Origin of the sequence: Rhodopseudomonas sp. AAP120, assembly GCF_001295845.1 — a bacterium.
In the GTDB taxonomy this organism is placed as follows: Bacteria; Pseudomonadota; Alphaproteobacteria; order Rhizobiales; family Xanthobacteraceae; genus Rhodopseudomonas.
This window is the reverse complement of record NZ_LJIC01000091.1, coordinates 1-57,671: the sequence shown is the minus strand read 5'-3', so window position 1 is coordinate 57,671 and position 57,671 is coordinate 1. Positions and strand designations below refer to the sequence as shown.

Here is a 57,671-nt window from a genome sequence, read left to right as displayed (position 1 = left end):
CTCGGCATGGAGGCCGACCTCGCTTACGGCTTCAACGCAGGACTGCGGATTGCGACCGGCGAAAGCAATTCTCCGCTGTCCACCAATCAGACGTTGGGCGGCAGCGGTTCGAACTTCTCCAAATACTCCCTCTGGCTCGACCGCGGCTATCTGAAGTACGAAGTGTTCGAACGTGACCTGGTGCTGTCGGCGGGTCGGTTCGACAATCCGTTCTGGTCGCCGACCGATCTGGTCTGGTATCGCGAACTCGGCTTCGACGGCTTCGCCGCCCAGGGCCGTTATGCGGTGACGCCGGACTTCTCGATGTTCGGTGTGGCCGGTGCGTTCCCGATCTTCAACACCGACTTCAACGCCGGAACCAACCTGCCGATCGAACAGTCGAAGTTCTCGAGCAAAGATCGCTGGCTGTTCGGCGCGCAGGTAGGCTTCGCTCAACGCTTCGCGCCGGTCAGCGAGTTCCGTTTCGCGACCGCGATCTACGACTTCCAGAACGTCCAGGGCCAGACCTCGGACACCTGCTACGTGGCGAATGCGAGCAACAGCTGCAGCACCGACCTGACCCGCCCGCTGTTCGCGCAGAAGGGCAACACCTACATGACGCTGCGCAACCTCGGGTCGCTTGGCACCAACAACAATTTCGGCGCCGAGCTGCAGTATCAGTATTTCGGTCTCGTACAGAAGTATCGGCCGCTGGTGGTGAGCGGCTCGCTCGATCTCGGCGAGTTTCATCCCTTCCATATCGTGCTCGACGGCGAGTTCGTCTGGAACACCGCGTTCAATCGCTCGCTCGTGAACAACGGTGTCGGCATGACGAGCCTTCCGGGCAACGTCGGCGGCTACTTCTACAACAACCGCGGGCCGACATCGAACGGGACGCTCGGCGCGTTCGACGGCGGCGACAAGGGCTGGATGGGGCGCGTCACCGTCGGTAACCGCGAGATCAAGCACTTCGGCGACTGGAACGTCCACGCCGGCTACAAGTATCTGGAGTCCGACGCCACGCTGGATGCTTTCGCCGACTCCGATTTCGGCCTCGGCGGAACCAACCTCAAGGGCTACTTCCTCGGCGCCAATATCGGCCTCAGCGATAACGTCTGGAGCTCCGTGCGCTGGCTGAGCGCCAACAGCATCGCCGGTCTGCCGTACGCGGTGGACGTCTTGCTCGTCGACCTCAACGCGAAGTTCTGATCATGAAGATCTTCATCGTGATGCTCACCATCGGTGCGCTGGCCTGCTCGGCGACTGGCGCGTCCGCCGAGACCGAGGCCGACAAGCTGCGCGAAGCGCTCCGTGTCGCAACGCTGCAAACGCGGCAACTCGAGGATCAGCGCGCCGCGCTGCAAGCCAAGGTGGCCGACGCCGAGCGGGAGAAGGCCGCGGCGAAGGCCCAGGTCGACGCCGCGAAGGCGGAAACGAGAGAGGCCAAGAAGCAGTTTCGGGAAGCCGTCGAGGAGTTCAATCGCCGGCTCTCGGAGCGTGACGAGACGCTCGAAAAGTGGAAAGTCGCGTACGAGGAAGCCGCCTCGGTGGCGCGTGACAAGGATGCGGCGCGCGCCAAGTTCGAAGGCGAGGCCAACGCCTACAAGGCGTCGACCAAGAGCTGCGTCGCCAAGAACAAGCAGTTGGTCGCTGCAGGCAAGGATCTTCTGCAGCGTTATCAAAGTGTCACCATCGGTGACACAATAGTTGCCCAAGAGCCGGTGCTGGGATTCCGCCGTGTCGAAATCCAGAACAGCATCCAGGAAACCGGCGACAAGTTTCTCGATCAGAAGGTGAGCCCATGAGTAACAGCATCGTCGATTGCATCCGGCGGACAGCCCTGGTCAGCGTCGCGACGCTCGTTCCGTTGGTCGCGGCGGCTCAGACCGCGCCGACGCCGCCCGCGCCCGCGCAGCGGCAACCGCACACGGCGCCGCGCGCGGCCAAGCAGGAACCGGCCGTAGCGCCGCAGGCACCCGCCGCCGCCCCGAAAGCGGCGCGCGCGGCAGACAATGCCGACGCCCGCAAGAACGACGACGTGATCGCGCGCGTCGGCAATACCAACATCTCGGCGGAGGAGATCCGCGGTTACGTCGCCGCGCTCGGCGATCGCGATCTCGCGGCGTTGCGGCAGGATCCCAATCTGCTCAGCCAGGCGGTGCGGATGATGCTGGCCAATCGCCTGGTGCTGCAGGAGATCAATGCCAAGAAGTGGGATCAGCAGCCGAGCATCGCCGAGAAGCTCGATCGCGTCCGCGAGAGCGCTGCCGTCGAACTCTATCTGCAGACGGTTTCGAATCCGCCGGAGAAGTTTCCGAGCGATGACGATCTGCAAAAGGTCTACGACGCCAACCGTGCCGCGTTCCTGATGCCGCGACAGTTCGAACTCGCGCAGGTTTTCGTCGCGCTGCCGAAGGATGCGGACAAGGCCGCCGAGGACAAGGCACGTAAGAGTGTCGAGGATATTCAGCGTAAGCTGAAGGCGCCGGGTGCCGACTTCGCTGCGATCGCCACCGAGGCCGGCGACGCCAATGGCGGCGCGCTGGGCTGGGTGGTGGAGAACCAGATCCGGCCGGAGATCCGCAGCCGGGTGATGGAGCTCGCCAAGAATGCCGTGTCCGAGCCGATCAAGCTCGACGACGGCTGGCACTTCGTCAAAGTCCTCGATACCAAGACTCCTTACACCCGCACCCTGCCGGAAGTCCGCGACGGCTTGATCCAGCAGATCCGCAACGAAAGGGCTGCGGTGTTGCGCCGAACCTATCTGGCCGAACTGCTGAAGCAGCAGCCGCCCGTGATCAACGAACTCGCATTGGCCGGATTACTGAACGAGCGCGGCGCCGCGACGCGATAGCCGAATCCGTCGCTGCTCTCCCGTCATCCTGCCACTCTTCTCAAATCGGAGACGTCCATGTCCGACACTCTCATCAGCAAGCTCGATCTCGAGGGGCTGCGCGAACTGTTTCAGCTCGCCGGCTATCGGGTCGAGACGGCGTCCGATCCGGTCGCCAATCTGACTTATCTGCGCTCCGCGACCAACGGTCTCGCCTTCGACATCCGGCCGGGTAATCGTCTTCCCGACGGCGAGGGCATCCTCGACATCGCGCTGGTCGCGGTGATTCAGGTGCAGGGCGAGCTGCCGCTCGCCGTCGTCAACCGCTGGAACGCGTCGCGCCGGTTCGGACGGCTGCAGCTCAGCGGGCCGTTCCTTGCGCTGTCGCTCGATCTGTTACTTGCCGGCGGCGTCAGCCGCGATCACCTGCGCGCCGAGATCGAGATCTGGGACCATCTGGTGCAGCAGCTCATCGTGTTTCTGCGCGAGGAGCTCGCCGGCCTGGCACAGACCCGGCCGGTCGACGGCGTCGCCGATGCGGTGCAGGCAGGGCCGGCCTCCGACGCCGGCGGCGCTCCGCAGACGACGATGCAATAGCGTCGCCGGGTAGGAAGCCACGATGGGCGTTCGGGAGCAGGCGGTGCGGCGCGGCGGCGATTGGCGGTCGAGGGTCGCGCGATGGCTGGGCCTGACGCTGGGAGTGGTTGCGGTGGCGACCGGCGCGCGCGCCGGTGCCAGCAGCGAACTCGACGAGCGCGGTGCGGCGCAGCAGATTCCGGAGGTCTGGATCGACTTCGGTCGTCGGCTGCAGGAGCGTATCCAGCAGCGCCTGACCTCGGAGAGCGAGGCTGCCAACCGTCTGCTGACGTCGATGCAGAGCCGCGCCACGGACCCCGGCGCGCCGCCGACCATCGTGGTTCGCGTCTGGGTTACTGCGGACGGCGCGGTGGAGCGCGTCGAGCTCGAGGGATCACCCAGCGAGGACGAACGCCGCGATCTGGCAATGGCGATCCGCGACGCCGGGGCGATCGGCGCGGCACCGGCCGCAATGCCGCAGCCGCTGCGCATGAAGCTGTCGCTGGCCGCCCAGCCGATGGAGCAGGCGCGATGAGTCGGAGTTGGCCGACGAGGGTGCGCGGCCTGGGGCTGCGACGCTGCACGGTTATCGCGATCGTTATGGCGCTCGGTGCTGTCGCGGCGCGGGCCGAGCCGATCGACCAGGCTCCTGGGGGCGAGCCGGAGCAGGCTGCTGTTACGCCCGAACCGCCGCGCGCCAAGCTCGCTGCGGCCGAAGCGCCGCCGCCGAACCTGGCCGCAGCAGTGGCTGCTCCTGCGGCGACTGCGCGAACGAGTAATACACCGGCCGCCTACCGCGCGCTGATCGCCAGGGAAGCCGAGCGCCACGGGCTCGCCCCGGCGATCGCGGAGGCGGTGATGGCGGTCGAGAGCGGCTTCAATCCCGATGCGATCGGCGGGTCCGGCGAGATCGGATTGATGCAGGTGATGCCGCCGACCGCTCGGATGCTCGGCTTCGCCGGCAGCAACGCCGAACTCGCGGTGCCGGAGACCAATATCCGCTACGGTGTGACCTACTTGGCCCAGGCGTGGCGCCTCGCCGGCGGTGATATCTGCACCGCGACGATGAAGTATCGCGCCGGCCATGGCGAGACGCGGTTCTCGTATCTGTCGGTGCAGTATTGTGTCGCGGTTCGCGGCAAGCTCGCCGCGTTGGGATTTCCGGTGACGGGTGAGGTCCCGGTCGCGACCTTCGGCTCCCCGGGCAGTGGCGGCGGAGGTGGGGGCGGTGCGGTCGGTTGTCGCCGGCGCTGCCTGGCCGGCAACACGGTCGGGCGCGTCAATTTGGCGGCGCTGAATGCACAACTCAGTACGCTGGTGGTGCAGGTTCGCAGCGGGAGGTGAGGCCGATGCCGATAGCGACATGCTGCCAGACGGGTGCTGGGGACGTGCCGAAGGCCGCCGTGGCGGCGGTCGCCGCTGTCATGGTCGCGGCGGCGATCGCTTCGACGTCGGCCGTCGCTCAGGCGCCGAGCCCCAACAGGCTGCCGCCGGTCACGATCGAAACCCCGCCGCCCAGCCCGTTGCTGCCGGCGGCGCCGGTCACCGCGCCGCCGGCGCTCGACCTGAATAGCGCAGCGCGCGGCGGCGTCGGGCAGGGCCCCGCGCAAGGGGGGCCCGAGCGCTGCGGCGATGCTGCGCCCGGCAATGATCGCGCGTTCGGCTGCCTCAACCAGCGGCTCAAGCGCACCGTCGATCAGGTCAATCCGGTGATGAATACGCCCCCGATCGACGCGAAATCGTCGGACCTAAAGGTCGGCACCGTCAACATTCCGGCGGTGCAGCAGCAATACGGAAGTAATTTTGGAATCTCGGCGATGCCGTATCGTCCCAATATGAGCTTCACGTCGCCGCGCGGGCGCTGAGGCCGCCAGGCGTAGTCGCAGGCCCGGGTGTCCGGCGCAGAGGTTCGAGATGGACCCTGACTTGGTGCTCCCCGCCGTATCCTGGATCCGGACCGGTCTGCTCGCGCTGCTGCTGATTTGTTCGCCGGCAGCCGCCATCGCCGGCCGTGATGGGGCAGGGGCGCGCATCTACGATATCCCGGCGCAGCCGCTCAGGCAGGCGCTGAAAACGTTCGCGGAGAATACTTCGCTGCAGATCTTCTACGAGACGAGCCTGACAGCGGGCCGCTGGTCGTCGCCGGTGATGGGACTACACGATGCCGAAACCGCGCTGCGCCTGCTGCTCGCCGGCACCGGGCTGTCGGCTGGGTCGTTCGAGTCCGGCACGGTGACCATCCTGGAAACCGCGCCGCATGCCGACGTTCGTCTGGGCCAGGCAAAGGCGCGGGCGGCCGGCTACACCCGCTACTTCGCGCTGATGCAGGCCGGCGTGCAGACCGCATTGTGTGCCGCCCCGATGGTCCGCCGCGATGCTCCCGAGCGGCGGGTCCAGCTGTGGATCACACCGTCCGGTTCGCTTGCACAGGCGCGGCTGCTGACGCCGTCGGCGTCGCGGGACGACGACGAGGCGTTCATGGCGGCGCTGCGCAATCTCGTCGTGGCCGAGCCGCCACCGGCCTCGATGCCGGAGCCGGTGACGATGCTGATCATGCCGCGGGCGGAGGACGCTGCGGGATGCCGCTGATCTGCTTCAGCCTGGCACAGACGTCGCGGCTCGGGGCACGGCCATGAACGATCTGGCCGGCCACGCCGCATTGCGCCGGGTCCTCGTCCATCAATACGACGAGCTCAAATCTCTGCTGACGCGTAAGCTCGGGTCGGAAGACCTCGCCGCCGACGCGCTGCAGGAGACCTTTCTTCATCTCGAGCGCCCGGCGCGGATCGGCACCGTGGCGCGTCCGCGACAGTATCTGCTCGTCATCGCCACCAATATCGCCCGCATGGCATTTCGCCGCGAGCGGCGGCGGACGCTGGCCGATCTCGACACACTGCTGGGCATCGCCGATGACGGCCCGGACCCGCTGCGCAGCCTGGCGGCGCGGCAGGAGGTCGCCGCGCTGCGGGAGGTGATCGCCGAACTGACGCCGCGGCGCCGCCGGATCCTGATCGCGATCCGGATCGAAGGCTTGAGACTGCGGGATCTCGCCGATGAACTCGGATTGTCTCAGCGCATGGTCGAAAAGGAGCTGAAAGCAGCCTTGGCTGTGTGCGGATCGCGGCTGCACCGCGATGTCGCACGGCGGTTCGGTCCGGCGCCCCAGAAAGCATCAGAACAATCAGGCGTAGCGGCCATAGCGCCTGCGGGACAACACGATGACGAAGTCTGAGGGCGGGCACGGCCCGGCCGTGGGCGATGCCCACCCCACCGGCACCGGCATGACCGAGCCAGATCCGCTCGATCGCGAGGCACACGACTGGATCGCGCGCGGCGTGGCCGGCGAGATGGCCCGGGCCGACCTTGTGCAGATGCGGGAGTGGTACGGCAGGAGCCCCGCTCATGCGGCGGCCTATGCGCGCGCGCGGCGGATGTGGCGTCTGCTCGGGCCCGCGCTCGAAGCCCCGGGGCCTGCCGATCGACGCCAGGCAACGGTGCCGGGCCGCCCAGCGAGGCCGACGGCGATGGGGCGGCGGGCGTTTCTCGGCGGCCTGGCGGCCGCATCAGCGGCTGCGGTCGGCGCCGTCGCGGTGATCAATCCGCCGCTCGATCTGTGGCCGTCTTACGCCGAGTTGACCGCCGACTACCACACCGGCCGCGGCGAGCAGCGAAAGGTGGCACTGGGCGACGACGTGGCGTTGGTGCTCAACACATCGACCAGCGTCGCGGTGCGTGCGCAGACGCCCGACGAGAACCGGATCGAACTGATTTCGGGCGAAACACTGATCACGGCGTCCGGCAAGTCGGCGCAACTCACCGTCGTCGCGCGAGACGGCTTGGTGATGGCCCGTCAAGCCGATTTCAATCTGAGCTGTGTTGACGGCGCCGTGCGGGTGAGTTGCCTCGCCGGAGAGGTCAGGGTCGATTACCGCGGCACGCTGAGCAGCGTGCGGGCGGGCAGCCAGCTCGGCTACGCCCGGGACGTCGTCGATCACGTCGCGGAGGCGGACCTCGAGATCGTCACCGCGTGGCGACATGGCCTGATGATCTTCGACGCAACGCCGGTGGCGCAGGTGGTCGCCGAGGTCAATCGCTACCGGCCGGGACGCATCGTCCTGATCAACGACGCAATTGCCGCCCGCCGTCTCTCGGCCCGGCTGCGGATCGACGAGGCCGACAAGATCGTCAACCAACTCGTCCATATTTTCGGCGCACGCGCCACCAGCCTGCCGGGTGGCCTCGTCATCCTGACCTGAGGTGGTCGAACGGCGCACGTACTGCGCCGTCCGTGGGAGAACGCCACCCTTGCGCGGAGAGGGGACCGCCGTGGGCGTTCAGCGCGACGGCGCCATGTCTCCAAACATTCACATAAAAGCTGTTCGGTCCCTGCCGTTGCCGATCATCCATTTGCGTGTCGTCGCGGTCGTCGCCGCGACATCAACGCCGATGAGAGTGTCGCCATGGCCAAGTTTGATGTCACGTCACGTTCGCAGCGCCAGCTACAGCGATCGCGGGGCGTTGCGGGGCGGCGGCATCATCAGAGAACCTCGCGCGCCGCGTTGCTCGCCGGCGTCAGTCTGGTCGGGCTGCTGGCACCATCATTCGAGGCCCATGCGAGGCCGCTCGGTGGACCGAGCTGGAATCCGGCCACGGCGGCAGTCGACACCGCGACCGCCGCGGCGCAGGCCGCTGCTGCGGCATCGGCGCGGGCCAACAGCACGATCGGTTCGTCGCTCGACAGCTTGCGCACGCTGCAGGCAGCCGCGCGCGCGGCGGCTGCTGCCGCTGCGGGCAGTGCAGTGCCGAACGGCCTCGCGCCCGCGGGGCTCGCACCCGTCGCTAATCCCAACAGCACGACAGACGGGCTGACGCTGTGGGTCGGCGCCAATGCGCCGGTGCAGACCACCAAGGCCGACGGCCGCATCGGCGTCGAGGTCAAGCAGACTCAGGAGCGCTCGATCCTGTCCTGGGGCAGCTTCAACGTCGGCCGCCAAACCGATGTGTACTTCAACCAGAGCGCGGGCACCGACAGCAGCGGCGCCAACAATTGGATCGTGCTCAACCGCGTCGTCGGCGCCTCGACCAGCCCGAGCCAGATCCTCGGTACCATCAAGGCCGAGGGCACGGTGCTGATCATCAACCAGAACGGCATCATTTTCGGCGCCGGTTCGCAGGTCAACGTCCACAGCCTGATCGCCTCGACGCTCGACGTCGGACTCTCCAAGAACCCGTTGACCCAGGCGTCGCTGTCGCAGTCCGACCGCAACGCGCAGTTCCTCACCTATGGGCTGCTCGGCTATGGCGACTCGCTCGGCCCGGTCTACGGCAATGTCGCTGCGCTCACCGGCACCAGCACGACCGGCATGGTGAAGGTCGAGGCCGGCGCCAGCGTCACCGCGAGCGGCGGCGGCTATATCCTGCTGACGGCACCCACGGTGCGCAACTCGGGCTATCTGTCGGCACCGGAGGGACAGGTGTTGCTCGCCGCCGCCGGCGACAGCGTCTGGCTGGCGCGTGCGACGGGGGCCAGCGACAGCGTCGATCCCGGCGTGCGCGGCCTTATTCCGTCGGTGAGCTGCTCCGCCGTGCAATGCGTCGTCGAGAATACGGCGAGCGGGTTGATCGACGTCCCGCGCGGCTCGATCTTCGTGATCGCGCCGCCGGTCAATTCGCTGAACCCGCAGAAGAGCGGCGTGGCGCTGGTGAACGGCACGCTCTCCGCGACCACCAGCGTGTCGCGCAACGGCGCCATCGAAATCGGCGCCGCCACCATCGACATCGCCTCCGGCGCGCGGCTTGCCATCCTGCCGGACGATGGCGGCGAGACGCTGCCGCGAGATGCCACCTCGCTCGCCAACTTCAAGCCATCGCAGATCTATATCGGCAATCTTACCAATCGCAGCGGCGGCATCGGTCCGGCCGCCATCCATATCGAAAGCGACACGCTGACCTACGCGCCGTCCGGCAACATCGTGATCGGCGCTTCCTCGAACGTCAAAGCTTCGTCGGTGGACGCAGTTTCGAGCGATTTTGCGCGCGTCGTGGTCGACAGCGGCGCGGTGATCGATGCTTCGGGGCTCGTCAACGTCAACGTGCCGGTCAGCGCCCAGCAGATCACCATCGGGCCGCTGAAGAAGAACGAACTCGCGGACTCGCCGCTGTATCGCGACGGCTTCCTCAACGGCGCCACCGTGACCATCGACCCGAGCCTGTCGGGCGTGCGCGACGACGGCGTCGCCTGGATCGGCTCGCCGCTGATCGACGCCAAATCCTATTACGATCAAGTCGGCGTTTCGGTCCGGCAACTGATGGTCAAGGGCGGCAACGTCACCATCGGCTCCGGCTTCGTCTCCAACAACGCCGCGCCGGGCAGCAGCGCTCTTCCCTATGTGGTGGTGCAGAGCGGCGCGGTGATCAACGTCGCCGGCGGTTGGCTGTCTTATGCGCGCGGCTTGGTCGATACCACGCGGCTGATCTCCGCCGACGGCCGTGTCGTCGATATCGGCTCCGCCGACCCCAACACGACCTATGTGGGCATCTACAAGGGCTTCGAGGTCGCGCATCCGCATTGGAACCAGTACGATTATTACGGTTCGCTGAAGAGCTGCGCCCACATCGTCGGCGGCTATATCGAAGGCGCCGATGCCGGCGCGATCAGCATCGTGGCGCCGGTCGGTGTGATCGAAGGCACCCTCCAGGCGGCGGCAATCACCGGCTCGCGGCAGCGCGCCGCGGCGGTCGCCGGCACCGCGACCAGCGCGCTCTACGGCGATACGCGGAAATTGCAGGGCGCGACCTCGCAATTGCCGGCCGGCGGCGCCTTCATCTTCCAGGGGCTCGCCACCGCCGACGCCTCGAACGCGCAGTTCTATTTTCAAGGCGGCGACATCCGCATCGTCGCCGATGCGGACTACCAGCCGGTGTCAGCGACGATCGGCTTCGGCCAGAGCGTGACCAGCCAAGCCACCGGCGCGGTAGTGTCGTCGCGCGCCGCATCGTCCTATCTGGATTCGTCGCGCACCGGCACGACCGTGCTGTCCGACCGCCTGCTGTCGCAGTCGGGCTTCTCGGAGGTCGCGTTCAGCACCTCCGCGTCGGTTTCGGTGGCGCGCGGCGCCAGGATCGATCTCGCCGCGCTCGGCGTGTTCGACGTGCTGGCGGGACGCAAGATCACCATCGACGGTCAGATCGACGTGCCGTCGGGCCGGATCACGCTCGAGACCTTCGACAGCCAAGCGATCAAGCAGGTTCTGTACACCACCGATCCTTACGGCGTCGGCTCGTTCGACATCGTGCTGAACGGGCTGCTGTCGACGCGCGGTCAGTGGATCAACGATTACGGCAAGGCGACCGATGCGATTCAGGCCGACACCTGGACCAGCGGCGGCTCGATCTCTCTGTATGTCGCGCCGCGGGTCACGCTCGGCAATGTCTCCAGCAGCAACACGCCCGACACCACGAGCGTCACCGACATCTCCGGCAGCATCCGGCTCAACGCCGGTTCGACGATCGACGTGTCGAGCGGCGGCTATGTCGATCCGAACGGGAAGCTGGTGCTGACCGCCAAGGGCGGCAACTTGTCGCTCATCAACGCCACGACCTATTTTCAACTGGCGCCTTCGGCCGACGGTTCGGCCGGCACGCTCAGCGGCTTCCGCATCAACGGCCTGATCTACGGCAACCCGGCGACCAGCTACTTCCCGCTGAACCCGGATGCGCTGACCTCCGGCGTGTTCATCGATCCGGCCGCTTCGATCAAGGCGACCGGTTTCGGCGGCGGCGGCACCTTCACGCTGGTGACGCCGGAGTTCGCCTTCAGCGACGATGCCAGCAGCACCGCCTCGGCCAACGCGACCCGGTTGCCGATGAGCTTCTTCAGCAAGGCCGGCTTCGCGAACTCCAACATCACCTCCTACAAGACGCGGCTGGTGCCGAACACGTTCTCGTATCAGACGACCGTGCCGGTCAAGACATATGTAACATCCTACTATATCATGGATGATGATGGGTCGATGGCTGCTATAAGTTACAATGCGTCGACCAGTGCTTATGATTACTATAGCCAAGCATACGGTCAGCCGATGTCTATTCCGGCCAGCCAGATACAATACTACTACTTGCAAGATGCCAATGGAAACACCCTTACCTACGACGCGGCGTACAATTCCGGGAATGGCGGGTTCTACACGGCGGTTCAGGTGCCGGTCACCGTCAAGCCCGGCGGCACCAATGCGTTGCTCGCCACCCAGACGCTGACGGTCGGCAACGGCCAAAATCTGAGCCTGACGCAATCGATCTTCACCACCCATCCGGACATCGGACAGAGCACGGCGTTGCGCGCGCTCGCGACCGGCGGCGATCTGTATTCGGTGCTCACGCCGTCGGTGCCGACCAACGACTGGGACGCCAAGGCGGTCAGCCTGACGTTCGGCGGCCTGCTCGAACTCCACGTCGCCAAGGGGGGCAGCGTCACCGGCGCGGCCGGGGCCGGACTCACGGCCGGCAAGCTGCTCAACGAAGGTCTGATCCGGCTGCCCGGCGGCAGCCTGACGCAGCAATTGATGCTGCCGCTGATTTACGAGGCGCGCTCGGTCGGCTCGGCCGCCCTCACGGCGATCCCGCTCGGCGTTGCGGATCTGTCAGAAGTGTTCTCGGTCGGGTCCGACGGCACCATCGCCGGCGGTGCGGCGAGCCGCTACTCGGCGAGCGTCACCAATGCGCAGCTCGCCGGCGCCGGCACCATCAACAGCCCCTATGCGATCTACTTCCGCGGCCTGCTCGGCGCCGACCAGGGCCTGGTGCTGTCGGCCGGCAGCGTCACCGATCTGTCCGGCGTCAGCATCCGCAATCCTTATGCGGTCGATAGTGCGACGGGGCTGAGCAGCTACACGGGTCGCATCGTCGCCGGCGGCAGCATCACGGCCTCGGCGCGCGCGGCCACCACTCAGTCGCTGTTCCAACTGCCACGGGTCAGCGGCCTGAGCTGGTCCTATGGCAGCTCCTACGTGCTGGCGGCGCTGTCGGCGGCGGCGCAGAGCGGCAGCAGCCTGACGATTGCGCCGGGCGCCTCGGTCGACCTCTCGGGCGCCTCCGACACGTATCTCGCCCCGGGTTATCAGCAGGGCGGCGGCGTCAAGGCGCTGCTGCCGCAGGCGGTGTGGAGCGATGCCGGCAGCCTGACGGCGGGCGCCGGCTTCAACATCAGCGGCGCCGATATCCGCGCTTTCGGCGGCAGCTCGCAAGCCGAGAACGGCACGCTGTCGCTGTACGATCCGGTGCTGATCCAGTCCGACGTCGCCAATCAGCCGGCCGGCCGCATCTCCGCCAATCTGATCGCGCGCTCGGGCTTCGACACGCTGATCGCGGTCGGCAGCCTGTCGTCGGCCGGCAACGCCTCGCTCAGCCTCGGCCGCGCGCTGTTCGTGGTCAGCCGCAACTATGTTTACAGCGGCACCGCGACCTCCGCTGCCAACGTCTGGCAGGACGACGACCTCGTGCCGGTCATCAAGGCCGGCGGAAATCTGGTGGTGAACGCGCCCTATGTCGGTCTCTCCAGCAGCATGGACATCATCGTCAACCCGCTGGTCGGCACTGCCGGCAGCGGCACGGTGACGTTCAACGCCGGCGCGATCGATATCAGTGGCGCGGTCGTGTTCGACCGCTCGGTCGCAACCGCTACGTTGAACGCCAGCGGCGATCTCCGGCTGATCGGGCAGGCGCCCTGGCTGCCGCCGACCGCGACTCTCGCGGCGAACGCAACGCTGTACGGCGCCCTGGCGGTCAATGGCGATCTCGCCATCAACGCCGCGCAGATCTATCCGACCACCGGCAGCAATTTCGCGATCTCGAGCGCCAAGACGAACGGCACCATCAGCTTCGGTCGCACCGGCACCTCGACGCCGGCGGCGCCGTACACAGCCGGCGCCAGCCTGACCGTCGCCGCCGCGCACATCGTGCAGGGCGGCGTGCTGCGGGTGCCGCTCGGCACGCTGACGCTCGGCACCACCGCTGACTTCAAGGGCACCGTCGCCGGCTCCAATATCTTCGCTCCCGCGACCCAAGACGTCACGCTGGCGGCCGGCGGCATCACCGCGGTGTCGGCGAGCGGCCTGTCGATCCCGTATGGTACGACGACCGACACGCTGGAATGGTACTTCGCGCCGACCAGTGCCTCGCAGCTCACCGCGGCGCCCGCCAAGGCTCTGGTGCTGAACGGCGGCACGATCAAGATCGCGGCCGGCGCTACCGTCGATCTTTCCGGCGGCGGCGACGTCTATGCCTACGAATTCGTGCCCGGCACCGGCGGCTCGCGCGACGTGCTGGATCGGCTCAACGCCGATCCCTACACCGGCAACAACGGTTATCAATATCCCGACGGCCGGCAGGTCTACGCCATCGTGCCGGGCTTATCGAACGCCTCCGTCGCCGCGCTCGATCCGATCTACTCGTCCGGCTACGGCAGTCTCTATGCGGCATCGGGCGTCGGCAAGCGGGTGTATCTCGCCGGCGGCAACGGCCTCGCGGCCGGTTGGTACACGCTGTTGCCGGCCAAATACGCCATGCTGCCCGGCGGCATGGCGGTGGTCGAACAGACCGGCATGAAGAAAGTGGTGGCAGGTACGTCGGCGACGCTGCCGGGCGGCACGCTACTGGTCTCCGGCTCCTACGGTGACGCCATCACCGGGACGAGTTCGTCGGCGGTGACGATGTTCCGCGTGCTGCCGCAGGCGACGATCGCCAGCCAATCCAAGATCGTCCTCACCACCGGCAATGATTACTTCGCAAAGGCCGCGTCCGACAGCGGAACGTTCGCCGCGCAGTTGCCGCGCGACGCCGGCTATCTGCAGGTCAACGCCACGGCCTCGCTGGCGGTCGACAGCATCCTCTCGACCGCGGCGGCGAGCGGCGGGCGAGGGGCGCTGGTGGACATCACCGGCAGCAAGATCAGCATCACCGCCTCCGCCGGCCAGGCCGTCAGCGGCGACGGAAGGCTCTACGTCACCGCGTCGAGCCTTTCGAACCTCAATGCCGCGAGCCTCTTGGTCGGAGGCATCCGCACCGACAATTCCGATGGCACCACCACGCTCGACGTCCGCGCACAGTCGATCCGCGTCGCCAATGACGGCGCGACGCCGCTGTCGGCCGGCGAGATCATCCTGGCGTCGACCGGGGAGGTCGTGGTCGCGGACGGATCGGCGCTCAGCGCGGTCGGCGAACTCGGCGATCCGCGCAGCGGCAATTATCTGATCGGCTCGTCCTCGGTCGCCGGCACCGGCGCGCTGCTGCGCCTCGCCAACGGCCCGGCGCGGCTGGTGCAGCGGACCAATGCCGTCACCACGGCGTCGCTGAGCGTCGGCCGTGCCCAGTTCAATGGCCGCGTCCTGATGTTCGATTCCAGCGGCAGCAACACGGTGTCGGACCAGATCGGCGTGTCCGGCCTGCAGAACCTGATCCTGTCGTCGCCGCGCATCGGGATCGGCGTCGATCCGTCGAGCTACACCGGCACGGTGGTGTCGTCCGGGCTCGCCGGTCTGCTCGGCCGCGTCGGCGCGGTGCTGACGCTGCGCTCGCAGACCGCGATCGACATCGCCGCCGGCAACTACACGTTCGGCCAGATCGCCTTCGACGCCCACACGCTGGCCTCGACCGGCAGCGGCGCGGCGACGGTCACGGCCGACAGCATCCTGCTGGGTAACAGCGGCAGTTCGGCCGATTGCACGAGTTGCACGCCCGGCAGCGGCTCGCTGACGCTGAACGCCGGCACCATCTGGTTCACCGGCGGCCGCATCGAGACCAAAGCGAGCCTCTTGGCGGCCACGACGCAAGTCACGCTTCCGGTCGATACCACCGTGGTTCTTCCGGCCGGAACGATTGTTGCTAACTTCGCTCTGTCCGAGCCCGTCCAGGTCGTTCTTCCTGCCGGTACGGTGATTCCGGTGTCGGCGGGGGCGTCGGTCGCCGCGTCGTCGATCGCCAGCGGCACGCTGGCCGCCAACAGCGACATTGTCATCAGCAGTGGCTTCGCGACGCTGGCGGCGGGGTCCTATTCCTTCCCCAAGGGCTACAAGGCAATCTATTACGGGACCGTTGCCACATATGCCGCCGGCACCTACAGCATCGCGAGCGCGACGAGTGCTTCGGTTGCATCCGATCTGACCGGACGGCTGGTCGCCGACACCGCGGTCACCCAGACCGACTTCTTTGCCGGCGGCGTGACGCTCGGTGCTTCCAATGGCATCTTCGTGCGCGGCGCGGCAGCGCAACTCGACACCGGGCTCGGCGCGCTGACGCTGCATACGCCGTATCTCAGCGACAATATCGTCGGGGCTACCGCGTCGGCGACGCCCAGCCTGTCGCTGAAGACGCTCGGCGCGCTGTCGATCGACGCGCAGGGCGCCGGCAGCGTGGCGGCGATCACCGCGGTGCCGGGCGGTTCGCTGACGCTCTCGGGCAGCACCGTGTCGATCCGCGGCACTACGGTGAGCGCAACCGCCGGCGCGCTAAGCGTAACGGCTCAGAACGGTGTGCTCATCGCCGACGGCGCAGTGGTGAAGACCCCCGGCTACACCAAGGTTTATGGCGATAGTGCCGACCCGGTCAGCGAGGACGCGCCAGGCGGTCGGCTGTCGATCACCAGCCTGAACGGCAATGTCGTGCTCGGCGGCGGCACGCTGCTGTCGGTCGGCGGAACGACGGGGAAGGGCGGCACGCTCAGCCTGATCGCCAGCAATGGCTCGGTTAGCCTCGGCGGCAGCATCGACGGCGCGGCGCCGGGCGGCGCCTCGAGCCTGACCATCGACACCGCCGGCGGCTTCGATCTCGGCAATCTCGGTGGCAGCGCCGGCAATCGCGGCTTCAACGGCGACATCTCGATCCGCAGCCGCGCCGGCGATCTCGTCCTGGCGCAAGGCCAGACGCTGACGGCGGCCAATCTGACGCTGACCGCCGACGGCGGCGTGGTGTCGGTCGGCGGCCATATCGACGTGTCCGGCACCAATGGCGGCGACGTCACGCTGTACGGCGCGAGCGGCGTCTCTCTCGGCTCGAACGCGGTGATCGACGCGCGTGCCAAGGGCTACGGCATCTGGGACACGCGGCAGGCCACCGCCGGCGACGTCATGCTCGGCACTGCGGGCAGTGGTGCGGTGTCGATCGCGGCGGGCGCGCTCATCGACGTCTCGGCCGTCAATCCGGCCGACCGGGTGGTGCCGTACTATACGAATGCGGTGAAGAACTATCTATTCGTCAGCGGCGACCTCGGCGGACGCGTCATCCTGCGCGCGCCGGTGCTGAGCGGGGGAGGCGGCGACACCCTTAACGTCTCGGTCGGCAGTGCCGGCGGCATCCGCGGCGCACGCGAGATCGACCTCGTCGGCACCAGGACGTTCGATCTGCGCGCCCTCGGCGCCATTGCCGGATCGGGCGTTACTGTTGATCCCACGACCAACACCGCCACGATCGATCCGCGCGGCAGTTATTTCGCCGACCTCGGCCAGGCCGGCGGCATCGTGCCGTTCATCCAGAATTTCGACATCTCGGCGGCTTACGCCAATCTCGGCGGCCTGAGTAGCTCGCCCGTGTTCCACGCCAAGCCCGGCGTCGATCTCGCCTTCGACGGCAATATCCGGTTCGACCGCAATTGGAATCTCGCCGCCGGCACGGTGAACGTGGCGGCCGCGACCGCGGCCGGGTTGATGGGCAGCGAGACCTTCACCGGCGCGAGCGGCACGTCGGTGACGCTGCCCTACATCCTGCCCGGCAAGGACGCGCAGGTGTTCGCCAACTACGTCACCATGCTGTATCGCACCGGCCACGGCAGCGTGTACGGCGAAGCGCCGATGATCGCGCTGCAAGCCGCCGGCAATCTCACCATCAACGCGTCGATCAGCGACGGCTTCTTCCAGTTCCGCAACCAGATCGATGCGGACTATCTGTCGGCGGTGGTTGCCACCAACAGCATCGTGGTCGCGTTCGGCAGCGGCGCCAACCCCTATACGACGAGCTCGGGCGCCGCAACCCAATATGTGCCATCCGTTGCGCTGAAAAATGGGGGCAGCCAGTCCTGGGCGATCGTCCTCTCCGCCGCGGCCGCACCGACGACGATCTACGTGCCTTACTCGGCCGACGGCAATTCGGCGTCTCCGGAGAAGAGCGGCGATCCGTTCGGCACCGCCGCACTGTTCCCGGCACTCGGGACCAACACCTACGCCGATTCGAGCAGCATCGACCTCGTCGCCGGGGCGAGCGTCACCCGAACGGGCAACAGCGCGCTCGTCACCAGCACCAATCCGCTCGCCGTCACCCTCAACCAGGCGAGCACGCTGGCGATCGGCGGCTCCTACAGCTACAGCTACGGCGGATCGATCGTCACCGCGGTGCGCTACGGCCTGCTGTTCAACCGGGCCAACAACAGCGCCTACACGGCGTCGAGCTATACGTCCGGCACGGCGACGTCGGCGAACTGGCTGGCCGGAATCTTGGCAACGAAGAGCTCGGATACCTACTCCTACTCGGCTCAAACGTTGTACTACGGGACCACCGGAAAATCAGGCGTTCTGCTGAACACGACCCCCGCCGCCAAGACCATCGACAGCGGCTCCGACCTGATCTACCTCGACCTGTCGATCGATCCGACCTCCCAGATCTCGGCGGGATCTCTCGGCAACGTCAAGACCAACAGCAGCCTGACCTCGACCTTGACGGCCGCCAAGCTGCGCGACATCGCCAAGATCTCGGATCCGACCAATCCGCAATACGACGCCTATCTGCACGCGCTGTATATCGCCGATGCCAGCGCGCCGGATGCCAATGGCGACTTCTTCACGGTGGTGTCGAGTTCGAGCTCGCTCAACCCCTACACCTCGTCGAGCTACCTGCTTGGCATCGTCGCGAGCGTCAAGACGGCGGCCTATATCTTCCAGAAGTACATCGATCCCTTGTATCTGGGCCAGACGGTCAATCGCCAGACCGCGACCGTGACGTCGCTGGTGCGCAGCGGCACCGGCGCGATCAACCTGGCCTCGGGTGGCTCGGTCGACCTGACCGGTGGCGCGCGGACGGTGGCCAACAACGCCACGCTCGGCGGGGCTGCGGTCTATACGGCCGGCCACGTCGCCGACACCTCGGTGCGCAGCGCCGTCGATCCGGAGACCGGGCTGTTGGTGACCATCGATCCCACCGCGCTCCTCAAGACCAGCACTTATTTCGGCTCCAAGGCGACCTACGGTTACGGCAGCACGATCGCCGGGACTTCCACGACGTCGGGCAAAGGCGGTGTGCTGGTCGACGATCCGGTTTATGCCGAGGGCGGCGGCGACATCACCATTACGTCCGCCGGTTCTTTGTGGGCGCGGCGCGACCTGTCGGTCAAGGTCGGCGAGACCCGGAGCCAATTGCCCTGGGCGGGCGGTGCCGACGAGATCTGGCGCAGCGGCGCGATCGGAACGGCCGACACTTGGGCCAAGATCGACTACCAACTGTTCCGCAGCGGCGTCGGCGCACTCGGCGGCGGCGACATCACCATCAAGACCGGCGGCGATATCGTCGACCTCGCCGTGGTGGCGACCGACTCGCTCACCACCGCGAAGACCACCTCCGGCGGAGCGACCGCCAAGGCGCTGATGACCTTCGGGCGCGGCGACGTCGTGCTGTCCTCGGGCGGCAGCATCTCCTCGCTCAAGCTCGACGTCGCCTCGGGTTCCGGCCTGGTCCAGGCCGCCGGCAGTCTGCTGGCGGGCGGGAACGGCAACTTGCTGCGCCTGACCGACGCGACTGTGAGCTTCGAGGTGTTCGGCTCGGTGGCGTTCACCGGCGTCGCCGGGCTCGGCCCGACCCAGCCCGGTAACACCAGCTCGGTCGATGCCGCGATGTCCAACAACCTCAACGCTGTGGCGTTCTATCTGCCGAATGCGGGGCTGTCGGTGCTGGCGGACGGGGCGGTCTCGCTTGGCAGCAATTCGGCCGATGCCAACGACGTGACCGCCTACTACACCACCCCGCTATCGGCGGCCGGCACCCAAGGCAGCAACGCCGTGCTGCCGGGCAGCCTGTCGCTGTCGTCCTTGACCGGCTCGCTCACCTTCGTCACCACGCGCAGCAAAGAATTCCTGTTGATGCCGTCGGCGACCGGTGAGCTGGAACTGCTAGCCGCCGGGAGCATTCTGGCGAGTGACACTACTCAGATGCTCAAGATCGCCATGCTGGACTCCGATCCGGGTCTGTTGCCGGGGCTCTACACTTCCTATGACGGCGTCAACTCCTTTCCCAACAGCAACGCCGCGCCGGCCGGCACGCTCGGCCTGACCTTCCCCGATATCGATCCGACCACGACCACGCAGCAGCGCGCGCTGTATCACCAGGCGAGCGCGACCCACGCCAAAGATACAACGCCGGTGAGGATCGCCGCAGGTGGCGACATCGGCAGCCGGACGTCGGCGACCATCCTGTCTGTGCCTAAGCAGGCCCGGCTCTATGCCGGCCGCGATATCGTCAACCTGATCTTCACCGGCCAGAACCTCGCCGCCACCGACATCACGCGCGTCGTCGCCGGCCGCGACATCGTCGGCACCTGGAGCCTGCTCGGCGCGGTCAACACGGCCAACGTCAGCGGCACCACGCAGGCGACGCTGCTCGGCAATACGTTCGTGATCGGCGGGCCGGGCGATTTCGTCATGGAGGCCGGGCGCAACATGGGGCCGTTCATGCCCTCGGCGCTGATCAACGCGACGGCCACGACGACCGCGGCCTATGGCGGCGGCATCCTGTCGGTCGGCAACGACTGGAACCCGTGGCTGACCAAGCAGGGCGCCAGCATCTCGGTGCTGTTCGGCGTCGCCGGCGGCGTCAACGCCGATGGCTTCCGCGATTACTATCTCGACCCCGCGAATTTCGCCGTGCTGCCGAGCTACCTTGTGACCGGCGACGGCACGGCGTCGGCTTACGGCGCCGAGCTCATCGCCTGGATGCGGGCGCGATGGCCGTCGCTGCTGCCGCCGGGGGCGAGCTACGCGCAGGCCTATGCGGCGTTCAAGACGCTGCCGGAGATCGCCCAGCGGCTGTTCCTGAACACCGTGTATTTCGCCGAGCTGCAGGCTCCGGCCGTCGCCAGCGGGCCGAGCTATCAGAAATACGCCCGCGGCTACGAGGCGGTGAATCTGATGTTCCCGGCCAGCTTCGGCTACACCCAGAACAGCCTCGACGGCGGTGCCAACGGCGCCGCCACGCTGGTCCACACCGGCAACCTCGATCTGCGGCTGGCGACGATCCAGACCGCGCGCGGCGGCGACATCTCGATCCTCGGTCCGGGCGGCCGGGTACTGGCCGGCTCGGTGGTGCGCACCGCCGCGCAGGCGGCGCGGCACAACTACGCGACCTATCCGGGCACGGCGCGGAACGTGTGGCCGATCCTCGCCATCCCGACCGGCTACGAGGGTGTGCTGACGCTGCGTGGCGGCAAGATCTCGAGCTTCACCGACGGCGATTTCGTACTCAATCAGAGCCGTCTGTTCACCGAGCAGGGCGGCGACATCGTCATGTGGTCGTCGAACGGCGATCTGAATGCAGGGCAGGGGCCGAAGACCAGCGCCAACTTCCCGCCGGTGCGCGTTCGTATCGATCCGAACACCTATGCCGAGCCCGATCAGGCCGGGGCGACCACCGGCGCCGGCATCGCCGCGCTGCAGGCGACGGCGGATGCGCCGGCTTCCGACGTGTATCTGCTGGCGCCGCGCGGCACCGTGGATGCCGGCGATGCCGGCGTGCGCGTCTCCGGCAATCTGTCGGTCGTCGCCTTCCAGATCCGCAACGCCGACAACATCCAGGTCGGCGGCAAGGTCGCCGGCATCCAGGTGGAAGGTCCGAAGACCGCGCCGCTGACAGTCGATACCAAAGACAAGGCAGCAACCGACGCCGTCAAGGACGCCACCCGCACCGACGGCAGCGAGCGGCCCTCGGTGATCATCGTCGAATTCCTCGGCTTCGGCGGCGGCGACGGCACCACCACGCCACCCGACGACAACAAGCGCAAGAAGCCGCAGGAGCAGACCTACGACGAGCGCAGTCCGTTCCAGGTGCTCGGCGTCGGCCAGCTCAGCGACGATGACATCAACGCTCTGGCGCAGGAGAAGCGGGCCCGGCTCGGCGCGAGGTGAGGAGACGCGGCGACCGGACGGGCTCGCATCACAGGCGGCTGAACGTCTCCGGCGGCCCCCGGCGAAAGAGCCCGGCCGACCGGCCGAGCAGTGGTGACGGCCTGGCTACAGGACGAACCGCGCGGTGGAGCGATCAAGGCCTGCTAGCAGGGTCCGGCGTATTCAGCCAGCGCGCGACGTCGTGGGCGAAGTAGCTGACGATGAGGTCGGCGCCGGCGCGTTTGAAGGCGCCGAGCGTCTCGAGGACGGTCTGCCGCTCGTCGATCGCGCCGGCCTCGGCGGCGAATTTGATCATCGCGTATTCGCCGCCCACCTGATAGGTCGCCAGAGGCAGCAACGACGTCTCGCGGATCTTCGACAGCACGTCCAGATAGGGCAGGCCGGGCTTGACCATCAGGAAGTCCGCGCCCTCGGATTCGTCCAGACGCGCCTCGAGCAGCGCCGCACGCCGGTTCATCGGGTCGAGCTGATAGCCGGCGCGGTTGCCTTTGAGGCCGCAATCGGCGGCGGCGCGGAACGGGCCGTAAAGCGCGGAGGTGAACTTCGACGCATAGGCCATGATGGCAATGTTCTGGAAGCCCGCTGCGTCGAGGCTGGCGCGGATCGCCTTGACCTGACCGTCCATCATCCCCGACGGGGCGACGATGTCGGCGCCGGCCTGGGCCGCTACTACGGCCTGTTTGCCGAGATTGGCCAGGGTCGCGTCGTTGGCGACTGCTCCGTTCTCGACAACGCCGCAGTGACCGTGATCGGTGTATTCGCAGAAACAAAGGTCCGGAATGACGATCATCTCCGGAGCCGCCTGCTTGGCGGTACGCACCATGCGGGCGACCAGGCCGTCCGGATTCCAGGTGTCGCTGCCGACGGCGTCCTTGTGATGCGAAATGCCGAACAGCATCACTGCCTTCAGGCCGTCGCGCGCCAGCGTGCGGATGTGCTCGGCGAGCTGTCGTTCGGGGAGCCTGAACAGCCCGGGCATTGTCGGAATGGCGCGAGGCTCGTCGAGGCCTTCGTCGACAAACAGCGGGTGGATCAGGTCGTCGGTCGAAATCCGGGTTTCGCGAATGAGGTCGCGGAGCGTTTCGGTACGTCGGAGCCGACGCAAGCGGAGCGTCGGAAAGCTTGCGGACACCTCAGGCCTCCTGGAAAGTTCTGGCCGGAGCAATGTGCAGCATGGTCCGCGCCTCGGCGGACGACGCCACCGGCCGGCCGATGTCCTGCGCGTAGCGCACGATGCGTTCGACCAGCTGGGCGTTGCTCTTGGCGAGTTCGCCGTAGCGATAATAGACATTGTCTTCGAAGCCGGTGCGCACATGGCCGCCCAGCAGCATGGTGTGCAGATTGATCGGCAGCTGGCCCTTGCCGATCGCCAGCGCCGACCAGTGACTGCCCGGCGGAATGCTTTCGACCAGATGCAGCAGGCTCTTGCAGGTAGCCGGCGCGCCGCCGGGAATACCGAGCGCGAAGTTGAAGCTCAGCGGAGCGGTCAGATGGCCGCTGTCCACCAGTGCCATCGCTTCGCCGATGATGCCGCAATGATAGACCTCGACCTCCGGTTTGACGCCGTATTTCTGCAGGTCGTTGGCCAGTTCCCTCGCCAAGGCCGGCGGATTGATGAACGGCTTGCTGCCGTGATTGAGCGAGCCGCAATTGAACGAGGCGATGTCGGGCCGCAGCTTCAGATGATTCCAGGCGACGCGCTTCTCCTTGTCCGGAGGCAGGTTGAAGCCTGAGGTGCTGAGATTGATCAGGATGTTGCACTTGTTGCGGATGCGCGCCACGATCTCCTCGAACACGGCTTCATCGTAGCTCGGCGCCCCGTCGCGGCCGCGAGCATGGATATGCGCGATCGACGCGCCGGCGTTCCAGCAGTCGTAGACGGCGTTGGCGATTTCCTCCGGCGTATAGGGGATGTTCGGATTCTTGTCGCGGCTGGTGATTCCGCCGTTGACGGCAGCCGTAACGATCAACTTGTCCACGTCCAAACTCCCACGTCAGTTTGTTGCCCCAAGCTATTGGCTGCGCGGCTCCATTTCTTCTCGGGATGAGACAATTTGTGCGCCGAACAGGACAATCCGGAGCGTCCGTGGACGAGCGGCAAACGGGACACCTGCGTCGCTCAGGGCCGTGCAGGCGAGCGGCGCCGACCGCCTATCGACGGAAATACCGGCTGGGATTGCGCCCCGTCAGTCGGCTGAACATCGCGGTGAACGCGCCGGGCGTCTCGTAGCCGAGGTCCGCGGCCACCACGATCACGGGCTCGCCGGCCGCGAGCCGGGGTACGGCCGCCAGGACACGCGCCTGTTGCCGCCAGGTGCGGAACGACACGCCCAATTCCGATCTGAACAAGCGGGCCAGCGTGCGCGTCGAGGCACCGACGACGCGGCCCCATTCCTCCAGGCTGAGGTCGTTGCTGCTATCGGCCAGGATCGCTTCGCAGATGCGGGCCAGTCGCCAGTCGACAATGTTGGGCATGTGCAATGGCGGCTCGGACGTGGCGTGCAACTCGTCCAGCAAGAGAGGAACCATGTGGATGCCGTGGCCGTGGATGTCGCAATGCTCCGGCCGGGTGGTGACCCGCAGGATCAGTTCTCGAAGCAGGCCCGAGACCGGCACCGAGAGCGGCTCATCGGCAAAGCGCGCGGGGCAGGTATCGGGGCGAATGTAAAGCGTATGCAGCGCCACCGAGCCACGAGCCCGCATGCGGTGTTCGACACGCGGCGGCATCCACACGGCGCGCTGCGGCGGCACCAGCCACAGTCTGTCGTTCGCCGTGATCTCCATGACGCCAGTGGTCGCAAAGATGAGTTGGCCGTGCGCGTGCGAGTGCATCGGAAGCGCATGCTTGTCCGGGTATTCCCTGCGCAACGCCGTGACCGGACTCGGCATCTCCCGCTGATGATTGGCATCCGTGATCATCGAGGCACCCGTGCAATAACCAAGTGTCTCAACTAGGGAGGGAGGCGTCCGCGATCAAGCCGGACCACCGTCATGCAAGACGGGGCTGGTGTCTCGAATCTGCATGTGCCGCCGACTGGTGAGCGGGTGAGGCTGACCGCGCGACGGCCGGGACCTTGACCTTGCCGGCGCGAACATCAAAGAAGGCCTACAACAAACGTCGGGAGCCAGGGGAGCAAGGGCGATGCCGCATCTCGTGATGGACTATTCGGCCGATCATCTCGGCCGCGACCGCATCGCGGTCGTGATGGAGCAGCTTGCCGTCACCGCCGCGGCGACCGGGGTGATGCACGCCGCCGACATCAAGGTGCGGGCCGGCGCGACAGCTTCGTCCATCTCGCCGTGTTCATGCTGGCGGGCCGCACGCCGGAGCAGAAGGAGGCGCTCAGCATCGCGCTGCGCCAGACTATGGTCGAACATTGCGCCGACATCACCAGCCTCAGCGTCGATATCCGGGACATGGACCCGGTGGCGTACAAGAAGCGGCTGAAGGGGGCATAGAGCGCCGGAACGCTGCTTGCTCCGCCGCGCCGTCAGCGCCCGAGCAGCGCCATCATCTCGCGCCAATGATAGATCCGCTCGCCCGGCGCGTCGGTCCGCGCCGCCGCGATCATCGCCCGTGCGACGTCGCCTGCATCGATGCCGCGAAACCGATCGGCGGCGCCGTGCAGAAGCGGGTTCGCGATGCGCGCCAGAGTGATGAACAGCCGCTCCAGCGGGCGGTGCTCGGCGCGTTCGCCCATGATCATCGACGGCCGGAAGATCGCGGTGTGGGGGAAGCCCAGCGCCAGCACGTCACGCTCGGTCTCGCCCTTGGCGCGGAGATAGAACGAGCGCGAAGCCGCATCCGCTCCGACGGAGGACACCAGCAACACCGCCCGTGCTCCGTTGTGCCGGGCGATGCGGGCCGCTTCGACCGGATAGTCGTGGTCGATCCGGTAATACGCCGCCTGGTCGGGCGTCTGTTTGCGCGTGGTGCCGAGCGCGATGAACACCTCGTCGGCGACGAGCTGTCCGGCGAGCTCCGGCAGGCGGTCGAGATCGCCGATCAACACCGTCAGCTTCGGATCGCTGAGCGCCACCGGCCGCCGCACCACCGCGATCACCCGCGAATAGTCAGCATGATCCAACAGTCCGCGCAGCAGCTGCGAGCCGATAAAACCGGTGGCGCCGAACACGAGCGCGGTGGTCATGGCGAAGTTTTGCCGGTTGCGATCATGCCGGGCAGGATCGCATGCGGCAGGGCCGAGCGCAACGCGGCGTCAGCGTTCGATGCTGCGGAAGCCGACGACGCCGGCGTCGGCGTCGAACAGATAGTCGAATGCGTTCAGCGCGTGAACGCTGGTGTTGACGAAGGTCGGGCGGTTGGCGCCGCCGACCAGCACGATGCGCTCGGGCGCGGCAGGATTGGCGGTGTCACCGGCGGCGAAGCCATAGCCGGGCGGGTGATCCGCCGCGGCGTCGCCGAAACGGATCGACAGCCGCGTGCCCGGCGCGATCGTCCGGCCGCGCTCGCCATCCTGGGGCCGGTCGGCCTCGCGGTCCGGCGGCAGCGTCAGATACATCACCGAGACGCCGGTATCGATCAACGCGGTGCCACAGGCCGGCGCGGTGCCTTCCAGCGTGATGCAGGCCGGCAGCGGCGCCCAGTCGCTGCCGTCGGCGGCGCGCTGAAGCTGGACGAAGCGATAGCTGCCGCGGGTGTTGGCCGCGGTCAGCCCGACATGGACGCCGGCGCGCGTCACCACATAGCCGCGCGTCAGGCGGCCGGGCGAGGCCGCCGTGCCCATGCCCGGCAGATTGAGGAACGGGTTCTTGTCCGGCGTGCTCTGGCTCTGATGATCGCCCTCGCGCGCGAAGCCGATGCCCAGCATGGCGACGTGGCGCGGCGCGTCGCTCGGCTCGCAATTGCGCGGATGCGGCACGCAGTCGATCCGCTCGACCGCGAGCACGGCAATTGGCCTCGTGGTGACGCTCTGATCGTTGGCGCCGCCGATGGTGACGCGGGTCTCGACCCAGCGGCCGCGCATGATCCGGCCCGAGCTCGAATAGGTCAGCGTACCGGGCCCGATCTGCCGTAGGCTGTCGATGTCCGGAATGCTCGAGGCTGCGACCACGATCCCGGTCGAGCCGGTGTCCATCACCGCACGCACCGGCTCGCCGCCAAAGCTCATCAGCAGCGTCGGCGGCGCTCCGCGCGGCTCGCCGGTCTCGCTGTCGTTGAGATAGCGAAGATAGGTGCCGCCTTCGCGCGCTTCGTAGCGCGGCTGGGCGAGGGCGGGCTGGGCGAGAGCCGTGAGCGTGTGCGTCAGCGCGAGCGTGAAGCCGGCGATTGTCCCTGGAGTAGTGAGGCGGATCATGATGCGGCGCTCCCTCGCAAGTAAAAGATCGATGCAGCGATCGTTCGATCGATCGTCTGCAGTTCGGACGAGGATCGCATGGAACAGCTTTACGACCGCATAGCCGGCAAAGGACAATTCGAACGGAACAGTTCGCGCGGCGATGCGGCACTGTTCACTTGCGTAAAATTGAATCGAGTGTGTGGTGGATTTAGACAGCCGATCGCGTCACAACACGCAAGCTTCAGTGAGTGAGATCGTCGACGTTTGAGATGCAGGGTTCGGTTGTCAGAGTCACGTTGTCCCTGATCGGGCCAGGCATCATCGGCGTGTTCGGCATCGCATTTCTCGCGGCCTGGAGCTACGCCCGGCGGCCTTATCTCGGCGTTCTGGCCGCGGCCTGTGCGCTGTTCGCACTCGGCGCCTCAAGCCAGATCCTGTACGTGCCGCGCGACACCGGCCTCAACGCGATGGTGTCGGGCGCGCTCTACACCTGCGCCGTCATCGCAGCGGTCGAAGGCGTGCTGATCCGGTCGGGCAAGGCCTTGGGCGCATGGATCGACGTCGCGATCTTCGTCGCGTTTTCCCTGGCGCTGTATTACTTCTTCTATGTCGATCGCAGTCTGCTGGCCCGCATCTACGTACAAAACTTCGGCTACGGGCTGCTGCTGTGTGTCGCGGGGTTGAGGCTGTCGCACCTGCGCAACGGCCGGCTGGTTGACCGCATCCTGTTCTGGACGCTGCTGCTGTTCGGACTGCACTTCTTTCCCCGCACCGTCTTCACGGTCGGGGTGTCGCCGCCGTCGGGTGGACCACTCGCATTCGCCGATTCGGTTTTCTGGCAGACGCTGCAATTGTCACTCGCCGTGCTGGGCGCGGCCTTGGCGATGGCCATCCTGGCTGCAGCGGTGTCCGACCTGATGGATGATCTGCGCCGCGAACGCGATCTCGACCATCTCACGGGGCTGCTCAACCGCCGCGGCTTCGAGGCCGAGATCGCGGCGCCGATGCATCGCGCGCCCGAAGGCGCGGCGCTGATCCTGTGCGATGTCGATCATTTCAAATCGATCAACGACAGCTTCGGTCATGACGTCGGCGACGTCGTGCTGAAGGAGATCGGCGCGATCCTGCGCCGCGCCGCCCGCAAGGGCGACCTGGTCGGCCGCCTGGGCGGTGAAGAGTTCGCGGTGTTCCTGCCGGAAGCCTCGCGGTCCGAGGCCACCGAATGCGCCGAACGGCTCCGGCGGGCGATCGGACAGGGCCGCATTCCCGGCCTCGGCCACAGGCCGGTAACGGCGAGCTTCGGCGTGGCGACGCTCCGCGAAGCCGCTGACTGGACGGCACTCTACAAGCTGGCGGACGGTCGGCTGTATCGGGCGAAGGCGGAGGGGCGCGACCGGACGGTCGATCGCGGGACGTAGTCGCGCCGTCCCGTAGCCCGGACGAGCGACGCGACATCCGCGAGCAGCATCTCCGCAGCGTAAAGAGCCCGGGTATCGCTCCGCTCGCCCGGGCTACGCTTGCTCCTATGGCGACAGATGCGGCGTGGTGTTCACCGTGGGCGCGGCCTCGGCCGTCGCTTCGGCCGGCAGCTTGTCGTCATGGATCGCCAGCGCCCGGCCGATCCAGAACGGATCGGCCGTGTGATCCCGCTTCGGGTTGGTCGTATTGGGATGAACCAGAATACTCAGGCCGCTGTGATTGAGCATCAGCCACGGCACCAGGCTGGCGAACACCTCCTTGGCGAACGCGATCTGGATCATCGCGCCATCATGCGGCCCGACCCGGACGTCGTGCCAGCGCCCGACCTGCACCGCAAACCGCTCGCCGATCCACCGCACCAGCCGCTCCGCCACCGGCCGCGTCGCCGCCGGGTCGTAATAGATATGCGCGTGATAGCTGGCGATCTCGGCGAGCGGGCGAGGGCCGTCGGCAGCGGGGGTGTCGGTCATCGGTGGCGTCCTTGTGGCCCGGCATGCGGGGAAAGCAGCAAGGTGCCGCATCAGTGCGGCGAGATCCAGGACGGCGTTTCAGCAACGCGACAGACCGCCGCTCTCGCTCCGTTCACGCGGGCATCGCCAGCTTCTCGAATTTGAAGAAGCCGCCATGGGGCGGGCCGCCATGCGACGGGTCGCCGTCGCCGTCCGGCTGGTGCGGGTCCGGATGACGGTCGCTGAAGTATTCGACGATCTTGAAGCCGCATTTGTTGACGTAGAAGTGGATGTTGCGCCGCTCGAAATACGGCGTGTGAGTCTGCCAGACGCGCGTCTGCGGATAGTGCCGCTCGATCGCCCGCCATGCCGCGAGACCGAGACCGCGGCCGTGCGCGCCGACTGCAACGAAGAAGAAATCGAGCGAATTGCACTGCGTGACCGGATCGATCGTCACCACCGCGCCGCCGACGCGCTCTCCGCCGGAGACGACGTGATGGACCACCGCGCCCGGCGCCGCGAGCGAACGCTGCACGTCGTCCTCCGACGGAATGGGGCCGTCCGACAGCGCGCCGAACTGTTCGATGACGGCGACGGCAAAGGCCTCCTGCAACTGCCGGGTGAATTCCGGCCACTCGTGCCTCGCCGCTAGCTCGAGCGTTACGCTCCGATCGTCCACCATTCCGCTCCTGTCAGCACCGCGCCCGCGCCGCGTCTGCGTCGTCGCGTTTTGAAGGGCCGGTGACTTCGACGTGGATGGTGGCGACGATAAGGCGCGGTGCTGCGACAAAGTGAGTGCATGTTTCAAGACGGCGCGCGGCGTTCGGGCTCGGCTTCGGCCGGCGGCGCGCAAATTTCGATGCGAATGAAAAACAGCCACGACAAATCGCTCTCGCGGCTCGATCGAGCCCGAGCTGTGCACCCGTCGCTTCACAGCGAGGGGTGGGGGCGCGCCGCTCGGCGCAAATTTGGTGAGGTTCGCGATGGCTTGCGGACCATCGCGCAACGCCTTGCGGCGCGCCCACCGCGGCGGTTTTTGGCTGTCGGGCCCGTGCTTCCGGGGGCAGGCGCGATGCACTCCGCACCGCTTCATCCGGCGGATTTCGCCGCCTTCGCCTGTCCCGCGTCCTGCGAACGAGCAAGTCGCAGAGCCTCGTAGTAGGCCCGGACGGGTCCCCGACGCCTCCCGGACGCGTGCTTGCGAGGCACAGCGCGCAGGACGCCGCGTCCGTTCAGGCTTCGCTGACCAGTGTCAGCTCCACCGAACCATCGTTCCGGACCGGTTACCCGGCCCGCCGATCTGTCCCACTGACCGACGCCTCGCGACAGCGCCCCTCACGGACAGGACGATGCGGACTATAATCATAATAGGAATAGTGTCAAGCGTCGTCAGGGTGACCCCACGACTAAGATTGCTACGCAACCGTCTCGGACGTTCGCGTCACGTCGCCACGGCCGGCGACAGAGATGTCCTCGTCGAGCGCTTCCCAGTGCAGCCCGACGCGGCTCAGTTCGACCTCCGCACGCTGCGCCGGCGTCGCCCGCAGCAGCCGCGGAAACCACGCCAGCGGCACGCCGAGGGTGCGGCCATCCGACAGATCGACCCACATCGTATGGTCGTCGAAGCGAACGTTCGTGGCCGAAATGGTCATGCCATGCTCTCAGGATGAGGTCGCGTTGGTCTGCAACGGCCGACAGGCGTCTCGATCAGCTCAAGACCCCGGATTCGCTTCGCTACATCCGGGCTATGCTTGCTACGAGCTTGCTTGCTCCGCCCCGTGATCCAATGCATTGATCACGACCACGCCGGCACTCCCCGTCGCAATTTCTTCAGACGTAGGAAAGGCGGGTCTTTCGTGGAATTTGAATACCGTACGAAAATACTTGATCGCCGAATCGACCTTCTCGAGCGTTGCGTAGTGGGGGCAACAGACCACATACGCCTCCAACGGTCGATCACGTTCTGCATTGGCAATTGCGTTGGTCAGCGCTTTTAGCCGAGCGAGATCTCGCGCGACGTCATGTTGGTTCGTCCATAATTTAAACTCGATCAGGAGGGCCGCATCAGTTGCCTTTCGTTCTGGTGAATAAAAACAAGCCAGGTCGATCCGGAAATTGCCGAGCAAGGGCGACTGCGGGTCATCCGTCGGAATCCCCCAATCTGCGCATTCACGCGAGGGAAATTCTGGACGGATGCACCAGTCGGGATGCTGTTCGTGAATGTCCAGCATGATCGAATGAACCAGAAACGATTCAGGTGGGGCATCCAAGGTGCGAGCGATCTGAGCAAAACGCGAAATGGCTTTACGTGCGCTCTCGTAGAGCATTCGCTCGTATAACAAAGGCATCTCCTGAGGTGAGCGACGTCGACGAGCCCGGGTATCGCTCCGCTCACCCGGGCTCCGCTCGCTAGCTTACGTTACTAAGCGCCCGCCGATGTACACAGTTACATGAGCACGTAGGGCGCAACAGCGAAAGCGTATTGGGTAGTGGGAGCTGACTTAGGTGTGCAAATCCGCCCCATGGGTTACACGCCGCAAAGCTCCTTGATAAGAGCTGCGATCCCCTGTGCAGCGATGTTGCTTGTTGTCTTTTCACATATCGATCGTATAGCTAGAAGTCCCGTCGTTACTAGGCTAGAGTCATTGGATTTCGCTGCCATTTCGACTTTCTGCAATTCCGCTGAGATCGATTGCTGAATGTTTGCTGGTAACGCGGGGAGGCATTCTCTAATCTGCTCAACATGCCGGTTGATGTCGCGTATGGAAAAAGCATTGTGCGATAGACTGTTATTGACGGACGAGTTTTCGCTGACATTACCCAAATTGCCGATGTTTTGTGCGTAGATGTTCTGAGTCACCGTTTGGGCCTCTCTCTTGTCACGAGCTGTAAATCCGAGTCCTTCGCCTAGTATTCCTGCTTTTTCCAGATCTACAGCCCAATCCAGTACGATGTTCTTAACCGCATTGATGGGCGACTTGAGTTGGTTCTTGTCGACCATCGCGCGAATATCGAATTGGATATCCATCCCGTCGCGCAGTACCTTGGCGAGTCCGGGTGGATATGCGTATGATAATGTCCCGTCTGAATCTAAAAGGCCTTCCAATTCCGCGATCGACTGAAACAGTGGAATCCGGTGGCAGAGTTCATATAATTTGGCATCTTCGATGATTATCGGGCACCAACCTCTGTATGGGTTGAAGAAGCGTGGTGTCGCTCCGATCGTCCTATACTCTGGTAGATCATCCCAAGCAGCGTTCTTGTATCCATCTGTTTCTCTAGTGATCCACTTTTCGAAATCGGGCAGATCAAGTTTCCGAGCAGCCAAGCGGGCTTTCCGAAGAGTGTTCGCTAGGGGCTTGTTGTCTGTGAGCAGATCACTCTGAATTTCATGAACAATCGAGTTGTTCAGCAGTTTTTGAAGCATCGTTTCCTACTCCAGAGAGGAAAGCGAGGAGCGAAGAGCCGCTCCCCGCTTTCTTCACTTTTGACGGTTGTAGGGAGATTGGTTGGTGGGCTTCAGCGAAATGCCCTCTTGAGAGGCCCGGTTGCGAACCGCGTTTTCTGTTCGTCCGAGATGCAGACCAATCACCCGCGTAGGGGTGTTCTGCTTTGCCTCCTGACGGAGTTGCTTGACCTCCGCCGGCGTCCATTCATTACCAGAGTTCCTATCATATTTTGGCATCCGCACGCTCCTCATGCGCTACAATTGCGCGGGAAAACGTCGAAGCTCCGCTGGACGCCGAATGAAAGAATCGCTTAACTGCCCCTGTGACCGGGAGAGCGGTGCTTTTCTCGAAGCCCCCGTAAGTACAACGACCATTCTTCACGGTGCCAATGTCGGGGTCCTATCCTCGGCATTGGTGTTTTCCTCAACGAATCAGTTGAGCGCGAATAGTTTAGTCCGCCACTCTTCAATCTCTGGATACCAAAGCGACTTTTCCACATCAAATCGTAATTCTTGCGAGACTTCTACACTGAGTGTCGTGTCTTCGGTCCGATGTCGTTTCTTATTGGGATGTCGTACGGAACTCGTCAGGTTGATTTCTGAAGGTTTGGCTCACTTGCTCAAGCGAATAATGCTTGTGGCAATATCAGTTCGGCACCAATTGCAGATCTTCGCTCGCCCTTGCGCGAGGAGCAGATTGCTTCCACAAGTTGGACAAGGTTCTGTCGAATAGACGCTAAGAGGCTTCTTAATTGCTCTGACTGCCTCCAATCGTTCAGCTGCGAACGCCTCAGTGACGTTGCAGGCTATTGCTATCCGATCAATATCGTCGATCTGCTGAGCTAACTCTGTCGGAACGAGGAGATGATCCGCAAAGCGATGGGCTTGCCATTCTGCGGAATCTTCTTGCTCGCCGATCCTGATCTGGCGCGCACCGTCTTGGGAGTATGGCTTAGCATTGTCGTCGTGCAGTAGGATGTGCCCGATCTCGTGGGCGATAATCTCTTGCTCTTTGCTGTGACCGGTCTCGAAGCGGGCGCGGACTCCTTTCTGAATTCGCAGTGTGAGACGCGGGCTGAAAGTAACGTACGCTTCTGGCAGAGATGAGTCGTCCTCTGCATTTTCAATCGTCAGGCGACCCTTCTTCTTAGTTCCCGTAATGTGAAAGATACTTTCTACGCCGTGAGCTTCAAGTTCGCTTAAGATGACTTTCAAATCGACGTATTTTGACCCGGGCCGCGTTCCGATTGACCGGCATTTGGCTGCTGCTGCGGCGATAAATGCTTCGCTTCGGTAAGCAACTTTGTAGTCCGTGAACGCGGCCCCGGCTGTCATCTATCTCTCCATCAGGAACAACCGGTCGTGCTGCCGCACGTATCACACTTCATGCACGTTCCATTCCGCACCAGCGTGAAGTTGCCGCATTCGCTGCACGAGTCGCCCTCGTAACCTCGCGCCTTCGCCTCGGCGCGGCGTTCGGCTTTGGTGGCGACGGGCTGGGCCTGGGCGGCGCCCGCGCGGCTCCATTGCAGGGCTTCGAGCTTTTCGGTCGGCGATAGGTCCTGCTCGGCTTCCTGCTTCAGCGCCGTGGCGCCTTCGAGAACGTCGCCGATTCGAGATGCAGACTTGGCGTGTGCCTCTGGCTGGGAGTAGGCCATCTTCACCGGCGTGGCTGCATCAGTAGCCGGGGCGCTGCGCATCACCACCAGATTGTCGGTGCGCGAGCGGGTCAGGCCCTTGGACAGGTACTTGGTCGCCGAGGCGGGGGCGACGGTGCCTTCCGGGGCCTTGCCTTCCTCGATGCCCTTGCCGATGGCGTCGAAGCCGGTCTCGCTCGGGTCGACATGGGCGAGATCGTAGCGGCCCATGTAGCTCACCGCCAGCTCGCGGAACACGTAGTCGAGGATCGAGGTGGCGTATTTGATCGAGTCGTTGCCCTGCACCGGGCCGGCGGGTTCGAACCGGGTGAAGGTGAAAGCGTCGACATACTCTTCGAGCGGCACGCCGTATTGCAGGCCGAGCGAGACGGCGATGGCAAAATTGTTGATGAAGGAGCGGAGCGCGGCGCCTTCCTTGTGCATGTCGATGAAGATCTCGCCGATGCGGCCGTCGTCATATTCGCCGGTGCGCAGATAGACCTTGTGGCCGCCGACCACCGCCTTCTGGGTGTAGCCCTTGCGGCGATCCGGCATCTTTTCGCGCTCGCGCATCACCACGATGCGCTCGACCAGGCGCTCCACCACCTTCTCGGAGACGTGGGCGGCACGGGCCGCCATCGGCTTGTCGAGGAAGGTGTCGATGTCCTCGTCCTCGTCGTCATCGGCGATCAGCTGCGAGTTCAGCGGCTGTGAGAGCTTCGAGCCGTCGCGATAGAGCGCATTCGCTTTCAGCGCCAGCTTCCACGACAGCATGTAGGCGGACTTGCAGTCCTCCACCGTGGCGTCGTTCGGCATGTTGATGGTCTTGCTGATCGCACCGGAGATGAACGGCTGCGCCGCGGCCATCATCCGGATGTGGCTCTCGACCGACAGATAGCGCTTGCCGATCTTGCCGCAGGGATTGGCGCAATCGAACACCGCGTAGTGCTCGGGCTTCAGATGCGGCGCGCCTTCGACCGTCATGGCGCCGCAGATGTGGATGTTGGCGGCCTCGATCTCGCGCTTGGAGAAGCCGAGCGCGGCCAGGAGGTCGAAGCTCGGCTCGGCGATCTTGTCGGCCTCGATCTTCAGCGTGTCCTTGAGGAAGTCTTCGCCGAAGGTCCATTTGTTGAAGGCGAACTTGATGTCGAAGGCGGTCGGCAGCGCCGCCTCGACCTTCGCCAGCGCCTCGTCGCTGAAGCCCTTGGCCTTCAGCGTCGAGACGTTGATGGCCGGGGCGTTGCTGAGCGAGCCGTGGCCGACGGCGTAGGCCTCGATCTCGGCGATCTGGCTTTCCGGATAGCCGAGCACGCGCAGCGCGGCCGGCACGGCGCGGTTGATGATCTTCCAATAGCCGCCGCCGGCGAGCTTCTTGAACTTCACCAGCGCGAAATCAGGCTCGATGCCGGTGGTGTCGCAATCCATCACAAGGCCGATGGTGCCGGTCGGGGCGACCACGGTGGTCTGGGCATTGCGATAGCCGTGCAGCTCGCCGAGTTCGAGCGCCTGGTCCCAGGCGCGCTTGGCGTGGGCGATCGCCTCGGGGATCGGGCAGCCGGCGTGGTCGAGCGGCACCGGGTTGACCGACAGCGCCTCGTAGCCGCGGCTCTCGCCGTGCGCGGCGCGGCGATGGTTGCGGATCACGCGCAGCATATGCGCGGCGTTCTTCTTGTAGCCGGGGAACGGGCCGAGCTTCTTGGCCATCTCGGCCGAGGTCGCATACGACACGCCGGTCATGATCGCGGTCAGCGCGCCGCACAGTGCGCGGCCTTCCTTGGAGTCGTAGCTGAGGCCCATGGTCATCAAGAGGCCGCCGATATTGGCAAAGCCCAGGCCCAGCGTGCGGAATTCATACGACAGCTCGGCGATCTGCTTGGACGGGAACTGCGCCATCAGCACCGAGATTTCGAGCACGACGGTCCACAGCCGGCAGAGATGCTCATAGGCGTCGAGATCGAACTTCGCCGTGGTGGTGTCGTAGAACGTCAGCAGGTTGGCGGAGGCGAGGTTGCACGCCGTGTCGTCGAGGAACATGTATTCCGAGCACGGATTGGACGCGCGGATGTCGCCCGAGGCCTTGCAGGTGTGCCAGTCGTTCATCGTGGTGTTGAAGTGCAGGCCGGGATCGGCGCTGGCCCAGGCGGCGTAGCCGATCTTCTCCCACAATTCGCGCGCCTTCAGCGTCTTCATCACCTTCTTGCCGGTGCGGCTGGTGAGGTGCCAATCGCCGTCGGTCTCGACCGCGCGCAGGAAGTCGTCCTTCAGCGAGACCGAGTTGTTGGAGTTCTGGCCGGAGACGGTGAGGTAGGCCTCGCTATCCCAATCGGTGTCGTAGATCGGGAAGTCGATTTCCTTGTAGCCCTGCTTGGCGAACTGGATGACGCGCTTAATCATCGCGTCGGTCACCAGCGCGCGGCGCGCCAGCTTGACCTCGCGGCGCAGCGCCGGGTTCTTCTCCGGATCGAAGCAGTCGTCGCCCGAGCCCTGGCAGTTGACGCAGGCCTTGAGGATCGCCTTGAGGTGCTTCTGGTTGGTCTTGGAGCCGGTGACGAGGGCCGCGACCTTCTGCTCCTCCTTCACCTTCCAGTCGATATAGGCCTCGATATCCGGATGGTCGGCGTCGACCACCACCATCTTGGCGGCGCGGCGGGTGGTGCCGCCCGACTTGATGGCACCGGCTGCGCGATCGCCGATCTTCAGGAAGCTCATCAGGCCGCTGGACTTGCCGCCGCCCGACAGGCGCTCGCCTTCGCCGCGCAGCCGCGAGAAGTTCGAGCCGGTACCGGAGCCGTATTTGAACAGGCGGGCTTCACGCACCCACAGGTCCATGATGCCGCCCTCGTTGACGAGGTCGTCCTCGATGCCCTGGATGAAGCAGGCGTGCGGCTGCGGGTGCTCGTAGGCCGACTTCGACTTGGTCAGCTTGCCGGTCTTGTAATCGACGTAGTAGTGGCCCTGGCCGGGGCCGTCGACGCCGTAGGCCCAATGCAAGCCGGTGTTGAACCACTGGGGCGAATTCGGCGCGACCATCTGCGCCGCCAGCATGTAGCGCAGCTCGTCGTAGAACGCGCGGGCGTCGTCCTCGGAGGCGAAGTAATCGCCCTTCCAGCCCCAATAGGTCCAGCAGCCGGCGAGGCGGTCGAACACCTGCTTGGAGGAATGTTCGGAGGTGAAGCGTTCGGCCTCGGGCAGGGCGGCGAGCGCGTCGGTGTCGGGCACCGAGCGCCACAGCCACGACGGCACGGTCTCTTCCTCGACCTTCTTGAGGCGCGCGGCCACGCCGGCCTTGCGGAAATACTTCTGCGCGAGGACGTCGGACGCGACCTGCGACCAGCCCTCGGGCACTTCGACATTCTCGAGGCGGAACACCACCGAGCCGTCCGGATTGCGGATCTCGCTCGTCGTCAGCCGGAACTGGATCGCCGCATAGGGAGATTGGCCGTCTGTGGTGTAGCGCCGCTCGATCTTCATCTGATGCCCCGTTCGATTCCGGACCCCGTTGGGTCCAAAGTTGCTGGTCGCGGACGTGGTCCGAAAGACCTGGTCCGCCGTGCGAGCCGTGGTCCGGCTCACTCTGTTCTGAAGGGCCAAGGCCGCGATCATAGCCGATCACGGCTTCGTCCCAATAACGCCCCACGCTTCAATGCGAGCCGTTTGCGGCCCGTCTTTTTGCGCCCATACAGTCGGGTTCAGGCACAGATGAACCCACACCCCGATGCCGTTCAGGCAGATCGGAGGCGGCCGGTTCGGTACCCTTCTGGGAATGTCCGGCGGACCAAAAACCACCCGCTCAGGACAGTCCCAAAACTAGTGCGACTCCGTCCGACCCGTCAAGCAATAGTGAGGGTTCCTGAATCAAATACTAAATATGGTGGACGGAGGTGGAAAACAGGGGGCCGTGCCGCTTCCTGATGCCGCCAAGTATCGGTGAGTCCTCAGGGATTCAGAAGCGGAAAAATCGTGCGTCGCGGTGCACAGCGGCGCTGCACCCGCTATGCACAGGGCAGGTATTTTTTCGCCGCGAGGGGTTGCCATCGGCGACTCAGGGCGAGCCCGGCTGGGTGGCGTTTTTCGGGTGGTGGCGGGAGGCGGTTACCGGCATGGTGGCGCCGTTCGTCCTGCCGGGTGTTCCCATGTCCGAAGCTCCTCCCGCCGCGCGCGCCCGCGTCGCGACCAGTGGTCTTGTCCTGCTCGCCGTCACCTCGCTGGCCTGGGGTCTGAGCTGGCCGGTGTCCAAATACGTGATCTCCGAATGGCCGCCGCTGCCCGCCCGCGGCATCCCGGGGCTGGTCGGCTCGCTGCTGCTGTTCGCCTATGCGCGGGCGCGCGGTGACGATCTGCGCGTGCCGGTGGCGCTATGGCCACGCCTGTTGGTGTCGGCCTTCTTCAACGTCACTCTGTGGATGGTGGTGATGGGGCTGGCGCTGCTGTGGATGCCGGCCGGCGAGACCGCCGTCATTGGCTATTCGATGCCGGTGTGGACGGCGCTGCTCGCCTGGCCGCTGCTCGGCGAGCGGCTGACTGCGACGCGCGTGCTGGCGCTGGTGCTGGGGTTCGGCGGCATCGCGGCGTTGATGGGGGCGGACGGCTTCGCCGCCAGCGCCGCCAAGCTGCCGGGTGTGGCGCTGGCGCTGACCGGCGCGATTGGCTTCGCGCTCGGCACCATCTTCCTGAAGCGCTATCCGATCGCGCTGCCCGGCGCGACCTCGGCGGCGTGGCAGATCGGGATCGGCTGCATTCCGGTGACTGCGGCCGGGCTGGCGTTCGGCGTGCCGGATGTTGCGGCGACGACGCTCTACGGTTGGGCGGGCTTGGCCTATCTGACGCTGATCCAGTTTTGCCTGGCCTATCTGTGCTGGTTCGCGGCGCTGCAGCGGCTGCCGGCCTCGGTGGCGGCGATCGGCACCATGGCGGTGCCGGTGATCGGCGTCGTCGCAGCCGCGATCGCGCTGCACGAGCCGCTCGGCCTCGGCCAGATCGCCGCGTTGGTGATGGTGCTGGCCGGCGTGGCGCTGGCGACGCGCGGCTAGATCGGGTTGTGCCGCGACGCGGTCGCGCGCGGCTGCCGCGTGTCCAACTAACCGCGCCGCAGCGATGGCCGGCGAGCTGCGCACGGCGGCATGACGAGATTGGCGGTGGACCTGAGTGTCACACGCCTGTTACATGAACCGATCGGCGTTCTCGCCGGACAACACATGCGTCCGCGCAGACAAGTCGGACGAGCGACAAGGCGCGATCAAGCGCCGGGGAGCGGAATGTCGACCAACACGACCAAACTGCTGGTGACGGAATCGCTGTCGCAACGGGGGCGGGCGCTGCTCGCCGAGCGCGGCGATATCGATGTGATCGAATTTTCCAACCTGATCTCGGCGGGCGATTTCGAGGCGCTGCTGCGCGCGCAGGCGCCGGTGCACGGCGTCGCGCTCGGGGCAACGCGGTTCGGCGAGCGCGAGCTCGATGCGGCCCAGGACATGCGCGTGGTGGCGCGGATCGGCGTCGGCTACGACGCCGTCGACGTGCCGGCACTATCGAAGCGCAAGGTGCCACTGATGACCGCCGGCACCGCGAACTCGCCCTCGGTTGCGGAGCAGGCGCTGTTCATGATGCTGACGCTCGCCAAGCGCGGCGCCGAGCTGCACGCGCTGGTGAAGACCGGCGCATGGGCGACGCGGCTCGGCCTGCTGCCGTTCGACCTGTTCGGCAAGACCGTACTCATCGTTGGCTTCGGGCGCATCGGCACCCGCACCGCCAAGCGCTGCCTGGCGATGGAAATGACCGTGCTGGTCTATGATCCTTATGTGCCCGCGGCGGCGATCGAAGCGGCGGGCTGTGAAGCCGTGAGCGATCTCGACGCCGCGCTGCCGCGCGCTGATTTCGTCAGCCTGCATTGCCCGAAGACGGCGGAGACCACCGGCCTGTTCGGCGCCGCGCGGCTGGCGAAGATGAAGCCGACTTCGTATCTGATCAACACCGCCCGCGGCGGCATCGTCGTCGAGCAGGCGCTGTACGACGCGCTGCTGGCGGGGCAACTCGCCGGCGCCGGTCTCGACGTGTTCGAAGTCGAGCCGCCGCCGCTGGGGCACAAGCTGTTCGACCTGCCGAACGTCATCATCGCCCCGCACGTCGCCGGCGTCACCCGCGAAGCGCTCGATCGCATGGGCGAGCAGACCGCCCGCAACATGCTGAGCGTCCTCGACGGCGCGCCGATCTCCGCGAATGTCGTCAATCAGGATGTCTTGGGTTAGTTTTGATCCAAGTCGCGCCAGCGCCGTCATTGCGAGCGAAGCGAAGCAATCCAGCGCCGAGCACGGAGCTGGATTGCTTCGTCGCTTCGCTCCTCGCAATGACGTGGTGAGGGTTATGATAACAACAAAGGCGAGGGGAGGCCGACGATGGCGTTCAAGGAATATGGCAATTACGACGGCGTCGGCCTTGCCGAACTGGTGCGTAGCAAGCAGGTCACGCCCGGCGAATTGCTCGATGAGGCAATCGCGCGGACCGACGCGCTCAATCCGAAGCTTAATGCGGTGGTGGTTCGGCACGACGAGCATGCGCGCAGGCAGATCGAAGCGGGCCTGCCGGACGGGCCGTTCACCGGCGTGCCGTTCGTGCTGAAGGATCTCGACCTGCTCGCCGGCACGCGCACGACGTTCGGCGCGAGCGCCTACAAAAACTTCGTCGCGCCGCACACCGGCACGTTGGCGTCGCGCTTCGTGGCGGCCGGACTGACGGTCTACGGCAAGAGCGCCAGTCCCGAATTCGGCCTGATGCCGACGACGGAGTCGCGGCTGCACGGCCCGACCCGCAACCCCTGGAATCTCGATCACTCCTCGGGCGGCTCATCCGGCGGTGCGGCGGCCGTGGTGGCGGCGCGCATCCTGCCGGTGGCCCATGCCAGCGACGGCGGCGGGTCGATCCGGATTCCGGCTTCGGCCTGCGGCGTGTTCGGGCTGAAGCCGACGCGCGCCCGCAATCCGATCGGGCCGGATCGCGGCGAGGGCTGGGGCGGTTTCGCTTGCGGCCATGTGGTGAGTATCAGCGTGCGCGACAGCGCGGTGATGCTCGACGCGCTGCATGGTCCGGAGCCGACCAGCCCCTACGTCGCGCCACCGCCGGAGCGGCCGTTCGCCGAGGAGGTCGGCCGCGATCCCGGCCGGTTGCGGATCGCCTTCACCGACGTCTCGACCTATGGCGACGCCATCGATCCGGAGATCGCAGCGGCGGTGCGTGACACTGCGAAGCTGCTCGAAGGCCTCGGCCATCATGTCGAGCAGCGCGCGCCGAAGCTGCCCGCCGATCCGGCCGACGTGATCGCCGCGATCGTCGCCTGCAACACCGGGCTCAGCGTGCGGCTCGCCGAGCAGGCGCTCGGCCGCAAGGTGACGGACCAGGATTTCGAAGCGCTGACGCTGGCGAGCGCCGCCAATGCGAGCCGCGCCAGCGGCATCGATTATTGCGGCGCGCAGCTCCAGGCCTATCAGATCTCGCGGTCACTCGCGGACTTCTTTGCGGATATCGACGTCTTCCTGTCGCCGACGCTGTGTCTGCCGCCGCTGAAGATCGGCGAGCTCGACACCATGGCGCGCGACCTGTCGGGCATCAGCCCGCTGTTGCGCCGCTACATTCCTGGTACCAGCCTGTTCAACATGTCCGGCCAGCCGGCGATGTCGGTGCCGCTGGCGTGGACCACAAGCGGGCTGCCGATTGGTATGATGTTCGCGGGGCGATTCGGCGACGAAGCGACGCTGCTGCGTCTCGCCTCCCAGCTCGAGCAGGAGCGGCCGTGGAAGCAGAGGCGGCCGCCGGTCTGCGGATAGTCGCCGACGGTTTGCCGATTTCGCAGAGCAGCGCTCGCGGCGCGGGTTTGTCGTTATGCGAAGCATTAACACTTCGTTGGTGGAACGATCCGCTTCATTCGGAGTTTATTCCGGTTCTTAGCAACAAACGACCAATGTCGGCGTTGACCCGCCGGTTTGGCCGTCATTTCGTAGCGCCGAGCGCAGGGGGTAGTTTCAACGTGACCAGCAACGATCCGACCGATCACGCACTGGCGGTGATCGCGAGCATCTTCGAGAAGCCGGCAAGGCCGGAGCCGAAGGTGACCGTCGACCACGCGCAGGGGCCGTCTTCGGCGGCTCGTCCTGAGCCGGAAGGAGAGGACGCGGAATCGCGCGAGAGCGCTGCCGCCGAGGATATCCGCGCCGACGATGCGACCGACGGGGAACTGCAGGGCGCCGCCGTGCAAGAGGGCGAAGCTCCCGAGATCGCCGTGGACGGCGCGATCCTCGAAGCGATCGGCGCCGGCACGACGGCGGTGCAGATTGCCAAGACCGAGATCGTCGAGATCACAGTCACACAGACTGGCGATGCCGCGCCGATCACGCTGCGCGAGGACGGCACCGAGGATCTCGATGCGCTGACGCGGTATGGCCCCGGTCCCCTCGACGCGCTGCGCTTCAAATGGAGCGTGCGGCACGAGGGCGAAGGTTACTATGTGGACGAAACCATCGGCACCAGCTCACAGCCGATTACATCTGGTCCGTTCTCGCGCGCCGATGCGATTGCTTTCATCGACACCCGCGAGCGCCGCACCCGCCGGCGCTTCGAACGTCTGCGCAACGAAATCGTCTCCGGCCCTTCCGAACGCGGCGTTGAGGACGACGAGGACGAGACGCTATAGGACAGGAGCGGGGGCGTGATCATCATTCGCGCTCAGCCTGATGAGTCGCTCCAATCATCGTCATGCGCGCGACCAACTACTCCGGAGGGCCTCGGCAGACACGAGCGCTCTGGAGTGCTGCGCCCTCCGCTGTGACGGAGGGCGGGCAACGAGAACGCCGTTCGGGACTCTGTTACTTGGTCTTCGCGAATGCCTGAGAGATCCGCGCCCAGGTCTTCTCGTAGGCCGCGGCGGTCTCGTCGAGGCCGGCCTTCAGCGCGTTCCAGGTTTCGTCGCCGGCAGCCGATAATTGGGTCAGCTTTGGCCCAAGCGTCTTTTCCGTCTCTTCGGTCCAGCGGCGCAGCGACGACTCCATCTCCTTGCGGCCCTGTTCGAGCGCGAGGGCGGTGCTGGTCTGCATCGTCTCCAACGACGACAGGAACGCCTGGCGCTGCGCTTCGGCACGAGCCGCGAGGGCGTCCTTGACGACGCCGGCCTGATCGCCGGCAGTACCGAGGAATTTCTGGAAGGCGAGTTCGACTTCGTTCCACTGCGCCGAGACCGCGGACAAGGCCGTGTCGGTCACTTGCTTGGAGGCTCCGAGATCGGCTTGCAGCGCGCTCACCTGCGTCTGGAACGCCTCCCGCGCGCTGCGAAGCTGCGCCAGCGCTTCCTGCGCCTTGGCGCTCGACGCGTCCCCGAGCTTGGCGGCCGCTTCCTCGATCTTGGCGATCGTGGCGGCGGACTCGTCGAGCTTCTGCTTGGTCCATTCCAGATAGGCTTGAGTGAGATCGGGCTTGGTCATGGCAGCCTCCTTGTGCGTCAGGCCGTGGATGATGGGTGTGCTGCGGATGCGGGGCCGAGCGGATGGTGGAGGTTGCGCGGCTCGTCCGATCGGATGTCCAGCAGCTCGGCCAGCGCCAGCCGCCGAACCGCAATCTCCAGGGTCTGCTTCCGCTCGGCGTCGAATGTGTCCCAACCGAGTGAACTCAGCATGACGTTGCGCAGTGTGCGGAAGTTGGAGATCGCGCCGAGGACGATCGCGACCCGGACCTTCAGATCCTCGTCGTCCGGCGAGCGTCCGGTCGCGGCGGCGACTTCGGCGATCAGTGCGGCCTGAAATCGTGCGACCGACTGATAATAGATGATCCGGAAGGCGTCGTCGGCGTCGCGTTCGCAGCGCACGAAGAACACGGTCCAGGCTTCGGGCTCCGCGTCGCCGGCGATGAACTGGAAGAAGCGCATCACCACGGCGTCGATATGCGCGGCTGGATCGACGCTGGCCGTGCGCAGATGGTCGATCAGCGGTTCGATGCGGGATCGCATGTAGTCGGCGATCGCCTGCGCGGCGGCGAGGTAGAGTTCGCGCTTGCCGCCGAAATGGTAGGGGATCGCCGCCTGATTGACGCCGGCTCGCTCGGCCAGTTGGCGTGTGGTGGCGCCGTCGTAACCGACCGCCCCAAATACTTCGATCGCCGCCTCGATCATCCTGGCGCGGGTGTCATGACTCGGGCCACCGAGCGGCGGCGGCGTGCCAAGGAGTGCAGTGCGGCTGTTGGACTTCATCGTCGACGCCTCATTGGCGTCTGTTTAATTCATTCGAATGAATGAGGCTTTGCACTGGATCAAGCCAAGGAGGGCGGGAGAAAAGGTGACGCTGGAGCGGGGTCGGCCGTCATCTCCGGGAGCGACACCTCTCGAGATGTGGATGCTCACGGCAAAAAAAAAGGCGCCCACGAGGGGCGCCTTCGTTGTCTTCAGCGTAGGCCGGCCGTGGGGCCGGCGTAACCGGCTTAGTACGAGTAGTACATCTCGAACTCGACCGGGTGCGGGGTCATTTCGAAGCGCGCGACTTCGGTCATCTTCAGCTCGATGAAGGCGTCGATGAAGTCGTCGTCGAACACGCCGCCGGCCTTGAGGAAGGCGCGGTCCTTGTCGAGGCTCTCGAGCGCTTCACGCAAGCTGCCGCAAACGGTCGGGATCTGCTTCAGCTCTTCCTTCGGCAGGTCGTAGAGGTCCTTGTCCATCGCCGGACCCGGATCGATCTTGTTCTTGATGCCGTCGAGGCCGGCCATCAGCATCGCCGCGAAGGCGAGATACGGGTTGGCCATCGGGTCCGGGAAGCGGACTTCGACGCGCTTGGCCTTCGGCGAGGTGGTGTAGGGGATGCGGCAGGAAGCCGAGCGGTTGCGGGCCGAATAGGCCAGCAGCACCGGCGCTTCATAGCCCGGGACCAGACGCTTGTAGGAGTTGGTCGACGGGTTGGTGAAGGCGTTGATCGCCTTGGCGTGGGTGATGATGCCGCCGATGTAGTGCAGGCAGGTTTCCGACAGATCGGCGTACTTGTTGCCGGCGAAGGTCGGCTTGCCGTCCTTCCAGATCGACTGGTGCACGTGCATGCCCGAGCCATTGTCGCCGAACACCGGCTTCGGCATGAAGGTCGCGGTCTTGCCGTAGATGTGGGCGACCTGATGGATGCAGTACTTGTAGATCTGCATCTGGTCGGCCATGTGGGTCAGCGTGTCGAACTTCATGCCGAGCTCGTGCTGGGCCGAAGCGACTTCGTGGTGGTGCTTCTCGACCTTGACGCCCATGCGGGCCATCGCGCCGAGCATTTCCGAACGCATGTCCTGCACCGAGTCCTGCGGCGGGACCGGGAAATAGCCGGCCTTGGTGCGGATGCGGTGGCCGAGGTTGCCGCCTTCATACTCGGTGTCCGAATTGGTCGGCAGTTCCGAGGAGTCGAGCTTGAAGCCGGTGTTGTACGGGTTCGCCGAATAGCGCACGTCGTCGAACACGAAGAACTCGGCTTCCGGGCCGACGAACACGGTGTCGCCCACGCCCATCGCCTTGACCTGGGCCTCGGCCTTCTTGGCGATGCCGCGCGGGTCGCGGTTGTAGGGCTCGCCGGTCGACGGCTCGAGGATGTCGCAAGTGATGACCATGGTGGTCTCTGCGAAGAACGGATCGATCGTGGCAGTCGAGGGGTCCGGCATCAGCGTCATGTCGGACTCGTTGATCGCCTTCCAGCCGGCGATCGAGGAGCCGTCGAACATGGTGCCTTCGGAGAAGATCTCTTCGTCGATCATCGACACGTCGAAGGTGACGTGCTGCCACTTGCCGCGCGGATCGGTGAAACGCAGGTCGACGTATTTCACGTCGTTGTCCTTGATGGATTTCAGGACTTCTTTGGCGGTGGTCATGAGTACCCCTTGTGCTACGGGTCGTCGTGAAACGGCGGCCCGAACGGGGCCGCCAGGTGATACGGTCGGTGGAGGTGATAGGCCGGAGGCTTAGATGGCGTCCAGTCCGGATTCGCCCGTTCGGATGCGAACGGCTTCTTCGATATTGGAAACGAAGATCTTGCCGTCACCAATGCGCCCGGTCTGGGCGGCGCGGCGGATCGCATCGATGGCTTTTTCGACCAGATCATCGGCAATGACGATCTCGATCTTCACCTTGGGCAGAAAGTCCACGATGTATTCCGCGCCGCGATAAAGTTCCGCGTGACCCTTCTGCCGGCCGAAGCCCTTGGCCTCGGTCACGGTGATGCCCTGCAATCCGACTTCCTGAAGCGCTTCCTTGACCTCGTCCAGCTTGAACGGCTTGATGATGGCTTCGATCTTCTTCACTTAAACTCTCCCCGGACTTCCCAAGTCTTGAGACCAACCGCCTTGAGACTAGACGTCTTGAGACGGCACGTCTTGAGACGGCGACTGTATGCCAGATTGCGCGGCGCTGCGCAGTGGATCGATAACACCGCGGGCCGATCGGGCAAGCAGCTCCGTCCGTGGTCAGGGCAGGGCCCGAAGCCGGAGACGGTCGCGCGCTGACCCCGCCAGGATCGGCGAGCGCGAGGGATCGAAACATGGCTTCCGTAAAAGCAGGGTCCATGCCAAGTTGCCGGGATGGCTGATTGTGGAGCATTATCAGATTATTAAGCCGGCGTCCGCGTAGACTTTGGTGGCTGCGGGGGCGTGCGACTGAGTAATCAATGGGCATCAAGCTTATTGATTGAGCAACAAAACCCGCCGCATCTCCCTATACACAGCATTTATTGCCTCCCCGTGAGGCGAGAGTACCGGGAATTGGGCATGGAGCTGCTGACGCCCGCCGAAATGGACCGCGCCGACCTGCTGACGATCTCCGGCGGATCGTCCGGTTTCGCGCTGATGTTGCACGCCGGCCGGCATGTCGCTCAGGCCGCGATCGACATGGCCGAGAGCGGGCCGATCCTGGTGATCGCCGGGCCGGGCAATAATGGCGGCGACGGCCTGATCGCCGCCACCGAGCTTGTGGCACTCGGCCGCACCGTCCACGTCATGCTGCTCGGCGACCGCGAGGCGCTGAAGGGCGATGCCGCGCTGGCGGCGCGGGAGTGGAAGGGGCCGTTGCTGCCGTTCCTGCCGCAGTCGATCGGGACGCCGGCGCTGATCATCGATGCGCTGTTCGGCTCCGGGCTGAATCGCCCGGTGAAGGATCAGGCGCTGGAGATGATCGAAGCGGTGAACGCCAGCGGCGTGCCGGTGCTGGCGGTCGACCTGCCGAGCGGCATCAACGGCGCCACTGGTGCGGTGCTGGGCGCTGCCATCAAGGCGCGCGAGACCGTCACCTTCTTCCGCCGCAAGCCGGGACATCTGCTGGTGCCGGGACGACTGTATTGCGGCAAGCTGCGGGTGGTCGATATCGGCATCGACCCGGCGGTGCTGGACGAGATCCGGCCGCAGGCTTTCGAGAACGACCCGGACTTATGGCTCGAGCACTTTCCGGTGCCGCGCGCCGACGGGCACAAATACGGCCGCGGCCACGCCGTGGTGATTTCCGGCGAATTGTACCAGACCGGCGCGGCACGGCTGGCGGCGCGCGGCGCGCTGCGGGCCGGCGCCGGACTGGTGACGCTGGCCTCGCCCCGCGACGCGCTGGCGGTCAATGCCGCGGCGCTGACAGCCGTGATGGTGCGGGCGATCGATACGCCGGACGATCTGTCCGGAACGCTGAGCGACCGCCGGTTCAACGCGGTCGGGATCGGGCCGGGGGCGGGCGTCGATGATCGAACCCGGGACAACGTTCTGGTGGCGCTGGCCGCCAACGCCGGGACGGTCCTGGATGCGGACGCCCTGACGGTCTTCGCCGGCAGCCCGGAAACGCTGTTCGAGGCGATCAAATCCGGTTCCAATCCACAGGTTGTCCTCACCCCTCACGAGGGTGAATTCCCGCGGTTGTTCAGTGACATGAGCAACAAAAATCCACTTAGATCGAAACTCGAACGAGTCCGCGTAGCTGCGCAGCGGTCGGGCGCGGTGGTGCTGCTCAAGGGCCCCGACACGGTGGTGGCGTCGCCGGACGGCCGCGCCGCGATCGCTTTCAATGCGCCGCCTTGGCTCGCGACCGCCGGCGCCGGCGACGTGCTGACCGGAATCATCACCGGCCTGCTGGCGCAGCGGGTGCCGGCGTTCGAAGCCGCCTGCATCGGCGTGTGGATGCACGGCGAAGCCGCCTGCGAGGCCGGCCCGGGCTTGATCGCCGAAGACCTGACCGAGACGCTGCCGGCAGTGACGCGGCGGGTCTATGACGAGCTTGGCGTGGAGTATTGAGATTTAAGCTCTGGAATCACTTGGTCTTGGAGCATGAGGCTCAACTGACAAGATAGCTCCGCAGCAGCCTTGGGGCGGACCATTTGGCGGCGAAGGCCTCCATCAGCCACAGGCCAGGATGCTCCGCTGCGAAGGCGATGCGCTGCGTTTGGCCGGCGTCGATCGCCAGGGTGTCGAGCCAGAACGGCTTCCAGCCGTCGTCCAGCCGGTCGAGAAGCCGAAAATGGTGGCCATGCAGATGGAAGACCACCGGCTGGGTGCCGCGGTTGACCAGCGCCAGCACCACGGTGCGGCCGCGTTTGGCCTGAAAGGCCGGGCCGGAGGCGGGCGTGAACTTGTCGGGAGCGAACCAGTCGAGTTGGCCCGGCGTCAGCGCGCCGAGCGGCAGCTCGACCCGTAGGGCTGAGCCGAGCGGCAGCTGTGGCGGCAGGCCATTGTCAGGCAGCGCGGTCGGCGGTGGTGGCGGCGCGGCGCGCAGCGGCGGCTCCGTGGAGGTCAGCAGCTTGCCTAGCGGCACCGGCTTGCCGCCGTCCAGCAGAGTCATCGCCGAGGAAGAGCCCGGCGGCCGCGTCGCATCGATCAGCGCATCGACCCGGCCGCCGGGTGTCAGGACCAGCGTGCCGCCGCGGGCGAGGAAGGGCTCGGCCGGCTGGCCGTCGAGGCCGATCACGCGGACTTCGTGATCGTCGATTCGCACTGCAATCACATTGCGCTGGCAGCCATTGATGAAGCGCAGCCTAAACCGTCCATTGGCCCGCAGCGCGATATCGCCGGTGGGCTTGCCGTTGATGGTGTAGAGCCAGGGCGCGTCGCCGGCCTCGACGCCGGGGGCGAGCGGCTGGCCGTCCGGGCCGAGCCGCTCGTCCTCGATCAGCACGACCTCGTCACCGTCGACCTGCAGTGGGGTATCGTCCTGAACCACCACCGGCAGAATCGGCATCGGCGCGGTTCCGTCGGCGCCGAGCCGCAGATCGGCCAACAGCGTACCGGCCGAGCGCAGCGTCAGCGTAAACTCGTCCGTGCCGCCGGGTGGCACCGGTCGGCGTGCCACCAGCGGCTCCGCCGCGGCGGCGCCGTCGAGGCCGCGAAACGTCAGCAACACAGGATGTTGCAGGGCATTCTCGAAGCGGACCGTGAGCTCGTCGCCGCGCTGGAGCGGTGCCTTGTTGGTCCACAGCAGCGCCGGCCGCGACACCGGCTCGGCTCCGGTCTGCAGCACGATCGGATCGGACGCGGCGCGCAGCGTCATCGTCTTGCGGGCCGCCGCGGCGCGCCGCGGCCAGGTGCTGGCGAGGGTGAGGCCGCCAAAACCGGCGAGCAGGGTGCGGCGCGAGACGAGAAAGGAAGCGTGCGTCATCGTGCGATGCGGACCATGTTCGGGCCGCGCTGTCCACTGCGGCAGCCGGACGCGGCGTCATGCAACTGCGGGTTTTTCTTGATGCGCGACCTATTTGTCATGTTATAAGCCCGCCGCCCGCGGCATCGCGGCCGGCATGATGCTCTTCGCGGGCGTGGCGGAATTGGTAGACGCGCTGGATTTAGGTTCCAGTGACGAAAGTTGTGGGGGTTCGAGTCCCTCCGCCCGCACCACGCAAGTGCTCTGCTCATGACGCATTTCCGGCGAACCGGGTCCTTCAGGACACGCGTTCGCCAAACCACAGGTGCAGGCTTTCCGCCGCGCATCGCCATACTCGACACCTCCAGCCGCGCGGCTGGATCACACGGAAGAAGAAGATCGACGCCATGCAGGTCAAGGAAACCGTCGCCGACGGGTTGAAGCGCGAATTCCAGGTCAGTGTCCCGGCTGCGGATATCGACGCGCAAGTCGATGCTCGGCTGGTCGACCTCAAGGACAAGGTCAAGCTCAACGGCTTCCGTCCCGGCAAGGTGCCGGTGAGCCATCTGAAGCGCGTCTATGGCCGGTCGGTTGCTGCCGAGACGATCGACAAGCTGGTGCGCGAGACCAATGACGGCATCTTCGCCGAGCGCGGCTTCCGCCTCGCCACCGAGCCGAAGATCACGATGCCGCAGGACCAGAAGGAAATCGAGCAGATCCTCGAGGGCAAGTCGGACCTGACCTACACGGTCGCGATCGAGGTCGTGCCGAGCTTCGAACTGGCGGACTTCAAGAGTTTCTCGGTCGAGAAGCCGGTGGTCGAAGTCGGCGAGTCCGACGTCGACGAGGCGATCAAGCGGATCGCCGACGCCAACCGCGCCTACAGCGACAAGGGCGAGGGCGCCAAGGCCGAGAACGGCGACCGCGTCACCGTTTCGTTCGTCGGCCGGATCGACGGCGAAGCCTTCGACGGCGGCACCGGCTCGGACATCCCGGTCGTGATCGGTTCGGCCAGCTTCATCCCCGGCTTCGAGGACCAGCTGATCGGCATCGCGCAGGGCGAGACCCGCACCATCAAGGTATCGTTCCCGGAGAACTATGCCAGCGAGACGCTGGCCGGGAAGCCGGCGGAGTTCGAGACCACCGCCACCAAGGTCGAGGCTCCGCAGGACACCGCGATCGACGACGAGTTCGCCAAGACGCTCGGCATGGAATCGCTCGAGAAACTGAAGGAAGCCGCCAAGGCGCGCCTCGCCGCCGAATACGCCGGTGCGTCGCGGATGCGGGTCAAGCGCCAGCTGCTCGATCGTCTCGACGAGACCCACAAGTTCGAAGCCCCGCCGTCGCTGGTCGAGCAGGAATTCGCCGTGATGTGGCAGTCGATCAACGCCGAGATGCAGCAGAACGGCAAGACCTTTGCCGACGAGGAGACCACCGAGGAGGCGGCGCGCGAGGAATATCGCAAGATCGCCGACCGCCGCGTCCGTCTCGGCCTGGTGCTGTCCGAGATCGGCGAGAAGAACAAGATCCAGGTCACCGACGACGAAGTCAGCCGCGCGGTGATCGAGCGCGCCCGGCAGATGCCCGGCCGCGAGAAGGAAGTCTGGGACTTCTACCGCAGCAATCCCGAGGCGCTGGCCCAGCTCCGCGCCCCGATCTACGAAGACAAGGTGGTCGATTTCATCCTCGAGCTCGCCAACGTGACCGACAAGCCGGTCACCCGCGAGGAGCTCTACAAGGACGACGACGACAAGACCGCGGCCTGATCGGCCCGCGCCATACCGGCTCCGGCGGCCGCCGCGACACCCGTCGCGGCGGCCGTTTTGCGTCATGAGACCCTGTTAACGATGCCCGGCGAAAGCGCGCCGATTCGGGGCGGAAAGCCGGCCGGCGGTTTTGCCGTGAGCCGCCGAATCAGTATCAACTCGGCTCAGAAACGGGGCTTACCCTTGTGGCCGGGCAATCGGCCCATATCTGAGCACTCGCTTTCACGTCCTGCATCACGGGACGATCGCCGCGGCGAACCCGGTCGCCAGACCGGAATTGCACCCCGCGCGCTGTCGTCTTCGACAACCCTCAGGTGAATTATGCGCGATCCGTTGGAAACCTACATGAACCTCGTGCCGATGGTGGTCGAGCAGACCAACCGCGGCGAACGGGCCTACGACATCTTTTCGCGCCTCCTGAAAGAGCGGATCATCTTCGTCACCGGCCCGGTCGAAGACGGCATGTCGACGCTGATCGTCGCCCAGTTGCTGTTCCTCGAAGCCGAGAATCCGAAGAAGGAAATCTCGATGTACATCAACTCGCCGGGCGGGGTGGTGACGTCGGGTCTGGCGATCTACGACACCATGCAGTTCATCCGCCCGCCGGTGTCGACGCTGTGCACCGGCCAGGCCGCCTCGATGGGCTCGCTGCTGCTGGCTGCCGGCCACAAGGACATGCGGTTCTCGCTGCCGAACGCTCGGATCATGGTCCACCAGCCGTCGGGCGGCTTCCAGGGCCAGGCCACCGACATCATGCTGCACGCCCAGGAAATCCTGAACCTGAAGAAGCGGCTGAACGAGATCTACGTCCACCACACCGGCCAGACCTACAAGGCGATCGAGGATGCGCTGGAGCGCGACAAGTTCCTGACCGCCGAGATGGCGCGCGACTTCGGTATCGTTGACAAGGTCATCGACAAGCGTGCCGAAGAGACCGCCGCGGCCGGGAAGGCGACCTGATCGATCGGGTGCGGATCGCGCGAGCCTCGGGATTGTCCTCAGCTGTTGGCCGGATGTTCCACTTTCGTGCTGTCACACGTGGCAATCTCGCAACTCTGCCCTGTTTTCAGGGATGCAGGCTCGCGCAGCCGCAGCAAATCACGCTATTGTCACGCGTCCCGGTCCGGGGCGCGGTTAGTGAAATCTTGATAGACGGGTGACAGCATGATTGGCTGAACCTGATCGACGAAAGTGTTTGGGGGATTCGAAGCGGCCGCGATTGGTGCGGCCACAGAAGTGCGGGGGCCTTTTCTGGTACGGAATTTGCTCCATTTATACCGGGTCTGCCGGGTCCAACCGGGAGGCACGGCTGCCAGAGAAGACCGAACCGCGGACGGAGAACGAAATGAGTAAGGTCGGTACGAGCGACTCCAAGAACACCCTGTACTGCTCGTTCTGCGGAAAGAGCCAGCACGAGGTCCGCAAGCTGATCGCCGGCCCCACGGTATTCATCTGTGATGAGTGCGTGGAACTGTGCATGGACATCATCCGCGAAGAGAACAAATCCTCGCTGGTGAAGTCGCGCGACGGCATTCCGACCCCGAAGGAAATCTGCAAGGTCCTCGATGACTACGTCATCGGCCAGGGCCATGCGAAGAAGGTGCTCTCGGTCGCGGTCCACAATCACTACAAGCGGCTGAACCACCAGACCAAGCACAACGACGTCGAACTGGCGAAGTCGAACATCCTGCTGATCGGTCCGACCGGCTCGGGCAAGACGCTGCTGGCGCAGACGCTCGCGCGGATTCTCGACGTGCCGTTCACGATGGCGGATGCGACGACGCTGACCGAAGCCGGCTATGTCGGCGAGGACGTCGAGAACATCATCCTGAAGCTGCTGCAGGCCGCCGACTACAATGTCGAGCGGGCACAGCGCGGCATCGTGTATATCGACGAGATCGACAAGATCAGTCGCAAGTCGGACAATCCCTCGATCACCCGCGACGTGTCGGGCGAGGGCGTCCAGCAGGCGCTGCTCAAGATCATGGAAGGCACGGTGGCTTCGGTCCCGCCGCAGGGCGGCCGCAAGCACCCGCAGCAGGAGTTCCTGCAGGTCGACACCACCAACATCCTGTTCATCTGCGGTGGTGCCTTCGCGGGCCTCGAGAAGATCATCTCGTCGCGTGGCCGGACCACCTCGATCGGCTTCGCCGCGCAGGTTCTGGCACCGGAAGATCGCCGCACCGGTGAGATCTTCCGTCACGTCGAGCCCGAAGATCTGCTGAAGTACGGCCTCATTCCGGAATTCGTCGGCCGTCTGCCCGTGGTGGCGACGCTCGAGGATCTGGACGAGACCTCGCTGAAGAAGATCCTGACCGACCCGAAGAACGCGCTGGTCAAGCAGTACCAGCGTCTGTTCGAGATGGAGAACATCGAGCTCACCTTCGCCGACGAGGCGCTGGGGGCGGTGGCCCGCAAGGCGATCGAGCGCAAGACCGGCGCCCGCGGCCTGCGGTCGATCCTCGAGAGCATCCTGCTCGAGACGATGTTCGATCTGCCGGGCCTGGAAGGCGTCGAAGAGGTGGTGATCTCGCGCGAAGTCGTCGAGGGCACCGCCCGGCCGCTGTACATCTACGCCGACCGCACCGACCGCGCGGCCGAGAGCAGCGCAAGCGCATAATGACCCGCCATCGCACGGAATTTTCCGCGCGACACGGCCGAGACAATCGGGCTGCCGGGACCTCTCGGCAGCCCGTTTTCGTCCTGCATGATGCCGCGCGCTCTGCGCGTCTATGCCTGACAAACCGGCGCTTTTTCCACGACTTGACACCCCCCGGGGTGATAGCCACCTAATGTTCACGGCGATGACAAGCGTTATCAGGATTCGCCTTCAAATCCGGACGAGTGGGGCCTGAGCCGGCCGTAACGCGCCGGTACACTCGGCACCTTGTGGTGGCCGCGCCGGGGGGCGGGCCACGGGCAAGGGGGCACAACGAAAGGAACGGGCCATGACCGCCACCAAACCCAGGCCAACGATCGTTTACGGCGAAAGCCACGCCTATCCAGTTCTTCCGCTGCGCGACATCGTCGTCTTCCCGCATATGATCGTGCCGCTGTTCGTCGGCCGCGAGAAGTCGATCCGCGCGCTCGAAGAGGTGATGAAGAACGACGCGCTGATCATGCTGGCGACGCAGAAGAATGCGTCGGACGATGATCCGGCGCCGGGCTCGATCTACGAGATCGGCACCCTCGCCAGCGTGCTGCAACTGTTGAAGCTGCCCGACGGCACCGTGAAGGTGTTGGTCGAAGGCCTCGCGCGCGCCAAGGTCGAGAACTACACCGATCGCACCGAGTATTACGAAGCCACTGCCAAGTCGCTCGCCGACACCGACGCCACCAGCGTCGAGGCGGAAGCGCTGGCCCGCTCGGTGGTGTCGGATTTCGAAAGCTACGTGAAGCTCAACAAGAAGATCTCGGCCGAAGTCGTCGGCGTGGTGCAGTCGATCACCGACTTCGCCAAGCTGGGCGACACCGTCGCGTCGCATCTCGCCGTCAAGATCGCGGATCGCCAGGGCATCCTGGAGACGCTGTCGGTCACCGCGCGCCTGGAGAAGGTGCTCGGTCTGATGGAGAGCGAGATCTCGGTGCTGCAGGTCGAGAAGCGCATCCGCTCGCGCGTCAAGCGCCAGATGGAGAAGACCCAGCGCGAGTACTATCTCAACGAGCAGATGAAGGCGATCCAGAAGGAACTCGGCGACGACGAGGGCCGGGACGAGCTCGCCGAGCTCGAGGAGAAGATCGCCAAGACCAAGCTGACCAAGGAAGCCCGCGAGAAGGCGCAGCACGAGCTGAAGAAGCTGCGCCAGATGTCGCCGATGTCCGCGGAAGCGACCGTCGTGCGCAACTATCTCGACTGGCTGCTGTCGATCCCGTGGAACAAGAAGTCCAAGGTGAAGAAGGACCTCGAGTCGGCTCAGGCCACCCTCGACTCCGATCACTACGGGCTGGAGAAGGTCAAGGAGCGGATCGTCGAGTATCTCGCGGTGCAGTCGCGCGCCAACAAGCTGTCGGGGCCGATCCTGTGCCTCGTCGGCCCGCCCGGCGTCGGCAAGACCTCGCTCGGCAAGTCGATCGCCAAGGCGACCGGACGTGAGTTCGTGCGCGTGTCGCTCGGCGGCGTTCGTGACGAAGCCGAGATCCGCGGTCATCGTCGGACTTACATCGGTTCGATGCCCGGCAAGATCATCCAGTCGATGAGGAAGGCCAAGACCTCGAACCCGCTGTTCCTGCTGGACGAGATCGACAAGATGGGCGCCGACTTCCGCGGCGATCCGTCCTCGGCTCTGCTCGAGGTGCTCGACCCCGAACAGAACCAGACCTTCAACGACCACTATCTCGAGGTGGACTACGATCTGTCCAACGTGATGTTCATCACCACGGCGAACACCCTGAACATCCCGGGGCCGCTGATGGACCGTATGGAGATCATCCGGATCGCCGGCTACACCGAGAACGAGAAGGTCGAGATCGCCCGCAAGCATCTGATCCCGCTGGCGCTGACCAAGCACGGGCTGGATTCGAAGGAGTGGTCGATCGACGACGCAGCGCTGCTGCTGATGATCCGCCGCTACACCCGCGAAGCCGGCGTGCGTAATCTCGAACGCGAGATTTCCACGCTTGCCCGTAAGGCGGTCAAGGACCTGATGCTGTCGAAGAAGAAGACGGTGAAGGTCAACGAGAAGGCGATCGAGGAATATCTCGGCGTGCCGAAGTTCCGCTTCGGCGAGATCGAGAAGGACGATCAGGTCGGTGTCGTCACCGGCCTGGCGTGGACCGACGTCGGCGGCGAGCTGCTGACGATCGAAAGCGTGATGATGCCGGGCAAGGGTCGCATGACGGTGACCGGAAACTTGCGCGACGTCATGAAGGAATCGATCCAGGCGGCGGCGTCCTACGTCCGCTCGCGGGCGATCACCTTCGGGATCGAGCCGCCGTTCTTCGAGCGGCGCGACATCCACGTCCACGTGCCGGAGGGGGCGACCCCGAAGGATGGTCCGTCGGCCGGCGTCGCGATGGCCACCACCATCGTGTCGGTACTGACCGGCATTCCGATCCGGCGCGATATCGCCATGACCGGTGAGATCACGCTGCGCGGCCGGGTCCTGCCGATCGGCGGTCTGAAGGAGAAGTTGTTGGCGGCGGCTCGCGGCGGCATCAAGACGGTGCTGATCCCCGAGGACAACGCCAAGGACCTCACCGAGATCTCGGACGCGATCAAGGGTGGTTTGAACATCATCCCGGTCGCCCGGATGGACGAGGTGATCGCCAACGCGCTGGTGCGCGCGCCGGTGCCGATCGTCTGGGAAGAGGAGCCCGCCAAGCTTTCCGGTAAGCCGGAGAGCCAGGACGGCGACGAAGCCCCGGGTGGTCTCACCGCCCACTGAGCGGCACGAGCCTCATAACGCAATTAGCGGCGCCCTCCGGGGCGCCGTTTTGCGTTTGGCGACCGCTGCGCGGTGGCGCATCATCGTCCGGCACAAGGAGAAAGCCTGATGGACATCGACGGCCAATGTCATTGCGGACGCATCAGCTACGTCGCGGCCATCGACCCGCAGCGGGTCGGAATCTGTCACTGCACCGATTGTCAGACGTTCAGCAGTTCGGCGTTTCGCGTCAGCGTGCGCGCCAACCGGGCGGATGTGCGGGTCACCGGAACACCCAAGACGTACGCCAAGACCGCGGACAGCGGCGTTGTCCGGCTGCAGCATTTCTGTCCGGATTGCGGGACTTCGCTGTTCACCAGCGGCGCCGAGCTGGAGGCCAGCGATCTCGTCATTCGTTGGGGCAGCATTCGCCAGCGCGCCCAATTGCCGCCTGCGCGGCAGATCTGGTGTCAGTCGGCGCTGCCCTGGCTCGGCCAGCTCGAGCAGCTCCCCGGCAATCCGGCGGGCTAGGGCTGCCTTTAACGGGGTGGGCGATCGGGCCGCTCTGCGTTCGGATGGCGTGGCGGTGAATGGCTTGCGTCGCCGACGCTGTCGGCAGTAAACAAGCCGGGCGGGCGGCTAGCTCAGCTGGTTAGAGCATCTCGTTTACACCGAGAGGGTCGGGAGTTCGAATCTCTCGCCGCCCACCATGTGCCCCTAAGATCCCGCTTCCGTGGCCCTTGATGGTTTCGGCGTCCGCCGTACGCCCGGGACGACGTGACGAATCCGGCGATACGGGGCTGCCGTATCGCCGAATCTCGGCCGCCAGATCCGATCGAGCCATCGGTGCTGTCGGGATAAGCCTTCCCGCTACAGCTACTCGGCTCTCGCTCGATCAGCAGAGGTTACCGCGACGGCACGCCCGTCGAGCTCGGTGTCCGCGAATTGTCCTGGCCGATCGCGCTGCCGGCACCCTGGCCTCCGCGTTCGACATTGGCGGGACCGCCGCCGCCCGCACCACCTGCACCGGCACCACCAGCGCCCGCGCCGGCACCACCGGCACCCGCGCCGCCGGCTCCTGCGCCACCCGCGCCGGCGCCGCC

41 protein-coding genes, 2 tRNA genes and 1 pseudogene (1 of these 44 running past the window's edge) are annotated in these 57,671 nt (G+C 65.6%); 25 read left to right on the top strand and 19 right to left on the bottom strand.

The genetic code is table 11. The annotated features are described in order from the left end of the window. The 11 genes from IP86_RS15165 to IP86_RS15115 all read left to right on the top strand — a co-directional run. Window positions 1–1,188, top strand: the 3' portion of a protein-coding gene (locus IP86_RS15165) for a putative porin (RefSeq protein WP_054163365.1). It extends 684 nt beyond the left edge of the window; 1,188 of the gene's 1,872 nt are visible here — the last part of the coding sequence; its start codon lies beyond the left edge, outside the window; it ends in the stop codon at window positions 1,186–1,188. Between the two features lie 2 nt (window positions 1,189–1,190). Next, entirely contained in the window at window positions 1,191–1,784 is a 594-nt protein-coding gene (locus IP86_RS15160; RefSeq protein ID WP_054163364.1) for a hypothetical protein, read from the top strand. Then, complete coding sequence (locus IP86_RS15155; protein WP_054163363.1) at window positions 1,781–2,833, top strand: peptidylprolyl isomerase; 1,053 nt, start codon at window positions 1,781–1,783, stop codon at window positions 2,831–2,833. The genes IP86_RS15160 and IP86_RS15155 overlap by 4 nt, the downstream gene beginning before the upstream one ends. A 57-nt stretch (window positions 2,834–2,890) precedes the next feature. Then, a complete protein-coding gene (locus IP86_RS15150; protein WP_054163362.1) occupies window positions 2,891–3,409 on the top strand; it encodes a YbjN domain-containing protein in 519 nt (172 codons plus the stop codon). Between the two features lie 22 nt (window positions 3,410–3,431). Further along, complete coding sequence (locus tag IP86_RS15145) at window positions 3,432–3,923, top strand: hypothetical protein (protein WP_054163361.1); 492 nt, start codon at window positions 3,432–3,434, stop codon at window positions 3,921–3,923. A 65-nt stretch (window positions 3,924–3,988) separates the two neighbouring features. After that, window positions 3,989–4,732 carry a lytic transglycosylase domain-containing protein gene (locus IP86_RS15140; RefSeq protein ID WP_156332520.1) on the top strand — a complete coding sequence of 248 codons (744 nt, stop codon included), beginning with the start codon at window positions 3,989–3,991 and terminating at the stop codon, window positions 4,730–4,732. A gap of 5 nt (window positions 4,733–4,737) precedes the next feature. Further along, window positions 4,738–5,253, top strand: a complete 516-nt coding sequence (locus IP86_RS15135; RefSeq protein WP_054163359.1) for a hypothetical protein — start codon at window positions 4,738–4,740, stop codon at window positions 5,251–5,253. Window positions 5,254–5,302: 49 nt separating this feature from the next. After that, a complete protein-coding gene (locus IP86_RS15130; RefSeq protein WP_156332519.1) occupies window positions 5,303–5,977 on the top strand; it encodes a hypothetical protein in 675 nt (224 codons plus the stop codon). 43 nt (window positions 5,978–6,020) lie between these two features. Beyond that, window positions 6,021–6,620 carry an RNA polymerase sigma factor gene (locus tag IP86_RS15125; RefSeq protein WP_054163357.1) on the top strand — a complete coding sequence of 200 codons (600 nt, stop codon included), beginning with the start codon at window positions 6,021–6,023 and terminating at the stop codon, window positions 6,618–6,620. Then, window positions 6,607–7,644 (top strand): FecR family protein, encoded by a 1,038-nt coding sequence (locus IP86_RS15120; protein ID WP_054163356.1) that lies wholly within the window; start codon window positions 6,607–6,609, stop codon window positions 7,642–7,644. The genes IP86_RS15125 and IP86_RS15120 overlap by 14 nt, the downstream gene beginning before the upstream one ends. A gap of 204 nt (window positions 7,645–7,848) precedes the next feature. After that, the gene (locus IP86_RS15115) at window positions 7,849–21,537 is read left to right on the top strand and encodes a filamentous hemagglutinin family protein (protein WP_082364026.1); all 13,689 of its coding nucleotides are present in this window, start codon (window positions 7,849–7,851) and stop codon (window positions 21,535–21,537) included. Between the two features lie 133 nt (window positions 21,538–21,670). Here IP86_RS15115 and hemB read toward each other — a convergent pair whose 3' ends face one another. From hemB to IP86_RS15100, 3 genes are all read right to left on the bottom strand, one after another. Then, window positions 21,671–22,669: a porphobilinogen synthase gene (gene hemB, locus IP86_RS15110; protein ID WP_054163354.1), complete on the bottom strand. Its 999-nt coding sequence runs from the start codon at window positions 22,667–22,669 to the stop codon at window positions 21,671–21,673. Window position 22,670: 1 nt separating this feature from the next. After that, window positions 22,671–23,516, bottom strand: a complete 846-nt coding sequence (locus IP86_RS15105; RefSeq protein ID WP_054163353.1) for a beta-keto acid cleavage family enzyme — start codon at window positions 23,514–23,516, stop codon at window positions 22,671–22,673. A gap of 172 nt (window positions 23,517–23,688) precedes the next feature. Then, entirely contained in the window at window positions 23,689–24,456 is a 768-nt protein-coding gene (locus IP86_RS15100; protein ID WP_082364025.1) for an AraC family transcriptional regulator, read from the bottom strand. A gap of 223 nt (window positions 24,457–24,679) precedes the next feature. Between IP86_RS15100 and IP86_RS29705 the strand changes: the two are divergent. Beyond that, window positions 24,680–24,996 (top strand): annotated as a pseudogene (locus tag IP86_RS29705) (5-carboxymethyl-2-hydroxymuconate Delta-isomerase). A gap of 32 nt (window positions 24,997–25,028) precedes the next feature. Here the strand turns inward: IP86_RS29705 and IP86_RS15090 are convergent. Together IP86_RS15090 and IP86_RS29395 are read right to left on the bottom strand one after the other, a co-directional pair. Then, window positions 25,029–25,688, bottom strand: coding sequence for an oxidoreductase (locus IP86_RS15090; protein WP_054163352.1), 660 nt, complete (start codon window positions 25,686–25,688; stop codon window positions 25,029–25,031). A gap of 69 nt (window positions 25,689–25,757) precedes the next feature. Then, on the bottom strand, window positions 25,758–26,855 hold the full coding sequence (locus tag IP86_RS29395) for a hypothetical protein (RefSeq protein WP_245290633.1): 1,098 nt from the start codon (window positions 26,853–26,855) through the stop codon (window positions 25,758–25,760). Window positions 26,856–27,133: 278 nt separating this feature from the next. Between IP86_RS29395 and IP86_RS15080 the strand changes: the two genes are divergently transcribed. Then, on the top strand, window positions 27,134–28,255 hold the full coding sequence (locus IP86_RS15080; RefSeq protein WP_245290632.1) for a GGDEF domain-containing protein: 1,122 nt from the start codon (window positions 27,134–27,136) through the stop codon (window positions 28,253–28,255). Between the two features lie 105 nt (window positions 28,256–28,360). Here IP86_RS15080 and IP86_RS15075 read toward each other — a convergent pair whose 3' ends face one another. From IP86_RS15075 to IP86_RS15060, 8 genes are all read right to left on the bottom strand, one after another. After that, window positions 28,361–28,786: a DOPA 4,5-dioxygenase family protein gene (locus IP86_RS15075; protein ID WP_054163350.1), complete on the bottom strand. Its 426-nt coding sequence runs from the start codon at window positions 28,784–28,786 to the stop codon at window positions 28,361–28,363. A 112-nt stretch (window positions 28,787–28,898) separates the two neighbouring features. Then, window positions 28,899–29,447 carry a GNAT family N-acetyltransferase gene (locus IP86_RS15070; protein WP_054163349.1) on the bottom strand — a complete coding sequence of 183 codons (549 nt, stop codon included), beginning with the start codon at window positions 29,445–29,447 and terminating at the stop codon, window positions 28,899–28,901. Window positions 29,448–30,180: 733 nt separating this feature from the next. Then, complete coding sequence (locus tag IP86_RS15065) at window positions 30,181–30,417, bottom strand: DUF2442 domain-containing protein (protein ID WP_054163348.1); 237 nt, start codon at window positions 30,415–30,417, stop codon at window positions 30,181–30,183. A 102-nt stretch (window positions 30,418–30,519) separates the two neighbouring features. After that, entirely contained in the window at window positions 30,520–31,092 is a 573-nt protein-coding gene (locus tag IP86_RS28735) for a hypothetical protein (protein WP_156332518.1), read from the bottom strand. 200 nt (window positions 31,093–31,292) lie between these two features. Next, entirely contained in the window at window positions 31,293–32,192 is a 900-nt protein-coding gene (locus IP86_RS28730; RefSeq protein ID WP_156332517.1) for an AbiTii domain-containing protein, read from the bottom strand. A gap of 54 nt (window positions 32,193–32,246) precedes the next feature. Continuing rightward, window positions 32,247–32,450, bottom strand: a complete 204-nt coding sequence (locus tag IP86_RS28095; RefSeq protein WP_082364034.1) for a hypothetical protein — start codon at window positions 32,448–32,450, stop codon at window positions 32,247–32,249. A 375-nt stretch (window positions 32,451–32,825) separates the two neighbouring features. Beyond that, window positions 32,826–33,548 carry an ImmA/IrrE family metallo-endopeptidase gene (locus tag IP86_RS28090; protein WP_082364023.1) on the bottom strand — a complete coding sequence of 241 codons (723 nt, stop codon included), beginning with the start codon at window positions 33,546–33,548 and terminating at the stop codon, window positions 32,826–32,828. An 11-nt stretch (window positions 33,549–33,559) separates the two neighbouring features. Continuing rightward, a complete protein-coding gene (locus IP86_RS15060; RefSeq protein ID WP_054163347.1) occupies window positions 33,560–37,321 on the bottom strand; it encodes a vitamin B12-dependent ribonucleotide reductase in 3,762 nt (1,253 codons plus the stop codon). Window positions 37,322–37,983: 662 nt separating this feature from the next. On the opposite strand from IP86_RS15060, the gene IP86_RS15055 reads away from it, so the two are divergent. From IP86_RS15055 to IP86_RS15040, 4 genes are all read left to right on the top strand, one after another. After that, on the top strand, window positions 37,984–38,880 hold the full coding sequence (locus tag IP86_RS15055) for a DMT family transporter (RefSeq protein ID WP_054163418.1): 897 nt from the start codon (window positions 37,984–37,986) through the stop codon (window positions 38,878–38,880). 225 nt (window positions 38,881–39,105) lie between these two features. After that, window positions 39,106–40,095 (top strand): hydroxyacid dehydrogenase, encoded by a 990-nt coding sequence (locus tag IP86_RS15050; protein ID WP_054163346.1) that lies wholly within the window; start codon window positions 39,106–39,108, stop codon window positions 40,093–40,095. A 147-nt stretch (window positions 40,096–40,242) separates the two neighbouring features. Next, entirely contained in the window at window positions 40,243–41,667 is a 1,425-nt protein-coding gene (locus tag IP86_RS15045; protein WP_054163345.1) for an amidase, read from the top strand. Continuing rightward, window positions 41,634–42,530 (top strand): hypothetical protein, encoded by an 897-nt coding sequence (locus IP86_RS15040; protein ID WP_245290631.1) that lies wholly within the window; start codon window positions 41,634–41,636, stop codon window positions 42,528–42,530. Before IP86_RS15045 ends, IP86_RS15040 begins: the two co-directional genes overlap by 34 nt. A gap of 172 nt (window positions 42,531–42,702) precedes the next feature. Here the strand turns inward: IP86_RS15040 and IP86_RS15035 are convergent, their stop codons facing one another. The 4 genes from IP86_RS15035 to IP86_RS15020 all read right to left on the bottom strand — a co-directional run bounded on the left by IP86_RS15035 (window position 42,703) and on the right by IP86_RS15020 (window position 46,141). After that, window positions 42,703–43,314, bottom strand: coding sequence for a hypothetical protein (locus IP86_RS15035; RefSeq protein WP_054163343.1), 612 nt, complete (start codon window positions 43,312–43,314; stop codon window positions 42,703–42,705). Between the two features lie 17 nt (window positions 43,315–43,331). Further along, a complete protein-coding gene (locus IP86_RS15030; protein ID WP_054163342.1) occupies window positions 43,332–44,075 on the bottom strand; it encodes a CerR family C-terminal domain-containing protein in 744 nt (247 codons plus the stop codon). Between the two features lie 227 nt (window positions 44,076–44,302). Beyond that, window positions 44,303–45,712 (bottom strand): type I glutamate--ammonia ligase, encoded by a 1,410-nt coding sequence (gene glnA, locus IP86_RS15025; RefSeq protein WP_054163341.1) that lies wholly within the window; start codon window positions 45,710–45,712, stop codon window positions 44,303–44,305. Window positions 45,713–45,802: 90 nt separating this feature from the next. Continuing rightward, the gene (locus IP86_RS15020; RefSeq protein ID WP_022723564.1) at window positions 45,803–46,141 is read right to left on the bottom strand and encodes a P-II family nitrogen regulator; all 339 of its coding nucleotides are present in this window, start codon (window positions 46,139–46,141) and stop codon (window positions 45,803–45,805) included. Between the two features lie 462 nt (window positions 46,142–46,603). Between IP86_RS15020 and IP86_RS15015 the strand changes: the two genes are divergently transcribed. Next, window positions 46,604–48,103, top strand: coding sequence for a bifunctional ADP-dependent NAD(P)H-hydrate dehydratase/NAD(P)H-hydrate epimerase (locus tag IP86_RS15015; protein WP_054163340.1), 1,500 nt, complete (start codon window positions 46,604–46,606; stop codon window positions 48,101–48,103). A 40-nt stretch (window positions 48,104–48,143) separates the two neighbouring features. Here the strand turns inward: IP86_RS15015 and IP86_RS15010 are convergent, their stop codons facing one another. Next, complete coding sequence (locus IP86_RS15010) at window positions 48,144–49,460, bottom strand: multicopper oxidase family protein (protein ID WP_054163339.1); 1,317 nt, start codon at window positions 49,458–49,460, stop codon at window positions 48,144–48,146. A gap of 148 nt (window positions 49,461–49,608) precedes the next feature. Between IP86_RS15010 and IP86_RS15005 the strand changes: the two genes are divergently transcribed. The 7 genes from IP86_RS15005 (at window position 49,609) to IP86_RS14975 (ending at window position 57,278) form a co-directional block, all read left to right on the top strand. Further along, window positions 49,609–49,693: transfer RNA gene (locus IP86_RS15005), tRNA-Leu, on the top strand. Window positions 49,694–49,846: 153 nt separating this feature from the next. After that, window positions 49,847–51,205 carry a trigger factor gene (tig, locus tag IP86_RS15000; protein ID WP_054163338.1) on the top strand — a complete coding sequence of 453 codons (1,359 nt, stop codon included), beginning with the start codon at window positions 49,847–49,849 and terminating at the stop codon, window positions 51,203–51,205. Window positions 51,206–51,526: 321 nt separating this feature from the next. Next, entirely contained in the window at window positions 51,527–52,165 is a 639-nt protein-coding gene (locus IP86_RS14995; RefSeq protein WP_054163337.1) for an ATP-dependent Clp protease proteolytic subunit, read from the top strand. A 385-nt stretch (window positions 52,166–52,550) separates the two neighbouring features. Beyond that, a complete protein-coding gene (clpX, locus tag IP86_RS14990; protein ID WP_054163336.1) occupies window positions 52,551–53,825 on the top strand; it encodes an ATP-dependent Clp protease ATP-binding subunit ClpX in 1,275 nt (424 codons plus the stop codon). A gap of 328 nt (window positions 53,826–54,153) precedes the next feature. Then, complete coding sequence (gene lon / locus IP86_RS14985) at window positions 54,154–56,589, top strand: endopeptidase La (protein WP_054163335.1); 2,436 nt, start codon at window positions 54,154–54,156, stop codon at window positions 56,587–56,589. A 108-nt stretch (window positions 56,590–56,697) separates the two neighbouring features. Then, window positions 56,698–57,099: a GFA family protein gene (locus tag IP86_RS14980; protein ID WP_054163334.1), complete on the top strand. Its 402-nt coding sequence runs from the start codon at window positions 56,698–56,700 to the stop codon at window positions 57,097–57,099. Window positions 57,100–57,201: 102 nt separating this feature from the next. Further along, window positions 57,202–57,278, top strand: a tRNA-Val gene (locus IP86_RS14975). Between the two features lie 185 nt (window positions 57,279–57,463). Here IP86_RS14975 and IP86_RS29255 read toward each other — a convergent pair. Continuing rightward, a partial coding sequence (locus IP86_RS29255; protein WP_210168173.1) for a hypothetical protein occupies window positions 57,464–57,671 on the bottom strand: 208 nt, incomplete at its 5' end.

What these genes read in the sequence shown, in the direction of transcription:
- IP86_RS15160 (WP_054163364.1), top strand. Translation starts at nt 1,191, where the DNA reads ATGAAGATCTTCATCGTGATGCTCACCATCGGTGCGCTGGCCTGCTCG.
- IP86_RS15155 (WP_054163363.1), top strand. Translation starts at nt 1,781, where the DNA reads ATGAGTAACAGCATCGTCGATTGCATCCGGCGGACAGCCCTGGTCAGC.
- IP86_RS15150 (WP_054163362.1), top strand. Translation starts at nt 2,891, where the DNA reads ATGTCCGACACTCTCATCAGCAAGCTCGATCTCGAGGGGCTGCGCGAA.
- IP86_RS15145 (WP_054163361.1), top strand. Translation starts at nt 3,432, where the DNA reads ATGGGCGTTCGGGAGCAGGCGGTGCGGCGCGGCGGCGATTGGCGGTCG.
- IP86_RS15140 (WP_156332520.1), top strand. Translation starts at nt 3,989, where the DNA reads ATGGCGCTCGGTGCTGTCGCGGCGCGGGCCGAGCCGATCGACCAGGCT.
- IP86_RS15135 (WP_054163359.1), top strand. Translation starts at nt 4,738, where the DNA reads ATGCCGATAGCGACATGCTGCCAGACGGGTGCTGGGGACGTGCCGAAG.
- IP86_RS15130 (WP_156332519.1), top strand. Translation starts at nt 5,303, where the DNA reads ATGGACCCTGACTTGGTGCTCCCCGCCGTATCCTGGATCCGGACCGGT.
- IP86_RS15125 (WP_054163357.1), top strand. Translation starts at nt 6,021, where the DNA reads ATGAACGATCTGGCCGGCCACGCCGCATTGCGCCGGGTCCTCGTCCAT.
- IP86_RS15120 (WP_054163356.1), top strand. Translation starts at nt 6,607, where the DNA reads ATGACGAAGTCTGAGGGCGGGCACGGCCCGGCCGTGGGCGATGCCCAC.
- IP86_RS15115 (WP_082364026.1), top strand. Translation starts at nt 7,849, where the DNA reads ATGGCCAAGTTTGATGTCACGTCACGTTCGCAGCGCCAGCTACAGCGA.
- IP86_RS15100 (WP_082364025.1), bottom strand. Translation starts at nt 24,456, where the DNA reads ATGATCACGGATGCCAATCATCAGCGGGAGATGCCGAGTCCGGTCACG.
- IP86_RS15090 (WP_054163352.1), bottom strand. Translation starts at nt 25,688, where the DNA reads ATGACCACCGCGCTCGTGTTCGGCGCCACCGGTTTTATCGGCTCGCAG.
- IP86_RS29395 (WP_245290633.1), bottom strand. Translation starts at nt 26,855, where the DNA reads ATGATCCGCCTCACTACTCCAGGGACAATCGCCGGCTTCACGCTCGCG.
- IP86_RS15075 (WP_054163350.1), bottom strand. Translation starts at nt 28,786, where the DNA reads ATGACCGACACCCCCGCTGCCGACGGCCCTCGCCCGCTCGCCGAGATC.
- IP86_RS15070 (WP_054163349.1), bottom strand. Translation starts at nt 29,447, where the DNA reads ATGGTGGACGATCGGAGCGTAACGCTCGAGCTAGCGGCGAGGCACGAG.
- IP86_RS15065 (WP_054163348.1), bottom strand. Translation starts at nt 30,417, where the DNA reads ATGACCATTTCGGCCACGAACGTTCGCTTCGACGACCATACGATGTGG.
- IP86_RS28735 (WP_156332518.1), bottom strand. Translation starts at nt 31,092, where the DNA reads ATGCTCTACGAGAGCGCACGTAAAGCCATTTCGCGTTTTGCTCAGATC.
- IP86_RS28730 (WP_156332517.1), bottom strand. Translation starts at nt 32,192, where the DNA reads ATGCTTCAAAAACTGCTGAACAACTCGATTGTTCATGAAATTCAGAGT.
- IP86_RS28095 (WP_082364034.1), bottom strand. Translation starts at nt 32,450, where the DNA reads ATGCCAAAATATGATAGGAACTCTGGTAATGAATGGACGCCGGCGGAG.
- IP86_RS28090 (WP_082364023.1), bottom strand. Translation starts at nt 33,548, where the DNA reads ATGACAGCCGGGGCCGCGTTCACGGACTACAAAGTTGCTTACCGAAGC.
- IP86_RS15060 (WP_054163347.1), bottom strand. Translation starts at nt 37,321, where the DNA reads ATGAAGATCGAGCGGCGCTACACCACAGACGGCCAATCTCCCTATGCG.
- IP86_RS15055 (WP_054163418.1), top strand. Translation starts at nt 37,984, where the DNA reads ATGTCCGAAGCTCCTCCCGCCGCGCGCGCCCGCGTCGCGACCAGTGGT.
- IP86_RS15050 (WP_054163346.1), top strand. Translation starts at nt 39,106, where the DNA reads ATGTCGACCAACACGACCAAACTGCTGGTGACGGAATCGCTGTCGCAA.
- IP86_RS15045 (WP_054163345.1), top strand. Translation starts at nt 40,243, where the DNA reads ATGGCGTTCAAGGAATATGGCAATTACGACGGCGTCGGCCTTGCCGAA.
- IP86_RS15035 (WP_054163343.1), bottom strand. Translation starts at nt 43,314, where the DNA reads ATGACCAAGCCCGATCTCACTCAAGCCTATCTGGAATGGACCAAGCAG.
- IP86_RS15030 (WP_054163342.1), bottom strand. Translation starts at nt 44,075, where the DNA reads ATGAAGTCCAACAGCCGCACTGCACTCCTTGGCACGCCGCCGCCGCTC.
- glnA (WP_054163341.1), bottom strand. Translation starts at nt 45,712, where the DNA reads ATGACCACCGCCAAAGAAGTCCTGAAATCCATCAAGGACAACGACGTG.
- IP86_RS15015 (WP_054163340.1), top strand. Translation starts at nt 46,604, where the DNA reads ATGGAGCTGCTGACGCCCGCCGAAATGGACCGCGCCGACCTGCTGACG.
- IP86_RS15010 (WP_054163339.1), bottom strand. Translation starts at nt 49,460, where the DNA reads ATGACGCACGCTTCCTTTCTCGTCTCGCGCCGCACCCTGCTCGCCGGT.
- tig (WP_054163338.1), top strand. Translation starts at nt 49,847, where the DNA reads ATGCAGGTCAAGGAAACCGTCGCCGACGGGTTGAAGCGCGAATTCCAG.
- IP86_RS14995 (WP_054163337.1), top strand. Translation starts at nt 51,527, where the DNA reads ATGCGCGATCCGTTGGAAACCTACATGAACCTCGTGCCGATGGTGGTC.
- clpX (WP_054163336.1), top strand. Translation starts at nt 52,551, where the DNA reads ATGAGTAAGGTCGGTACGAGCGACTCCAAGAACACCCTGTACTGCTCG.
- lon (WP_054163335.1), top strand. Translation starts at nt 54,154, where the DNA reads ATGACCGCCACCAAACCCAGGCCAACGATCGTTTACGGCGAAAGCCAC.
- IP86_RS14980 (WP_054163334.1), top strand. Translation starts at nt 56,698, where the DNA reads ATGGACATCGACGGCCAATGTCATTGCGGACGCATCAGCTACGTCGCG.